Source organism: Rossellomorea aquimaris, assembly GCF_020172085.1.
In the GTDB taxonomy this organism is placed as follows: Bacteria; Bacillota; Bacilli; order Bacillales; family Bacillaceae_B; genus Rossellomorea; species Rossellomorea aquimaris_E.
The window spans coordinates 230,687-287,021 of record NZ_JAIVAT010000008.1 but is presented as its reverse complement, the minus strand read 5'-3'; the positions used below and the strand labels follow the sequence as shown (position 1 = coordinate 287,021).

At 44.9% G+C, this 56,335-nt stretch carries 61 protein-coding genes and 1 riboswitch (1 of these 62 only partly in view); of the genes, 29 read left to right on the top strand and 32 right to left on the bottom strand.

Going from position 1 to position 56,335, the window contains the following annotated elements; genetic code table 11:
* Positions 1-98: 98 nt before the first annotated feature.
* A complete protein-coding gene (locus LCL96_RS19095; protein ID WP_224944225.1) occupies positions 99-1,442 on the bottom strand; it encodes an MFS transporter in 1,344 nt (447 codons plus the stop codon).
* A gap of 155 nt (positions 1,443-1,597) precedes the next feature.
* Between LCL96_RS19095 and LCL96_RS19090 the strand changes: the two genes are divergently transcribed.
* On the top strand, positions 1,598-2,269 hold the full coding sequence (locus tag LCL96_RS19090) for a haloacid dehalogenase type II (RefSeq protein WP_224944221.1): 672 nt from the start codon (positions 1,598-1,600) through the stop codon (positions 2,267-2,269).
* A gap of 62 nt (positions 2,270-2,331) precedes the next feature.
* On the opposite strand, the gene LCL96_RS19085 is transcribed toward LCL96_RS19090, so the two are convergent.
* A complete protein-coding gene (locus LCL96_RS19085) occupies positions 2,332-2,946 on the bottom strand; it encodes an NAD(P)-dependent oxidoreductase (protein ID WP_224944218.1) in 615 nt (204 codons plus the stop codon).
* A 157-nt stretch (positions 2,947-3,103) separates the two neighbouring features.
* Between LCL96_RS19085 and LCL96_RS19080 the strand changes: the two genes are divergently transcribed.
* Both LCL96_RS19080 and msrB read left to right on the top strand, forming a co-directional pair.
* Positions 3,104-3,433 carry a CHY zinc finger protein gene (locus LCL96_RS19080; protein WP_224944215.1) on the top strand — a complete coding sequence of 110 codons (330 nt, stop codon included), beginning with the start codon at positions 3,104-3,106 and terminating at the stop codon, positions 3,431-3,433.
* Positions 3,434-3,481: 48 nt separating this feature from the next.
* Complete coding sequence (gene msrB, locus LCL96_RS19075) at positions 3,482-4,420, top strand: peptide-methionine (R)-S-oxide reductase MsrB (protein ID WP_224944212.1); 939 nt, start codon at positions 3,482-3,484, stop codon at positions 4,418-4,420.
* Positions 4,421-4,456: 36 nt separating this feature from the next.
* Here the strand turns inward: msrB and LCL96_RS19070 are convergent, their stop codons facing one another.
* From LCL96_RS19070 to LCL96_RS19060, 4 genes are all read right to left on the bottom strand, one after another.
* Complete coding sequence (locus LCL96_RS19070; protein WP_224944209.1) at positions 4,457-4,978, bottom strand: DinB family protein; 522 nt, start codon at positions 4,976-4,978, stop codon at positions 4,457-4,459.
* A 130-nt stretch (positions 4,979-5,108) separates the two neighbouring features.
* Positions 5,109-5,243: a hypothetical protein gene (locus LCL96_RS23525; RefSeq protein WP_263628248.1), complete on the bottom strand. Its 135-nt coding sequence runs from the start codon at positions 5,241-5,243 to the stop codon at positions 5,109-5,111.
* 161 nt (positions 5,244-5,404) lie between these two features.
* Positions 5,405-6,949, bottom strand: coding sequence for an FAD-dependent oxidoreductase (locus LCL96_RS19065; RefSeq protein WP_224944206.1), 1,545 nt, complete (start codon positions 6,947-6,949; stop codon positions 5,405-5,407).
* Positions 6,950-7,061: 112 nt separating this feature from the next.
* Positions 7,062-7,916: a bifunctional 5,10-methylenetetrahydrofolate dehydrogenase/5,10-methenyltetrahydrofolate cyclohydrolase gene (locus LCL96_RS19060; protein WP_412103606.1), complete on the bottom strand. Its 855-nt coding sequence runs from the start codon at positions 7,914-7,916 to the stop codon at positions 7,062-7,064.
* Positions 7,917-7,962: 46 nt separating this feature from the next.
* A riboswitch (ZMP/ZTP riboswitch) is annotated at positions 7,963-8,059 on the bottom strand.
* 196 nt (positions 8,060-8,255) lie between these two features.
* Here LCL96_RS19060 and LCL96_RS19055 point away from each other — a divergent pair.
* The 6 genes from LCL96_RS19055 (at position 8,256) to LCL96_RS19030 (ending at position 13,935) form a co-directional block, all read left to right on the top strand.
* Positions 8,256-8,990, top strand: coding sequence for an SDR family NAD(P)-dependent oxidoreductase (locus LCL96_RS19055; RefSeq protein WP_224944202.1), 735 nt, complete (start codon positions 8,256-8,258; stop codon positions 8,988-8,990).
* Complete coding sequence (locus LCL96_RS19050; protein WP_224944198.1) at positions 8,983-10,002, top strand: S-adenosylmethionine:tRNA ribosyltransferase-isomerase; 1,020 nt, start codon at positions 8,983-8,985, stop codon at positions 10,000-10,002. The genes LCL96_RS19055 and LCL96_RS19050 overlap by 8 nt, the downstream gene beginning before the upstream one ends.
* An 11-nt stretch (positions 10,003-10,013) precedes the next feature.
* Positions 10,014-10,364 carry a VOC family protein gene (locus tag LCL96_RS19045; RefSeq protein WP_224944195.1) on the top strand — a complete coding sequence of 117 codons (351 nt, stop codon included), beginning with the start codon at positions 10,014-10,016 and terminating at the stop codon, positions 10,362-10,364.
* 298 nt (positions 10,365-10,662) lie between these two features.
* A complete protein-coding gene (locus LCL96_RS19040; protein WP_224944192.1) occupies positions 10,663-11,307 on the top strand; it encodes a YczE/YyaS/YitT family protein in 645 nt (214 codons plus the stop codon).
* 637 nt (positions 11,308-11,944) lie between these two features.
* Positions 11,945-12,667: a DNA alkylation repair protein gene (locus tag LCL96_RS19035; RefSeq protein ID WP_224944190.1), complete on the top strand. Its 723-nt coding sequence runs from the start codon at positions 11,945-11,947 to the stop codon at positions 12,665-12,667.
* 89 nt (positions 12,668-12,756) lie between these two features.
* Positions 12,757-13,935: a MalY/PatB family protein gene (locus LCL96_RS19030; RefSeq protein ID WP_224944187.1), complete on the top strand. Its 1,179-nt coding sequence runs from the start codon at positions 12,757-12,759 to the stop codon at positions 13,933-13,935.
* A gap of 47 nt (positions 13,936-13,982) precedes the next feature.
* Here the strand turns inward: LCL96_RS19030 and LCL96_RS19025 are convergent, their stop codons facing one another.
* Positions 13,983-15,626 (bottom strand): L-lactate permease, encoded by a 1,644-nt coding sequence (locus LCL96_RS19025; RefSeq protein WP_224944184.1) that lies wholly within the window; start codon positions 15,624-15,626, stop codon positions 13,983-13,985.
* Positions 15,627-15,923: 297 nt separating this feature from the next.
* Here LCL96_RS19025 and LCL96_RS19020 point away from each other — a divergent pair, with 297 nt between their 5' ends.
* From LCL96_RS19020 to LCL96_RS19005, 4 genes are all read left to right on the top strand, one after another.
* Entirely contained in the window at positions 15,924-17,114 is a 1,191-nt protein-coding gene (locus LCL96_RS19020; RefSeq protein ID WP_224944181.1) for a glycine C-acetyltransferase, read from the top strand.
* Between the two features lie 85 nt (positions 17,115-17,199).
* Positions 17,200-18,141 (top strand): L-threonine 3-dehydrogenase, encoded by a 942-nt coding sequence (locus LCL96_RS19015; RefSeq protein WP_224944176.1) that lies wholly within the window; start codon positions 17,200-17,202, stop codon positions 18,139-18,141.
* 511 nt (positions 18,142-18,652) lie between these two features.
* The gene (locus tag LCL96_RS19010) at positions 18,653-19,726 is read left to right on the top strand and encodes an ATP-binding protein (RefSeq protein ID WP_224944175.1); all 1,074 of its coding nucleotides are present in this window, start codon (positions 18,653-18,655) and stop codon (positions 19,724-19,726) included.
* Positions 19,727-19,881: 155 nt separating this feature from the next.
* Positions 19,882-21,207 (top strand): cytochrome P450, encoded by a 1,326-nt coding sequence (locus tag LCL96_RS19005; RefSeq protein ID WP_224944165.1) that lies wholly within the window; start codon positions 19,882-19,884, stop codon positions 21,205-21,207.
* Between the two features lie 85 nt (positions 21,208-21,292).
* On the opposite strand, the gene LCL96_RS19000 is transcribed toward LCL96_RS19005, so the two are convergent.
* Positions 21,293-22,654 carry a YjiH family protein gene (locus tag LCL96_RS19000; RefSeq protein WP_224944163.1) on the bottom strand — a complete coding sequence of 454 codons (1,362 nt, stop codon included), beginning with the start codon at positions 22,652-22,654 and terminating at the stop codon, positions 21,293-21,295.
* Positions 22,655-22,997: 343 nt separating this feature from the next.
* On the opposite strand from LCL96_RS19000, the gene sda reads away from it, so the two are divergent.
* Complete coding sequence (sda, locus tag LCL96_RS18995) at positions 22,998-23,129, top strand: sporulation histidine kinase inhibitor Sda (RefSeq protein ID WP_224944160.1); 132 nt, start codon at positions 22,998-23,000, stop codon at positions 23,127-23,129.
* Between the two features lie 114 nt (positions 23,130-23,243).
* Here the strand turns inward: sda and LCL96_RS18990 are convergent, their stop codons facing one another.
* The gene (locus LCL96_RS18990; protein WP_224944157.1) at positions 23,244-24,557 is read right to left on the bottom strand and encodes a short-chain fatty acid transporter; all 1,314 of its coding nucleotides are present in this window, start codon (positions 24,555-24,557) and stop codon (positions 23,244-23,246) included.
* Between the two features lie 123 nt (positions 24,558-24,680).
* Positions 24,681-26,189 (bottom strand): BCCT family transporter, encoded by a 1,509-nt coding sequence (locus LCL96_RS18985; protein WP_224944154.1) that lies wholly within the window; start codon positions 26,187-26,189, stop codon positions 24,681-24,683.
* 160 nt (positions 26,190-26,349) lie between these two features.
* Here LCL96_RS18985 and LCL96_RS18980 point away from each other — a divergent pair, with 160 nt between their 5' ends.
* Both LCL96_RS18980 and LCL96_RS18975 read left to right on the top strand, forming a co-directional pair.
* A complete protein-coding gene (locus LCL96_RS18980) occupies positions 26,350-27,219 on the top strand; it encodes a Cof-type HAD-IIB family hydrolase (protein WP_224944147.1) in 870 nt (289 codons plus the stop codon).
* A 58-nt stretch (positions 27,220-27,277) separates the two neighbouring features.
* Entirely contained in the window at positions 27,278-28,369 is a 1,092-nt protein-coding gene (locus tag LCL96_RS18975; protein ID WP_224944137.1) for a PQQ-dependent sugar dehydrogenase, read from the top strand.
* Between the two features lie 73 nt (positions 28,370-28,442).
* Here the strand turns inward: LCL96_RS18975 and LCL96_RS18970 are convergent, their stop codons facing one another.
* The 7 genes from LCL96_RS18970 to LCL96_RS18940 form a co-directional block, all read right to left on the bottom strand.
* On the bottom strand, positions 28,443-28,541 hold the full coding sequence (locus LCL96_RS18970; protein ID WP_224944134.1) for a putative holin-like toxin: 99 nt from the start codon (positions 28,539-28,541) through the stop codon (positions 28,443-28,445).
* A 110-nt stretch (positions 28,542-28,651) separates the two neighbouring features.
* Entirely contained in the window at positions 28,652-29,608 is a 957-nt protein-coding gene (locus tag LCL96_RS18965) for a nucleoside hydrolase (RefSeq protein ID WP_224944131.1), read from the bottom strand.
* Between the two features lie 64 nt (positions 29,609-29,672).
* Positions 29,673-29,825: a YvrJ family protein gene (locus LCL96_RS18960; RefSeq protein WP_224944128.1), complete on the bottom strand. Its 153-nt coding sequence runs from the start codon at positions 29,823-29,825 to the stop codon at positions 29,673-29,675.
* A 31-nt stretch (positions 29,826-29,856) separates the two neighbouring features.
* Positions 29,857-30,399, bottom strand: coding sequence for an N-acetylmuramoyl-L-alanine amidase family protein (locus LCL96_RS18955; RefSeq protein WP_224944126.1), 543 nt, complete (start codon positions 30,397-30,399; stop codon positions 29,857-29,859).
* Between the two features lie 22 nt (positions 30,400-30,421).
* On the bottom strand, positions 30,422-31,054 hold the full coding sequence (locus LCL96_RS18950; protein WP_224944124.1) for a D-Ala-D-Ala carboxypeptidase family metallohydrolase: 633 nt from the start codon (positions 31,052-31,054) through the stop codon (positions 30,422-30,424).
* A gap of 668 nt (positions 31,055-31,722) precedes the next feature.
* Complete coding sequence (locus LCL96_RS18945; RefSeq protein ID WP_224944122.1) at positions 31,723-31,944, bottom strand: hypothetical protein; 222 nt, start codon at positions 31,942-31,944, stop codon at positions 31,723-31,725.
* Positions 31,945-31,947: 3 nt separating this feature from the next.
* Positions 31,948-32,523 carry a sigma-70 family RNA polymerase sigma factor gene (locus LCL96_RS18940; protein ID WP_224944120.1) on the bottom strand — a complete coding sequence of 192 codons (576 nt, stop codon included), beginning with the start codon at positions 32,521-32,523 and terminating at the stop codon, positions 31,948-31,950.
* A 289-nt stretch (positions 32,524-32,812) separates the two neighbouring features.
* Between LCL96_RS18940 and LCL96_RS18935 the strand changes: the two genes are divergently transcribed.
* Positions 32,813-33,148 carry a hypothetical protein gene (locus LCL96_RS18935; protein ID WP_224944106.1) on the top strand — a complete coding sequence of 112 codons (336 nt, stop codon included), beginning with the start codon at positions 32,813-32,815 and terminating at the stop codon, positions 33,146-33,148.
* 48 nt (positions 33,149-33,196) lie between these two features.
* Here LCL96_RS18935 and LCL96_RS18930 read toward each other — a convergent pair whose 3' ends face one another.
* The 8 genes from LCL96_RS18930 to LCL96_RS18895 form a co-directional block, all read right to left on the bottom strand.
* Positions 33,197-33,991: an SDR family NAD(P)-dependent oxidoreductase gene (locus tag LCL96_RS18930; protein WP_224944104.1), complete on the bottom strand. Its 795-nt coding sequence runs from the start codon at positions 33,989-33,991 to the stop codon at positions 33,197-33,199.
* A gap of 195 nt (positions 33,992-34,186) precedes the next feature.
* On the bottom strand, positions 34,187-34,834 hold the full coding sequence (locus LCL96_RS18925; RefSeq protein ID WP_224944102.1) for a TetR/AcrR family transcriptional regulator: 648 nt from the start codon (positions 34,832-34,834) through the stop codon (positions 34,187-34,189).
* Positions 34,835-34,866: 32 nt separating this feature from the next.
* On the bottom strand, positions 34,867-35,883 hold the full coding sequence (locus LCL96_RS18920; protein ID WP_224944100.1) for an ABC transporter permease: 1,017 nt from the start codon (positions 35,881-35,883) through the stop codon (positions 34,867-34,869).
* Positions 35,873-36,601, bottom strand: a complete 729-nt coding sequence (locus tag LCL96_RS18915; RefSeq protein ID WP_224944097.1) for an ABC transporter ATP-binding protein — start codon at positions 36,599-36,601, stop codon at positions 35,873-35,875. Before LCL96_RS18915 ends, LCL96_RS18920 begins: the two co-directional genes overlap by 11 nt.
* A 181-nt stretch (positions 36,602-36,782) precedes the next feature.
* Complete coding sequence (gene bshB2 / locus LCL96_RS18910) at positions 36,783-37,466, bottom strand: bacillithiol biosynthesis deacetylase BshB2 (protein WP_224944093.1); 684 nt, start codon at positions 37,464-37,466, stop codon at positions 36,783-36,785.
* A gap of 31 nt (positions 37,467-37,497) precedes the next feature.
* Entirely contained in the window at positions 37,498-37,845 is a 348-nt protein-coding gene (locus LCL96_RS18905; RefSeq protein ID WP_219169567.1) for a YojF family protein, read from the bottom strand.
* Positions 37,846-38,044: 199 nt separating this feature from the next.
* The gene (gene pdxK, locus LCL96_RS18900; RefSeq protein WP_224944090.1) at positions 38,045-38,854 is read right to left on the bottom strand and encodes a pyridoxine/pyridoxal/pyridoxamine kinase; all 810 of its coding nucleotides are present in this window, start codon (positions 38,852-38,854) and stop codon (positions 38,045-38,047) included.
* Between the two features lie 159 nt (positions 38,855-39,013).
* Positions 39,014-39,364, bottom strand: coding sequence for a general stress protein (locus LCL96_RS18895; protein WP_224944087.1), 351 nt, complete (start codon positions 39,362-39,364; stop codon positions 39,014-39,016).
* Between the two features lie 138 nt (positions 39,365-39,502).
* On the opposite strand from LCL96_RS18895, the gene LCL96_RS18890 reads away from it, so the two are divergent.
* From LCL96_RS18890 to LCL96_RS18870, 4 genes are all read left to right on the top strand, one after another.
* Complete coding sequence (locus LCL96_RS18890) at positions 39,503-40,264, top strand: DUF4230 domain-containing protein (protein WP_224944084.1); 762 nt, start codon at positions 39,503-39,505, stop codon at positions 40,262-40,264.
* Positions 40,265-40,279: 15 nt separating this feature from the next.
* Complete coding sequence (locus tag LCL96_RS18885) at positions 40,280-40,951, top strand: uracil-DNA glycosylase (protein ID WP_224944082.1); 672 nt, start codon at positions 40,280-40,282, stop codon at positions 40,949-40,951.
* Between the two features lie 295 nt (positions 40,952-41,246).
* Positions 41,247-41,534, top strand: coding sequence for a YwdI family protein (locus LCL96_RS18875; RefSeq protein WP_224944078.1), 288 nt, complete (start codon positions 41,247-41,249; stop codon positions 41,532-41,534).
* A gap of 15 nt (positions 41,535-41,549) precedes the next feature.
* The gene (locus LCL96_RS18870; RefSeq protein ID WP_224944076.1) at positions 41,550-41,921 is read left to right on the top strand and encodes a DUF423 domain-containing protein; all 372 of its coding nucleotides are present in this window, start codon (positions 41,550-41,552) and stop codon (positions 41,919-41,921) included.
* A 48-nt stretch (positions 41,922-41,969) separates the two neighbouring features.
* Here LCL96_RS18870 and gerQ read toward each other — a convergent pair whose 3' ends face one another.
* The 3 genes from gerQ to hemQ all read right to left on the bottom strand — a co-directional run bounded on the left by gerQ (position 41,970) and on the right by hemQ (position 44,448).
* Entirely contained in the window at positions 41,970-42,413 is a 444-nt protein-coding gene (gene gerQ / locus LCL96_RS18865; RefSeq protein WP_224944522.1) for a spore coat protein GerQ, read from the bottom strand.
* Between the two features lie 51 nt (positions 42,414-42,464).
* The gene (locus LCL96_RS18860) at positions 42,465-42,887 is read right to left on the bottom strand and encodes a cell wall hydrolase (RefSeq protein ID WP_224944074.1); all 423 of its coding nucleotides are present in this window, start codon (positions 42,885-42,887) and stop codon (positions 42,465-42,467) included.
* 814 nt (positions 42,888-43,701) lie between these two features.
* The gene (gene hemQ / locus LCL96_RS18855) at positions 43,702-44,448 is read right to left on the bottom strand and encodes a hydrogen peroxide-dependent heme synthase (protein ID WP_224944071.1); all 747 of its coding nucleotides are present in this window, start codon (positions 44,446-44,448) and stop codon (positions 43,702-43,704) included.
* Between the two features lie 300 nt (positions 44,449-44,748).
* On the opposite strand from hemQ, the gene pta reads away from it, so the two are divergent.
* Positions 44,749-45,720 carry a phosphate acetyltransferase gene (pta, locus tag LCL96_RS18850; RefSeq protein WP_224944068.1) on the top strand — a complete coding sequence of 324 codons (972 nt, stop codon included), beginning with the start codon at positions 44,749-44,751 and terminating at the stop codon, positions 45,718-45,720.
* Positions 45,721-45,947: 227 nt separating this feature from the next.
* Positions 45,948-46,790, top strand: coding sequence for a biotin/lipoate A/B protein ligase family protein (locus LCL96_RS18845; RefSeq protein ID WP_224944067.1), 843 nt, complete (start codon positions 45,948-45,950; stop codon positions 46,788-46,790).
* A 367-nt stretch (positions 46,791-47,157) separates the two neighbouring features.
* On the opposite strand, the gene LCL96_RS18840 is transcribed toward LCL96_RS18845, so the two are convergent.
* Entirely contained in the window at positions 47,158-47,973 is an 816-nt protein-coding gene (locus LCL96_RS18840; RefSeq protein WP_318246446.1) for an RsfA family transcriptional regulator, read from the bottom strand.
* Positions 47,974-48,218: 245 nt separating this feature from the next.
* Here LCL96_RS18840 and LCL96_RS18835 point away from each other — a divergent pair, with 245 nt between their 5' ends.
* The 3 genes from LCL96_RS18835 to LCL96_RS18825 all read left to right on the top strand — a co-directional run bounded on the left by LCL96_RS18835 (position 48,219) and on the right by LCL96_RS18825 (position 50,575).
* Entirely contained in the window at positions 48,219-48,443 is a 225-nt protein-coding gene (locus LCL96_RS18835) for a DUF1450 domain-containing protein (protein ID WP_224944066.1), read from the top strand.
* A gap of 265 nt (positions 48,444-48,708) precedes the next feature.
* Positions 48,709-50,007, top strand: a complete 1,299-nt coding sequence (locus LCL96_RS18830) for an HD domain-containing protein (protein ID WP_224944065.1) — start codon at positions 48,709-48,711, stop codon at positions 50,005-50,007.
* Positions 50,008-50,065: 58 nt separating this feature from the next.
* On the top strand, positions 50,066-50,575 hold the full coding sequence (locus tag LCL96_RS18825; protein ID WP_224944064.1) for a YwgA family protein: 510 nt from the start codon (positions 50,066-50,068) through the stop codon (positions 50,573-50,575).
* 60 nt (positions 50,576-50,635) lie between these two features.
* Here the strand turns inward: LCL96_RS18825 and LCL96_RS18820 are convergent, their stop codons facing one another.
* Positions 50,636-50,824 carry a Vpu gene (locus tag LCL96_RS18820; protein WP_224944062.1) on the bottom strand — a complete coding sequence of 63 codons (189 nt, stop codon included), beginning with the start codon at positions 50,822-50,824 and terminating at the stop codon, positions 50,636-50,638.
* Between the two features lie 195 nt (positions 50,825-51,019).
* Complete coding sequence (locus LCL96_RS18815) at positions 51,020-51,205, bottom strand: 2-hydroxymuconate tautomerase (RefSeq protein ID WP_034765056.1); 186 nt, start codon at positions 51,203-51,205, stop codon at positions 51,020-51,022.
* 277 nt (positions 51,206-51,482) lie between these two features.
* On the opposite strand from LCL96_RS18815, the gene LCL96_RS18810 reads away from it, so the two are divergent.
* Complete coding sequence (locus LCL96_RS18810) at positions 51,483-52,088, top strand: site-2 protease family protein (RefSeq protein ID WP_224944516.1); 606 nt, start codon at positions 51,483-51,485, stop codon at positions 52,086-52,088.
* 14 nt (positions 52,089-52,102) lie between these two features.
* Positions 52,103-52,606, top strand: coding sequence for a YwhD family protein (locus LCL96_RS18805; protein ID WP_224944060.1), 504 nt, complete (start codon positions 52,103-52,105; stop codon positions 52,604-52,606).
* Between the two features lie 650 nt (positions 52,607-53,256).
* Here LCL96_RS18805 and LCL96_RS18800 read toward each other — a convergent pair.
* Positions 53,257-55,317 (bottom strand): transglycosylase domain-containing protein, encoded by a 2,061-nt coding sequence (locus LCL96_RS18800; protein ID WP_224944058.1) that lies wholly within the window; start codon positions 55,315-55,317, stop codon positions 53,257-53,259.
* A gap of 409 nt (positions 55,318-55,726) precedes the next feature.
* Between LCL96_RS18800 and speE the strand changes: the two genes are divergently transcribed.
* Positions 55,727-56,335: the 5' portion of a spermidine synthase gene (gene speE / locus LCL96_RS18795; RefSeq protein ID WP_224944055.1), read on the top strand. The gene runs 222 nt beyond the window's last position; the window shows 609 of its 831 coding nt (coding positions 1-609); the start codon lies at positions 55,727-55,729; its stop codon lies off the right edge, out of view.

The window sequence follows — 56,335 nt, the reverse complement described above, 5'->3', positions numbered from 1 at the left end:
TTCTTACTATACCCTGAATAGCAGGGAGAGAATCCATGGGGCTGAAGAAAATTTCATATAAAAAAACCAGGCAGATAATTCTGCCTGGAACTCTTTAGCTATCGTTTATTGTCCTGTCTGCGATATAAAAATAATAGAAGGAGAGAAAGCATCATGAATCCGATCAGAACGAGAAAGGTGTTCTGAAAGGAGCTCACCGGAAAGTCCGCACCGCCAAATTCCACGATGATCCCGCCAAGGACGGAACCTGAAGCGCTCCCGACATAATGGATCAGCTGCTTCATGCCGATACCAGAAGCCGTCAATTCCTTACTCATGACCCGGGAAACCTCGTTAGTGGAGCTTGAGGAAAGACTTGAGAACCCAAAACTTGTGAACATGTAGGCTAGCATAATCATGTATTCACTTTTCGGTGATAAGAAATAAAAGATGATGGTCGAAAGAATGAGAAGGATATGGGCGAGAAACATCACTCTGATATTCCCATAACGGTCAATCAGTCTTCCTACAAAAATGGCTGCCACTGCAGAGAGCATCGCACCCGGGAAAATGATGAATCCGACGGCCGTCGGATTTTTGCCAAACACATGCTGAAGCATGAGGGGCATGACAATCAAAATCGCAAAATGGGTGACGAATCCCAGAAAACTCATATAAAGTATCTGGCGGTAGCCCTTATCACGGATCAGGCTTGGTTGAATGAAGGGAAGCTCGATTTTATGGATTCGGATCCACAAGCCCCCGAAGAAAACAACGGCCCCCGCGAGATAATACCAGTGAAATGTCGAAATGAAGAGTAGGAAAAAGGTGATTCCTACACCTGTGAGTAAACCGCCCCATACATCGAAGTACCCCTTTCTGGTCGTTTCATTCGGCAGGAAGCGGTACAATACGGGAATCATTCCAAGTACGCATAATGTAACCAAGAATAAATAATTCCAATTCAGATAATCCGTAATGACCCCACCCACAACGGGGCCCAACCCAAATCCAAGGGAAGAAGCGGATGCTATCATCGCGAGTGCCCGGCCACGCCTATGCAAGGGGATGAAACGTCCGGCGAAAACCATCGACAATCCGGGAATGGCAGCTGCACCTGCCGCTTGAAACAGACGGGAAAGCAATAACCAAGCAAACGTATGGGCGAAGAAGCCTGTGAATGAGGCGACCCCGAAAATGGTGATGCCAAGGATCAGCAACCGTCTGATGGGGATGTAATCGGCCAATCTGGTATACGTAATGGTACAGATCGCGAGCACGATGGAATACCCGGATACAATCCAGGCCCCTTCGGAAGGCGCCAATGAGAAATCTTTTAAAACGTTTGGAAGGGCTACGTTGAACATCGTTGTATTCATGACCACTAGCCATATGGTAAGACTCAGGAAAAGAATCGTCTTTGTATGTGAAGGAGAGGCTTGTGCATGTTGATCACTAGTCATTCGTAAACACCTCCATTATTTATTTTTATGCTCGAAGTAATATACCATAAAGAGAGCATACTTAAAATGAATCTGCCTGCTCCCTGCATGGGTGAAAAAGTTTACTATTTATACATTGGTCTATTATATTAAGAGAATCTGTTAGGAGGGTGTGTATGTCAAATCTTACGATAAAAGCATTTGTATTCGATGCATACGGGACGCTGTTCGATGTACATTCTGTTATTGATAAATGTAATGAAATCTTTCCGGACAAAGGGGAGGAGATCAGTCAGGTGTGGAGGCAGAAACAACTGGAGTACAGCTTCCTGCGTCAGCTGATGGGGACATATGAGACATTCTTCTCGATCACAAGGGAGGCCCTTCATTTCGCTTGTGTACAAGTCGGGGTCGACCTTTCTGAAGACAATGAGAACGAATTACTGGATGCCTATCTTGAATTGACTCATTATGAAGAAGTGGAACAGGTTCTTGAAAATCTGAAACCATATCAAACGGCCATTTTTTCGAACGGTTCCATTGATATGCTTTCACCACTGGTGGAACAGTCTTCGTTTGGACACTTACTGGATGAAGTGTTGACAGTGGATGAAGTCAAACAGTTCAAACCGACTCCTATGGCTTATCAGCTTGTTCTTAAAAGGCTGGGAGTGAAACGGGAAGAAGTCTTGTTCATGTCATCCAATCCTTGGGATATTGCGGGAGCCACGAACTTTGGGTTCCATACCGCCTGGATCAATCGGCAGGATAAGGTGATGGATGAGCTGGGGGTAAAACCTCATTTTGTTTATAAGGATTTAAGAGGAATACTTGAGCATAAAAGCTGAATAAAAGGGACTGGCCCTCTTCATCGAGTATGATGTAAGCGGGCCAGTCCTTTTTGATGTATTTAGTAAGCCAAACCAATGGATTCGTTCATATGTTTTCCCTGAACAACGCTTTGTAGCAGGAAGTGGGCGACATCAGCCCTTCCTATTTTCCGACCCTTAACGGGAATTGAATGTGTATCTTGGCGATACGTCTTGGATAGAGGTTGGGTTGTCAATTGCATGGGTCTTGCAATCGTATAATGAACGCCTTGTTTCTTAATTTCTTCTACAGCATCCCCATGGTCCTTTAACACATTGCGAAGGATGAATTGTGAGAGTTTCCCTGTAAGCCCCGGTATTTCTTTGTTTATGCCCGCTGATGCCACGTAAGCGATTCGCTCGATGTTATGAGTCTTCATACCATTCAGGATATTCTTTGTCATCTCGGTGAGGATATTGGTTTCCTTCAAGCCATTTGAACCGAGACAAGATATGACTGCTTCATGTCCTGTTAGTGCATTTCCCACGTCTTTCATGCTTAAAGCATCACCCTGCACGATGGTCAGAAGTGGATGTTCATCACTCATTTTTATGGGATTCCTAATAAATGCTGTGACTTCATGACCATCTGCCAATGCTTGCTTGACTACTTCTTTCCCTGTACCACCTGTTGCTCCGAATACAATTAACTTCAAGAATCTTCCCCCTCCCATTCTCTTATTATTCATTGTATAGTACAGGTAGAATATCAGACCAGCAGGAAGTGAGTACGGAAGATCCGTTACGGATCCTGGTAGGAATATAAGCAAAGAATATCGAAGACTAATACATACAGAAATAAGGAGGAAGATCATGACTGAAAAGTTGATTACGGTGTCTGGCGTAGAAGTGGGTTCTAAGACCAAATGCAAACATTATAGGTCGTCGAAGGATATCATCGCGATTAAATTTAAATGCTGCGACACCTATTATCCTTGTCATAGTTGCCATGAAGAAGTGACAGATCATGCTCCCATTCTCTGGTCTCCAGAAGAGTGGAATACGAAAGCGGTTCTTTGCGGAGAATGCAAGAATGAGTTAACCATTCTGCAATATATGAATTGCCAGTCAGTCTGTCCTCATTGTCAGTCTTCCTTTAACCCTGGGTGTCAGAACCATTATCATATGTATTTTCAAGGGTGAGTGTTTTTTTGAGGGATATGTTTCACGTGAAACGAAAGGAGGGGTGATATGGAGAAAGCAACATTTGCAGGGGGATGTTTCTGGTGTATGGTAGAGCCCTTCGAAGACCAAGAAGGGATTGAGAGCATTGTTTCAGGGTATACGGGAGGCGTAACGGCTGACCCTACTTATAAAGAGGTGACGTCAGGTGCCACCGGCCATTATGAAGCGGTGCAAATCACGTTTGATCCGGTTATGTTTCCTTATGCAAAACTTCTGGATCTGTTCTGGCAACAAATTGATCCGACCGATAGCGGGGGCCAATTCAAAGATCGTGGAAGCTCATATAGGACAGCGGTTTTTTATCACAGCGAGACCCAGAAACGACTTGCCGAAACATCAAAAGAAGAGCTGGAGAAGAGTGGGCGATTCTCAGAACCGATTGTGACAGAGATTCTGCCCGCCGTGGAGTTTTACCCTGCTGAAGAATATCATCAGGATTTTCACAAGAAAAACGCTTTCCGCTATGCCCTATATAAGCGAAGCAGAGAAGACTTTTTAAAGAAGTATTGGCCCAGGGACCGGTCTTATTTAAAAGGGAAGCTGACGGACATGCAGTATTTCGTGACACAGGAAGATGGCACAGAGCCACCTTATGAAAACGAGTACTGGGATAATAGTGAAGAAGGAATATATGTGGATATCGTGTCAGGAGAACCCTTATTCACATCAAAGGATCAGTATGACAGTGGATGCGGCTGGCCGAGCTTCACAAAGCCTGTCATGGATGCGAGTGTAAACGAACGATACGATCTTTCTCATCGCTCGACACGTGTGGAAGTGAGGAGCAGGGAAGCCGATTCCCATCTTGGACATGTATTCACTGATGGTCCTGGTCCGAAAGGGCTTCGCTATTGTATCAACTCGGCCGCTTTGCGTTTTATCCCTAAAGAAAAGCTTGAAGAAGAAGGATATGGAGACTTTCTCATATTATTTCATCATAAATAAAGACATGGCGGCCCAGATCATGAGCCACCATGTCTTTTATCTTTTCACCTTCTCTTCTGCCTTTTCCCAAAGATTCTCTATGCCTTGCACCCGTTTGATCGATGTAATGGTTCCTTGATGTAACCCTTCATGCCAGTTAGCAAAGGAAAGAACTTCAGCTAAAGTGGTAAACGTCGTATGTTCTCCAAGGACAAACGGCTTCTCTCCCAATTGATCTAAGCGGCCTGTGAAAGCTTCTTTTATCCTTAGAGGCTGAGCCTCCAATTTGTCACGTAGTTCACTCAGGGTAGGAGGCGTGAGGGATTCCCACGTTTTAGGGCTGGTATTGAAGCCAAACAACTCCCCATATTCAGGTGGAAGAGATTTACGGTCATTTTCTCCTACAAATGAATACAGCAGGTTTTCCTGGGATAATAAGATATGACCCAGATTCCACCGGATCGAGTTTTTAAAACCTTCAGGGATTTCATCCGCCAGTTGTTCGGTTGTGGCATCCAGGGCAGCAAGGGTGCGCATTCGGATGAATTCCATTTGTTGAAATAACATTTGTTCCTTCATTTCGTATTCCTCCCCATAATGATCTCCCTTAATAGATTCGGGATAGGGTGGAAGATTCCTCTATATAAAAAAACCGGAAACAATGGTGAACCTTTGTTTCCGGTTATTCTTTATTCGGAGCCGGTAGTGACTAATCCTGCGTCCGGTTTTTCTTGGTATTCGCCTGTCCTGTCGTGAATTCGACTAATTCGGAACTTGTACGATTCCCTTTTTTAGCATTCGTATTACTTTGAGCATTTCGGTTTCCTTTTTTTGTACGACCCATTCAAAATCCCTCCCAAAATAGTGCTCGGTTATAGTGTGAGACGTAATCCAGGAAATATTCTTCTGTTCAATGCGACAAAATATGTCAATAACCATGGTCATTCTGTTTATTTCCCAGGCTATATTCGACAATAAATCTGATATTGGACAGAGGTCCGTCCCTCAATCTTTCATGTCGAGCCTTTTGAGTGGCTTTTTGGCTGGACCTTCGATGACGTCTCCGTCTATGGAGAAGCGTGATCCGTGACATGGGCAATCCCATGTGTGATCTCCGTGATTCCATTCGGTTTCGCAGCCCAGATGAGTACAGGTTGTGTCGACGATATGGAGTTTTCCACTTTCATCCCTGAATCCGCCGCACCTGCGTCCGTTTACGTTCACGACATCGCCTTCCCCTTTATGCAGGTCTTCCGGTTTCTTGGATGGGATGTGCAGTTTTCCTTTCAAGAGCTCGCCGGCCACATTAACATTCTCTTTGAAGAAATGTTTGATGCTTGGATCGGCCACGAATCTGGAAGGAGAATATAGGTCGGCATAGATGTGATGATTTCCCAAGATTTTATCAGAAAGAATCTGTCCGGCCAGGGTACCGGACGTCATCCCCCATTTATTGAAACCTGTAGCGACAAAAATAGCGGGATGTTTTTTCGTCAGGTTGCCGATGTAAGGTACTTTATCCAAAGTGATCAGGTCCTGTGCCGACCAGCGATACCTGACTTCTTCTACACCGACCACTTCTTCGGCGAATGCCTGTAAGGCCTTATAATGATCCATCGTATCTTGGCCCTGTCCTGTTTTATGTTTTTCTCCGCCAATCAAAATGAGTTTTTCTCCATTTTCATCTTCTTCATAACGCAGAGAACGTGTGGGATCTTCAGCACTTAAATACATTCCCCCTGGATAGTCATTTTTGGCCTTTACCCCAAGGATATACGAGCGTTCTGCATGCATTTTTGTGTAATAAAAGCCCATTCCATCATAAAAAGGGAAGTGTGAGCAGATGACGACGTATTCACTATCGAGATGATAACCGTCTTCCGTCACAACCTGGGTGCTTTCGCCTTCATTGATGGTTCTGGCCACGGTTCCTTCAAAGATTTGCCCGCCTATTCCTGTAAAAGAATCAATCAGGGCCTTTAGATATTTCAATGGGTGGAACTGAGCCTGGTTTTTCATGACCACCGCATTTTTAATAGAAAGATCAAGAGGGATCCTTTCTGTGATTTCACCTGGTATATCCAGCTTCTGATATGCCTCATATTCCTTTTGGACCTTCTCTGCATAGTGGTCTGTCGTTGCGTATACGTACGCATCTTCTTGTGAAAAATGACACTCGATGTTTTCGCTTGTCATCGTGTCCTTTATAAACTGAAGAGCTTTTGTTTGAGATAAAAAATATTTCTTTGCAAATTCTTTCCCGAAATGCTGGATCAGCTCATCATAGATCAATCCGTGTTGTGCCGAAATCTTTGCAGTTGTATGCCCTGACGTACCGTTCAATACATGGTCGGCTTCGATAAGAGCGACATTCTTACCGCCTTTTGCCAGAAGGTAGGCAGTCGTGATCCCTGCTATGCCGCCTCCGACCACGGTGACATCCACTTTTACATTTTGTTCAAGCTTTTTAAACAGGGGGAGTTTCGTCGTCTCCCTCCAATAAGGTTCCGGTGTACGGGAGAAAGCATTGGGTTGTTGTTGTGAGTCCATTAGAACGCTCCTTTATCATTCGTTTCCTTACCATTTTCTCCGGAATCGAAGAAAAAATAAGTCCTGAATGAGAAAAAGAGACTGACCCGAAAATGGGGTCAGTCTCTTGAAGTTATACGTTTTGCTGCACACGACCGTATTTCTCGGCTGAATCAACGGTCTGTTTTAAGAGCATGGAAATGGTTACAGGACCCACACCACCCGGAACCGGTGTGATGGCGCTGGCTTTTTCATAGCATGCCTCGTAATCGATGTCTCCGACGTTGCCTTTGTTATATCCTGCATCCAGAACGACGGCTCCTTCTTTAAGCCAGCCCCCTTGGATGAACTTCGGTTTTCCGACTGCAGCGACTACGATATCTGCAGCAGAAAGGATATCAGGCAGGTTCTCCGTATAGGAATGGCATGTTGTCACTGTCGCATTTCGGTTCAATAACATCATGGAAACAGGTTTTCCTAGGATTGGGCTTCTTCCCACTACGACCGCGTGTTTTCCTTCAAGGGAAACACCATAGTAATCAATGATACTCATGATTGCGGCAGGGGTACAGGATGGATACTCACCGAATCCCAATGAATTTTGACCGAATCCAAGGCTTGTCACACCATCCACATCCTTTTCAATGGAAATGGCTTCAAAGGCAGCACGTTCGTCGATGTGGTGGGGAACGGGATGCTGTAACAGAATACCGTGAACGGAAGAGTCATCATTCAGCTCCTGAATCATGGCTAGAAGTTCATCCGTTGTCGTTTCCTTTGGAAGGTGGATCCGTCTTGATTCCATCCCGATTTTCGCACAGGCATTTCCCTTCATTTTCACGTACGTAGCAGAAGAAGGATCGTCTCCGACAAGCACGGTGGCTAGACATGGGGTGATCCCGTTCTCTTTTAATACAGCTACTCTCGATTTCAGGCTTTCCTTGACCTCAGATGCAACAAGTTTCCCGTCTAATACTAGTGGTTCCACTGCAATCCCTCCTGATTATAGTAAAAAAAGACAAGGGTATCCCCTTGCCTTCTGCCCAGGCGAACGGCTAATGGCTTAAATTTTATAAGATTCGCAGCTCCCTTGTGGTTGATTCCACATTTTCGCCAGTCACTGCTCTATTTATTTTCAATTTCATTATAACACGAATATAAAAGGTATTTCCAGTATTAATGTTCGTGTTTTTCTGGAAAGTACATCAAAAGCCTGAGAAAGAAATACATCCAATTTTCTAGAGTATCCAACTCCGAACAGCCGATTTGCAGTCATCGGCTATTTCATACACTGTAAGTACCAAAAGAAATGAAAGGGGTATGGAATATGTTTGAGAAGAAGGTAGTTATGATTACAGGTGCTTCAAAAGGACTGGGTAGAGCTTTGGCAATGAAATTTGCTGAAATCGGCGCGAGGCTCGCAATCTGTGCACGAAACCCAGAGTCGCTTAAAGAAGTGGAAATGGAGCTGAAAGGGTTGGGAGCAGAAGTGGTAGCAATAGTGGCTGATGTTTCCGACTCACGTGATGTTGATCGTTTCGTATCGGTAGCGGAAGAAGCTTGGGGAGCTGTGGATGTGTTGTTTAATAATGCTTCTATATTCGGGCCCGGACCACGTCTGCTTGCGGATTATCCGGAAGCAGATTTTCTTGAAGTGCTCAGGATCAATACGTTGAATCCATTTTTAGTCACGAAGAGGGTTCTTCCCGGAATGGTAAGTAGTGGGAAGGGTTCTATCGTCAATATAACATCAGAAGCCGGTAAAACAGGATTTGCTGAGTGGGGGGCGTATGGTATTTCGAAATTTGCTGTCGAAGGCATGACTCAAACATGGGCAGATGAGCTAAGTGATACAGGTGTAAGGATCAATATGATTGATCCGGGGGAGATGGATACGGAGATGCACGACAAGGCTGTCCCTGACTGTGATTATCCCCTGGCGAGCCCACACGATCATCTTGATGCCTTCCTGTACCTAGCATCTGATTCTTCTTCGGACGAAAACGGAGAGCGTTTCCAGGCTCAGGAATTTAAGTGGAATCGGGGTGGCGGTCATGAATGAGTTGGCGAATGAGTTTCATATCCCTTCCCGTTTGAACGCAACGACACCCATCGAACTCCAGGGATTTGAGAGAGACGATGTAAAGCTGATGGTGTTAAACAGAGAGACCGGCAAGTGTGAACATACAAGGTTTAAAAAGCTTCCAGATTTATTACATGAGGGGGACGTACTTGTGTTGAATAACAGTAGGACGCTTCCCGCTTCCCTCAAGGGCAAACAGGGGAAACAGAATGTCGAGGTCCGTCTTTCCCGTAAAAGAGGAAAAGACACGTGGGACGTTCTCATTCTGGGAGACTTCCATCAAGCAGGAGAACCAATTGAATTTCCACAAGGTGTAACAGGGCGCGTGAAGGGAGAAGGAAGTGAACGACCACTTGTACAGTTGAAATTCAATAGGAGTGGCAGTGAACTGATCGATTTCATCTTCAAAAATGGAGAGCCCATCCGTTATGAATACATCGATGATCCGTGGCCACTTGAGTATTATCAAAACGTTTACGGTTCGATTCCGGGTTCCGTTGAGATGGCCTCTGCCGGCAGGGCATTTACATGGCGGTTGTTACGGGAGTTAAGGGAAAAAGGAGTCGACATTGTGTTCATACAGCTCCATGCGGGCTTGAGCTACTATGGGAATGACCGCTGGCCTCACCCACGAAACCATCCTGAAGACTATCATGTCAGCTCAGAAGCGGTGAATGCGATACTCCGGGCAAAGAATCGCGGGAAGAGGGTTATTGCAGTCGGTACAACGGTGGTTCGTACCCTTGAAACGGTGATGACCGAATTCGGGCATCTGAAGCCTTCTGAGGGTGTCACACGTTTATATCTATCCGGTGACACACCCCTCCAAATCGTAGACGGTCTCATCACAGGACTTCATGAGCCTGAAGCGAGTCATCTGGATCTCTTAAAGGCGTTCATTTCAGAGGGGAAATTAAAGAGTGCCTATCAAACGGCTCTTATGAAAAACTATAAATGGCATGAGTTCGGAGATATGAACCTCATCTTGTAAGGAGAATGAATATGAAGCTTCATCATATCGGGATGTATGTGAAGAGCTTGAAAGCATCGAAGGAATTCTATCAAATATATTTCGGCTTTGAAGAAGAGCTGAATTTTAGATGGGGCAGCGAGAACATCCTTTTTTTGAAAAAAGGATGTTCTCGCTTGGAGCTTATTGAGGAACCTGGAGAGGAAAACAAGCGTGCATTCCTCCATATCGCGTTGGTAGCAGACGATCTGATAAAGGAAGTTGCATTAGTAAAGGAGAAGGGTTTAATGCCTGTAGAAGGCCCCCTTCTTCTTGACAATGGATGGAAAGTGGTGTTTTTCTTCGGTCCTGATGGAGAGATCATAGAGTTGGTGGAAGAGTAGTGGGGGAATGCTCTTATCCTCGTGGTTTATTTTTGTGGAATTCAGCCGTTTTTGCTGAAAATCAAAATCCGGCCGTTTTCTGCAAAAATCCAGCGGAACCTCTCATTAAACAAGCCGATTTCAACTAGAATCCAGCCGGTTAACAAAATATGTAAAAGGACAATCAAAACTCACTACCACATCCAGCTCCTTATCCCCACCAACCCCATAGGTTTTATGAAATTTTTTTGTCTGTGATTCTGTGATACAGTTATCCGGGTAAATAAATGAACTGACTATGGTGTAGGAAGGGATTTTCATGAATAGAGAAAAAATGTTACGCTGGTCGTTTTTCTTTGTGGGCCTCCTTGTGCTTTCTTTTGGCATAAGCTTGACGATCAAAGGGAAAGACCTTGGAATCGGTCCCTGGGATGTGTTTCACTACGGATTGTTCAAGCAGCTCGGTCTGACGATCGGGACGTGGTCCATCATTGTAGGCTTTATCATCCTGTTTGTGACGGGTGTTGGAACAAAGTCATTTCCTAAAGCCGGTGCCTTTATCAATATGCTATTAATCGGTATTTTCATAGATATTTTTAATTTAGTATTACCTGATCCTCATACGCTGATAGCGCAAGCCATCTTGTTTGCCATCGGGATCGTGGTGATCGGTTATGGGATCGGTCTGTATGTTTCAGCTGATCTTGGTGCGGGTCCGAGAGACAGCCTCATGCTGCTGGTCGTTGAAAAGACAGGATGGAAAATTCAATGGGTACGGAATGGAATGGAAATCCTTGTGTTTTTCTTCGGCTGGTTACTGGGTGGACCTGTCGGGATCGGAACCGTGATCATTGCACTGGGGCTTGGTTCCATCGTTGGAATTTCATTGCCTCAAAGCAAAAAGCTGCTTCACCTTCTCATTGAGAGGCAGATCACCAAGAGAGACAATCCTTTAGCAAGCTAAGGGTTGTCTTTTTCTTTATAAGCTCTTTTCGCAAAGGTTGTTGTTATTCCTACACAGGCAATGATTTGGTTGAAATCCTGACATTTACACTGTTATACCAAACATTTATGCTTGGACAGTTGATTGGAGCGGAAGGTGCTCGACTCCTGCGGGAAACGCTGGACAGAACGAAAAGCGGAGGCGGCTTGCTCAGGCACGACAAGCATAAGTTGAATGGGCCAAGAAGGTGTATTTTGCCTTCTTGGCCCATTCAACTTATGACCTCGAGGGCCTAGCCGCCGGAGCTAGACACTTGAGACCCCACAGGGCGAAGCCCGAGGAGGCTCACCGCCAGCCCCGCGGAAAGCGAGCACCTGAAGCGGAAATCAACCATCTCTCGCTTGTTCAAAAGCGACTATGTTTACGAAAATAGTCTCTTTATAAAAGGTTTTTCAACCCCTCATCAAGAAGTATGAATAAAGAGTTACACAGGCCGAATGAAGGAATGGGTGCGAAATGAAAGAACTTGTAAGCTACTGTTATCTCTGTCAAAAGCCTCTCTATTGTTTGGACGGTTTCTTTAACGGTGTTCATATAGAGGATGGAAAGAGCTGTTGCTTTGAATGTGAAGAACGAAGGCAGGAGGAGGAGACAAGAAATGAACCATGAATATGCAGATAAACTGATTCCCCTTTTAGAAAATCATCATAACAGTGACAATCAGGAATCCATGGAAGCCTATATGAGGAACCAATTTCCGTTCTTTGGCATCAGGACGCCTGAGCGGAATGCGTTGTTAAAGGATTTTCTTAAGGAAAATGGCAAACCACCGATTGAAGAATTGCCGGATATTGTTCGTTCCCTCTGGTCTATGCCTCAAAGAGAATGTCAGTACATCGCTCTCGGTCTAATCGATAAAAGGTCAAGGTACTTAACAAAAGAGCATCTTCCTCTTTTGGAAGAATTGATTGTGACGAAGTCCTGGTGGGACACCATCGATCATATCGGACCGAACCATGTGGGGAAAATTTATCAAAACGAAGAAGATGACACATACTTAGAAAAATGGATCCAAGCGGATCATATATGGTTGAACCGCATTGCTATACTGTATCAATTAAAGTATAAGGCAGAAACGGATACAGAACGGCTTTTCAGATATATTTTGCTTCACAATCAATCCAAGGAATTTTTTATACAAAAGGCCATCGGCTGGGCGCTAAGGGAGTATTCGAAAACGAACCCCGAAGCGGTAAAGGATTTCATTGCAAGTGAACAACTCGCACCGCTCAGTGTACGTGAAGGATTGAAGCATGTGGATCGAAAGGCAAAAGAGGAAAAATCGGTTAAAAATTTAAAAGGACAATCAATACAAGGGTAAGAGAAAATTCCTATTTATTATTCATCTATTCTCCCAGCCCTTCATCTAGGATAAAGTAAAGAAAGAATATGTGAGAGGGGCATTAGGATATGAATTGGAATGATTGCATCGAGAGAACGAATACTCACTCTGTTAAATGGTCGTTTCCCGACGGGGATGTGATCCCTATGTGTATAGCAGACATGGACTTTCAAGTATCATCCGCCATTGTGGAGGCACTAAACAAGAAGGCGCAGCATGGCATATACGGCTATACCACGTTCAGCGATCGATATTTTGAGTCTATCATTTCATGGTGGAAAAGACGCTTCGGCATGGAATTAGATAAAGAGTGGATTAGCTTCAGCCCGGGGATCATTCCGGGAATCAATGTGTTGCTTTCTGTATTGACGGAACCTGGAGATGGCGTCATCATACAAGATCCGGTTTACTATCCTTTCTATAGCACGATTGAAAATCACGGCTGTTCAGTGATGAAGAACACGCTGCTCTATGAGGGTGGAGTGTATTCCATTGATTTCGAGGATCTTGAAGAAAAGGCGAGCCGGTCAAGAGCCAAGGTCCTTATCCTATGCAGCCCCCACAATCCTGTCGGCCGGGTATGGACAAAGGAAGAGTTACTGAAAATCGGCGATATCGCCAAACGTCATGATCTATGGATCATCTCGGACGAAATGCATGGAGACTTAGTGTACAGTGGGTACGAACATATCCCCCTCTTTAAAGGGGACGAAAGCCTTCTGGAAAGAAGCATTCTGTGTGCTGCTCCAAGTAAAACGTTTAACATCGCGGGCCTTCAAACTTCCATCCTTCTCATCCCGAATGAGGAACTAAGGGCAAAGTATCAGGACAAGCTAACCGGCTACGGACTGATGAGGCCGAATGTGTTTGGAATTGAAGGAACCATCGCAGCATATGAGGAAGGCGAACCTTGGCTGAATGAGTTATTAATGGTACTGGAAGAGAATAAGCAGTATGTGCAGAACTATTTGGATCAGCAAATTCCTGAGCTTAAAGCCATTCAGCCAGAAGCTACCCATCTTATCTGGATCGACTGCACAGAATTAGGAATGAAAGGGGAAGAGCTTTGCAGGTTTTTCTTAGAAAAAGCCAGAGTTAAATTTGACGAAGGATTCAAATTCGGAGACAGCGGCACATCCTTCGTTCGAATGAATATTGCCTGTCCCAAAGAGCGGGTCGACATGGCTTTAAGAAGAATGCACGAAGCGATTCTTGAACACCGTGTGGAACAACAGGTAGTCAAATAATGAACAAGGATGAACAACAGTGAAGACTGTTGTTCATCCTTGTTTTTTTATAAGAAAGAAAGAACGAGGGCCCCTATAACACCTGATAGTAGAACATATAGAAACATAGGGACAACGGTTATCCGGATGATCTGCCCTTCCTTTCCGCTAAGATGAACCACTGAAGCGGCAGCCACTACATTTAGAACACAAACCATGTTTCCTGCATTTGCTCCCAGCACCTGTAGAGACAATATGGTTTGATGATCGGCACCGATTTGGTCGGCTACACTGAATTGAAAGAGAGAAAACATCATGTTACTGAATGTAGCGCTTCCTGAAATGAAAGACCCAAGTGCTCCGATGAGTGGTGCGACCAATGGCCAGCCTTCTCCCGCTAACCCTGATACTAACGTAGCGAGTTCCATCGGCATACTGACTAAATCACTTTCGTTCACACCAGAATTAATGAATATCCTTACCATGGGTACGGCTGCCATCAGTGAAATGATACTTCCTTTAATCGTAAAGAGAGATTGTCGGAAAGTCTCTTTGATCTGAACCCTACTCATTTTATGAATCATGAATGTCAATGCCATGACGAATATAAATATTGTGCCAGGAAGGTAAAGTGGCTCAAACTGAGTGGAAATGTCTGTCCCTAAGATATGACTCCATCCAACTTTCACATTTCTAAGCCAATCCTTGACAGGCAAAAGATCCAGTCTCGTTAAAACCAACAGGACTGCCACAAACAGGTAGGGAACCCAAGCTAACCAAAGCGGCATTTTCTTATCAGGCACAGAATCGATGGTGGACTCCTCCTGTATGTCGAAGTCCCAAGCCTCTTCGGGTAATAAGAACCCTTTTTTCGCAGCAGGAATGACGATCATCAACCCGGTCAATCCACCAATAATCGAAGGAAATTCAGGACCTAAGAAAGTGGCTACAAGTAATGCGGGTACTGTAAATGATAGACCTGCAAATAGGGAGAACTTCCACATAACGAGTCCCTCTTTCCAAGAGTGATTTTGACCGAAAAAACGGGTCAGCATCACCACAAGCAAAAGGGGAATCAAAGTACCGATAAATAAATCGATACTTACAGCCCGACTGGCTACACCGCTTAAATAATCCATCATGGAATGAGCCCCTATTGCTTGTTCCACTTGACCTGCAAGGTTTCCTCCCTGTCTCAACCCTTGATCGATCCCTACCATAACAGGTGTACCGACTGCACCGAACGATACGGCGCTGCTATCTGCAATAAGAGCGAGAGAAACGGCCGCCAGAGGTGGAAAGCCTAACGCGACGAGAAGTGGTGCTGCCAGGGCAGCAGGGGTCCCGAAACCAGCGGCACCTTCAATGAAAGAGCCGAATAACCAGGCAATGATAATGACCTGTACACGTCGGTCTGGGGAAATCATAGAAAACCCGTTTCGAATCGTTTCCATGGCACCGCTGTTTTGCAAGGTGTTTAAAAGAAGGATTGCTCCAAATACAATCCATAATATAGTGAAAGCAATGATCATTCCTTCAACTGTGGCAGCACTGATCTGTATAAGGGGAACTTTCCAAAAAACAATACTTAAAATGACAGTCAAAAAGAAACTCACGGGCATCGCAACAGATGCGGGTAAGCGAAAAATAACAAGAAATATAAGAACAGCCAAAACGGGAGTCAATGAGGTTAAGAGTTCAAAAATGGACATGTTCATCACCTGCTACATATTGATAACTTTATTTTACAGTAAGTTTGTGAAGTATTTCACATTTTTTATGGATAGTTTATGACAGTTCTTTATATGAAAAATTCTGAAGTATTTTTTGTATAAAGGGAACACTAGATAGTAGGGAAATTTGAAGATAAATTTTGTCCATCACAAAAAAACATGTTAAACTAAAAAGCAGAATAATCCTCAGAAAACACAAAGAATCAACTGATAAAAATTGTATTTTTGGAGTGGACATTTGTTTTTAAAACGCTTACATAACGGGAGGACGAGTATATGACAAGCAAGACATTAGATCACTTTTTACAAGAAAATCTTGAAGATTTAAAATCACGCGGTTTGTATAATGAGATCGATCCATTGCAAGGTGCGAATGGACCGGTCATTACAGTGAAAGGTAAAAAGCTTGTAAACCTTTCTTCTAATAACTACCTTGGACTGGCTACTGATGAACGTCTAAAAAAAGTAGCCATTGAAGCCGTGAAAGAATACGGTGTTGGCTCAGGGGCTGTACGTACCATCAATGGTACGCTCGATCTTCATGTGAAGCTTGAAGAAAAGCTTGCGAAATTTAAAGGAACAGAAGCAGCGATTGCGTATCAATCCGGTTTTAACTGCAATATGGCAGCCATTTCAGCTGTTATGGATAAAAATGACGCCATTCTGTCAGATGAGCTGAATCATGCTTCCATCATCGACGGCTGTCGCCTTTCAAAAGCCAAGATCATCCGCTTCGGACACTCCGATATGGAAGATCTGCGAGCGAAAGCGAAAGAAGCGAAGGAATCCGGTCAATACAACAAAATCATGATCATCACGGACGGGGTATTCTCGATGGACGGGGATGTGTGTAAGCTTCCTGAAATCGTTGAAATTGCGGAAGAATTTGATATGATGACGTATGTAGACGATGCTCACGGTTCAGGTGTACTTGGAAAAGGTGCCGGTACGGTCAAGCATTTTGGTCTGTCTGATAAGGTGGACTTCCAAATGGGTACGCTGTCGAAAGCCATCGGAGTAGTCGGTGGATATGTGGCAGGAACTCAGAACCTGATTGATTGGTTGAAGGTCCGCTCCCGTCCATTCTTATTCTCGACATCTTTGACACCGGCAGATGTAACGGCTTGCACGGAAGCACTTGATCTTATCATGAATTCCACAGAACTTCAGGATAATATGTGGGAAAACAGCCGTTACCTAAAGGAAGAATTGACGAAACTTGGATTTGATATCGGAAATAGTGAGACGCCTATTACACCTGTTATCATCGGTGAAGAGCAAGCAACACAGGACTTCAGTAGACGCCTGTATGAAGAAGGGGTTTATGCGAAATCCATCGTGTTCCCGACCGTACCAAGGGGAACAGGACGTGTGAGAAACATGCCTTCGGCTGCACATACGAAGGAAATGCTTGATCAAGCGATTGCAGCCTATGAGAAGGTCGGAAAAGAAATGGGAATTATTTAACTATTAGCGAATAACAAGGGTCTGGCGCATCGTCAGCCCTGTCTTTTTTACGATATCACCAAAGGTAAATGCAGGAGGAAACACGATGAAGAAAATTTTAGTAACGGGTGCCCTTGGACAAATCGGATCCGAGCTCACCAACAAAATGCGTGAAGTATATGGTTCTGATAACGTCATCGCAACGGATATCCGCGAAACGGATAGTCCGGTCGTAAAGAATGGCCCGTTTGAACAGCTTGACGTGACAAATGCAGAAAGAATGTTTGATATTGCCAAAACAAATGAAGTGGATACGATCATTCACTTAGCGGCTCTGCTATCTGCAACGGCAGAAGCGAAACCGTTGCTAGCATGGAACCTGAATATGGGTGGGCTTGTAAATGCCCTCGAAACGGCACGGGAATTGGATTGCCAATTCTTCACACCGAGTTCGATCGGGGCATTCGGTCCATCGACACCGAAGGACGCTACTCCTCAAGACACGATCATGCGTCCTACGACGATGTACGGAGTGAATAAAGTGTCCGGCGAGCTTCTTTCAGATTACTACTTCACGAAATTTGGAGTGGATACAAGAGGTCTACGCTTCCCTGGATTGATTTCTTATGAAACCCTCCCAGGAGGCGGGACGACGGATTACGCAGTAGAAATCTATTACGAGGCCATCAAGAATAATCAGTATACTTCCTATATCGGGGAAGGAACTTACATGGATATGATGTATATGCCTGATGCCCTTAATGCGATCATCGATCTGATGGAAGCGGATGGTTCGAAGCTTGAGCACCGCAATTCCTTTAACGTGTCAGCCATGAGCGTAGCACCTGAAGACATTGCCAAGGCGATCCGTGTCCATCAACCGGACTTCAAGCTAGATTATAACGTAGATCCTGTTCGACAAGGCATCGCTGAAAGCTGGCCAAACGCCATCGATTCCAGTGCAGCCCAGAACGAATGGAACTTCAAGGCGGAATATGATTTAGCCAAAATGACGGCAGATATGCTGGATAAATTAAAAACGAAATAACGGCAGAGATCCCCATGAAACAATTCATGGGGATTTTTTCTATATCAAGAACAGATAACCTCGTTGAAAAGCATGCTTCTAACTGGAGATGACTGAACTGAAATAACGACAAGAAATGACAATTCCTCCTAGGGACATGATATACTGCAAGTAATAGAAAAAGAAATTTCAGGAAATTACGACCGATTAAGTTATTTTAATATTCAGAAACAAAGAGTGTTTATGATAGAAATTGGGTATTGGTACATATGGACTATACAATACCCTTTCCGTTATGATCGAATCGATTTATAAGTAAGAATGAGTGGGGCTGATGACTTAGATGATAGAGAAAATGAAAAGCAATGCACAGACATTTCACAAGATAATCATAATCCTTATGGCTCTTTCCGTTTTTCAAGTCATCTCTGTACTCTTTCTAGATGGGCCATGGAATTTCTTTGCGGTCCTTATACTGATGATATGTGTTGTCGCGGTCCTCTTTTTTCTCTTGAAAGAAGGAAATCGATTTATGACCAGGCATCAGAAGCTGTTGGAAGAAGAAAATCAGCTATCCACCCTTCTTCATTCCCTTCCGGATTTTGTCTGTTTCAAGGATGGGGAGGGGCGCTGGCTAAAGGTCAATCAATTTGGGCGAGAGCTCTATAACTTGGAGGATATTGATTATGTCGGTAAGACGGATAAGGATCTCGGGGAGCTTGTTCCCTTCTTTAAAGATGCTTTCGACTATTGCACCGATTCCGATGAAGAGTCATGGAAGGCAGAACAAGTGACACGCTGTGAAGAAGGATTCTTTCTTCCGAATGGTGAGTTCAAGACCTTCGATGTCATTAAAGTCCCATTATTCCATTCGAATCGTGAAAGAAAGGGTTTGGTGATCATCGGAAGGGATATTTCCCAGCAGAAGATCGCGGAAGAAATGCTGTTAAGGAAAGAGAAGCTATCCGTAGTGGGGGAACTGGCCGCAGGGATCGCCCATGAAATCCGAAATCCCCTCACAAGCATTAAAGGCTTCATTCAGCTTCTGGAAGAGAACGAGCATGTATCCGATCACTACCTTACCGTTATGTCATCCGAAATGGACCGGATCAATCAAATCGTAGGGGAGCTGCTTATTTTATCCAAGCCCCAAATGAGGGAATACCGACCTTTTGATATGAGTGAAGTGCTGCGGTATGTGGTCAAGGTAATGGGGCATGAGGCACTACTAAAGGGGATCACATTGAATATCAAACTCCCGTCTTCTCCGATTCATGTGTTCGGCGATAAGAATCAATGCATTCAAGTGTTTATCAACATCATTAAAAATGCCATAGAATCCATGGATGAAGGAGAAATCGATGTCGACTGGAAACTTCGGAGCGGGTCACTCCACGTCACCATCACGGACCAGGGAGCAGGAATTCCCCCGGATCGTTTAAAGAGGCTGGGAGAGCCGTTCTTTACCCTGAAAGAAAAGGGCATGGGACTAGGACTCACCATCAGCCAGAAAATCATACAGGATCATAAAGGTACTCTTCACATTGATTCAGAAGTAAATAAGGGGACGAAAGTGGAAATTACCTTACCTGTGGAGGATAAGTAATATTCAAGGCTGTTTCTTAACGGAGCAGCCTTTTTTTTGTCTCGAATAAGTAGGAGAGAAAGAAGAAAGGAATTAATGAATATGAGATGGAATGAATAAGATAGAAGGAGCGTTTTGATAACAAAAATGAGAGAAGACCAAGGAGTGTGAAAGGTATGACCAATGCAACTGTCCTACATTCTCTTCATCCATTAGGTCAGTTAGAGAAATTCAGGAAGGATCCACTACTTTTTTTAGAAGAACAGGCAAGTAAACATGAAGAAAGGGTTCAATTCCGCTTCGCCAACCGTACCGTTCATTTACTATTAACCCCTGCATTGATTAAAGAAGTACTCGTAACCCAATCCAAGTCCTTTCAAAAATCAAATCAATTCAAAGAACTTTCTCTCCTTATCGGTGAAGGACTTGTAACGAGTGAGCCTCCCGTACATACAAAACAGAGGAAAATCATTCAACCGTATTTTACTCCTCGTCATATCAAGAAATACGTGAGTGAAATGATCGATTCAGCCACTGAAATGATGGAAAGCTGGGAGGTGAATCATCCAAGGGATATATCCAAGGATATGATGGGAGTTACATTGGCGGTCATTACGAAGACCATGTTCGATATGAATGTAAACGAAGGGCATGAGAAGATAGGCGTCCATATGGAAAGGGTTCTGGAGACGGCTACCAAGAGAATTCGCTCTTTTCTTAAGCCACCCATATCATGGCCCATGCCAGAGTTAAAACAATACAAGGCTTCTATTCAAGAACTTAAGAGAGTCGTAGAGGAAATCATTCAACATAGAGAAAGCAGAGCAGAAGAAAAAGAGGATTTACTTCATGCCTTGCTCCATTCCCGTGATGAAGACGGCAATTGTATGAGCAGGGAACAATTAATAGATGAAGTCATGACCATTTTTGTGGCGGGTCATGAAACGACAGCTAACCTGCTTTCCTGGTTTTTTTATATGCTACAAGGCAATGAAAAGGTGAAAGAAAATGTGTATAAAGAAGTGGATCGAGTAGTTGGGAAGAATGAACTGTCCAGTTCCCACCTTCCCGCTCTTCTTTATACGCGCCAAGCCCTTGAGGAAACGTTACGACTGCACCCACCCGTATGGATGTTTGGGAGGATGACTGTAAGAGACGTTGAAATTGGTGGTCACCCCATTAAGAAAGGGGAAAATGTCCTCATTTCCCCTTATATTATGCATAGGAGTAAAAAGTACTTCCGGGATCCATTCCTTTTTGAACCAGAGCGCTTTAATAGAGTCAGTGCAGAGGGCAATCACCCTTATACTTATCTTCCTTTCGGAGGGGGATCGAGAGTGTGTATCGGAAATCATTTTGCCCTTCAGGAGGCCTTGATTATTGCAGCATTATATGTTCAGAGATTCAACTTTAAAATGTCCGGTGATGGCAAGGTAGAATGCCATCCATTAATTACTCTGCGGCCTAAAGGAGGAATTTTCATGGAGGTTGAAAAAAGGTGACATGCAAGGTAAGAAGGATTTCGAATCGTAGTGGAAAACACAATAAGAAACCCAGGTTCGATTCCGAACCTGGGTTTCTTATTTACTAAAAAAGCATATGAGCAATCGCTACAATGACAAGTAACGTCAAGAATGTACGCTGGAGGAAGATGATGACGAGATCCTTAAAATCAACCGGGATCTTGGAGCCTAAGAGCAGCCCGCCAACTTCCGACATATAGATTAATTGTGTAACGGATAAACAAGCGATGACAAAACGTGTCAGCTCACTCTCGATACCAGATCCAAAGATGGCTGGCAGGAACATATCGGCAAAACCGACAAGGATGGAGCGTGATGCTTCCGTCGCTTCCGGGATTTGAAGAAGTTCCAGGATCGGAATGAGTGGCATACCGATGTATTCGAAGAACTTCGTGTTCTCTGCAACAATCAGGGCCGTTGTACCGATGGCCATGACGATGGGAGCTACGCCCATCCACATGTCCAACACATTTTTCATTCCATCAGTGAAGAACTTGGTTGCACTGTTGTTGTTCTTTGCCTGAACAAGGGCCTGCTCGTATCCGTAACCGACACGGCTGTATCCTTCAGGAATCACTTCCATCGTATCCTTGCCTTCCTGACCGTTGAAGTACGTATCAGGCTTACGGGATAAAGGCGGAATCCGCGGCAGCACAATCGCAGCAAGAAGTCCGGAAGCTGCCACCGTGAGATAGAACGGGATGAAATATTCCCCTAGGTTAACCTGTGAAATGACAACGAGACAGAAGGTGATGGAGACAACGGAGAAGGTTGTCCCTATCACGGCTGCTTCCTTCTTCGTATAATACCCGTCTTCATACTGTTTGCTTGTCAGTAATACCCCAATCGTACCGTCCCCAAGCCATGACGCTAAACAGTCAATGGAAGAACGACCCGGAAGGCCGAATACAGGACGCATGATTTTCGTTAAGAGCGCTCCGAATAATTCCAATAAACCGAAATTCAACAATAGCGGGAGGAAAAGTCCGGCAAATAGAAACACAGAGAAAAGGATGGTAAGCAGTCCGTCCGGGTTTAATAAAAGGCCACCTGTTGCATCTGACCATACCCACTCTGGCCCCAATTTAAATAGAGTCATAACGGCAAAGATGGCCCCTACCACTCGAACGATGGCCCAAACAGGTCTTACGTCAAAGAGACTAGAAAAAAACGGCGATCTTTCAATGAAATCCGGGTGTGCTAGCTTTGTGATAAACGTCCCGATGACGGTAAGAATAATCAATCCTGTCATAATGGCTGGTACATAACTTCCAATCCAGTCCTGCAGAAGTCCGGATAAGACCGCAATCGGAATCGTGATGCCGTCTTTCCCCGGAATTGGTATCATAAATAGAAAAACTCCCAGTAGGGAAGGGATGATAAATCGTAAATGATTCGATAGTGTAAAGCGATGCTGTTGATTCATAAATTCACCTCAGAAATAGTTGTAACGGAAAATGAAACATTATTCATTCTAATGCATACATATAAAATTGTCCATAGTAAGATCCAGTAAGGGATATTATGTATGTCAAAGATGATTTTCCCAAACGAGGATCGGGTGAAACCTAAAGATTAAATAAAAAAATGTTTAAAATAATCCACACCAAAAAGAAAGCGCTATCTTTCAGTACTTCTTTCATTTTACTAAAATTTTTTAAAATTTCAATAATAATCTGGATTGAGGAAAAAATGTTGAAAAGTAGGTTTATCTTTTGTTTAAGAGGGTAATTAAGTTTCATATCTTGGTTAATCAGGAGTTGTAATCGATGACATCTTTAACAAAACTTACAGAAGAGCAATTGGCCAATGTCTATCAACTGGCACAGGAAGAAGGTTTGGAAGAGGAATTTATTGAGATGTTAGAAGGGGAGCTTGAGAGAAGGGAAAGTGTTAGGTAGGTATAGGTACATAGAAGATAATGAACGGTCCTATACATCGGCTGGTCTCATAAGAGGCCGGTCTTTTTATTGGTCAGAGCAAAAGGCGCCTTTTGGGGCGCCTTCACTCATACATTATAAGAATAGTAATCCAAGAGAAATGACAATCCCGCTAATGACAAGGATGATGACACAATAGCCCATAATATCCTTCGCCTTCAGTCCCGCGATTGCGAGAGCAGGCAAGGCCCAGAACGGCTGGATCAAGTTGGTCCATGCATCCCCCCATGCGACGGCCATGGCTGTCTTGGCGACCGAAGCATCAAGGGTTTGGGCGGCATCGATCATGATCGGAGCCTGAACGGCCCATTGTCCACCGCCGGAAGGAACAAAGAAATTGACAATCCCTGCACTCAGGAAGGCAAAGAAATAAAACGTCACGTCATTCGAAATCGACACGAAGGCTTCACTCATGACGACAGCAAGTCCCGAGGCAGTCATCATCCCCATGATCCCGGCATAGAAAGGGAATTGAATGACAATCCCGCTGGCCCCTTTGATCGCTTCTTGTACTGCAGTAAGGAAACGCTTCGGGGTCCCGTGAAACAGGATTCCGAGAAATAAGAATAAAAAGTTCACGATATCTAAATTAAGGGCGAACCCATTTTTAACAAAGTAAGAAAACAAAAACGCAATTCCGAGTACCGCAACTACAATGGAAAGAATCATACTGTTTTCCAAACGATCGGCAGGTGTCATGGCTTCCTTTTCCAGTGTGACAGCCGTCTCATTAAAGAGCTCGGGGTCTACTGTGATCGTCTCATCTTTAGAAGGCATTAACATTCTGTTTGTGATCGGAAGGATAATGAAAAGTGCTGCTACAATGATGAGTGTGGATGTAGCAAAAATGGTCTCATTCGTTGAAATGACACCGATCAAATCTTGGAATGGGTGCCCCTCTGTCGCAATCGACAACGGAATCGACCCGGAGAATCCTGCATGCCAGACAACAAACCCTGAATAAGCGCTAGCGATCAGCAATCGGTAATCGACCCCTTTGACCCGTTTGGCCAATTCTTTTGCAAACAGGGCCCCGATGACAAGTCCGAATCCCCAGTTGATCCAGCTGGCGATCATGGAAACGACGGTCACAAACACGATGGCGGAACCCGGAGACTTCGCAAAGGAAGCGAGGAAACCGAGGAACCGCTTAAACAATGGGCTGCTCGCGAGCACATACCCGGTCACAAGGACAAGCACCATCTGCATGGAGAAGGCAAGCAGGCTCCAGAAACCATTCCCCCAGTATTGAACCATCTCAAGACTAGAACTATCCGTGAAAATAAGGCCGAGACCGAACACGGCCAACGTTAAGATGACAACAAATAAAAATGGATCGGGCAAATAACGCTGCATGATTCTGTTTGATAATGAAATAAGTCCTTTCATCTTAATCCCCCTCCTATAAATGTACACCTTTACTAGTGTTCTATAGGAATACATGAAAACCCTTTCAATTTCTGTAAATTGAAAAAAGCGCCTGACTCTTTTAACGAGTGCAGACGCCGAAAGTTATTTCTTTACCGAGCGGGGCTTTTCTTTCCGAAGAAGCCTGAATAACGTCACACACATCAAGATCAGAATCACCGTAAAGGGCAATGCTGAAACAAGAGAAGCGGTCTGTAGTCCCTCCAGTCCACTCGACACAAGCAGCACGGCTGCAATGGCAGCAATCAAAACGCCCCAGACGATCTTCACGATCATCGGCGGATTTAAACTTCCTTCCGTCGTCATACTGCTTAATATATACGTTGCTGAATCAGCTGAAGTAATGAGAAACGTAAAGATCAATAGAATGGATAAAACGGACAGGACCATTGTAAAGGGAAGCTCACCATAGGTTGAAAATAAGGCACTCGTGACATCCTTATTGACTCCTTCTGCAATCGAAGTTCCGCTGAATAGGTCCAGGTGCAGGGCTGTGCCGCCAAATACGGCGATCCACATAAGCGCAATCAGCGGTGGAACGACGAGCACCCCTACGATAAATTCCCTGATCGTCCGACCCCTTGAGACCCTGGCGATAAAGGCACCGACAAATGGAGACCATGCGATGGCCCAAGCCCAATAGAAAATCGTCCAGTCCTGTACCCATGTTCCTCCCTGGTAAGGTGTCAGGCGGAGACTGTAGCGGATGAAATTGGAGATATAATCCCCGATTCCAAGGGTGAACGTATTTAAGATAAACACCGTCGGACCGACGATAAAGACAAAGAGCATCAGAATCAGGGCAAGGGATAAATTGAGGTTGCTGAGCCACTTGATTCCTTTATCAAGTCCTGTTGTGGAGGATGCTAAATAGAGGATGAGCAGGATGAACACAATCACCAGTTGAGTCATTGTACCACTGCCGAGTCCAAAAACGGACCCAAGCCCGCCGTTGATCTGCAGGATTCCGAGTCCCAGTGAAGTCGCTACACCCATGACCGTGGCGATGACCGCGAGGATATCAATCGTATTTTTAATCCCGTTTGAGCCTTTATGCTGACCGATCATGGGAGTGAGGGAAGTGGAAACGAGTCCATTTTCTCCTTTCCTGAATTGAAAGTAGGCAATGATCAACCCGACAATCGTAAAGACCGACCACTGACTGACACCCCAGTGGAAAAAGGCATAGCCCATGGCAAGACGCGCGGCTTCTTCCGTCTGTGCCTCCACACCCGGGATCGGGGTTTCAAAGAAATGACTCATCGGTTCTGCAATGCCCCAGAAGACAAGCCCGATACCGAACCCTGCCGAGAATAACATCCCAATCCAGGTGAAGAAAGGGTATTGGGGGCGTTCATCATCCTTTCCGAGACGTACCTTTCCATACCTGCTCCCCATAAGGAAAAGGAGGAACAGAACGAAGAAAAACACGGCAGCAAGATAAAACCATCCAAACGAATAAGTAGTGAAACCAAAGGCTGCATTCGCTCCCTTTGCAAAAAGTTTCGGAAAAGAAGCGCCAAATACAACTAAGATGGACACAATAATAGCTGAAATCCAAAACACTTTGTTCAAGTATGTACGATTACCCATGAAAAAACCTCCTGAAATAATAAACGAACGTCCTTTTTATACTCATACCCTAAATCACCCAGTATATTCCTCAACAGGAGGTTATTCAGTATAAAACGATAAATGTTTCATGATACAATGGCTAAATTAAGAAAATTCAACAACAGGAAGGTGTTTACGAATGATCACATTCATTGCGACAGATATGGACGGTACATTATTAAATGAAAATCAGGAAATCAGTGAAGCGAATAAACAAGCCATCCTGGAGGCACAACAGCAAGGAATCGAAGTCGTCGTGGCGACCGGCAGATCGTATGAAGAAGCACGCTTTGTCATTGAGGATGCCGGTATCTCATGCGATATCGTTTGTGCCAATGGGGCAGAGGTTCGGAATAAACAAGGAGAAATCGTTTATCAGGCCGGAATTGAATCAACACGAGCGAAAGAAATTTCCGATGTCCTGAATGAAACCGGCATTTATTTTGAGATATACACAGACAGGGGAACCTATACAGAAAACTATGACATGGGAGTTGAATTGATCGTTGACATTTTCACGACAGCCAACCCGAATGTGTCGGAAGAACAGGTAAGACAAGCGGCACGGGAACGATTCGAGAAAGGTCATATCAAACTTGTGGACGATTATGGTGTTCTTTTCGAAGATGAATCCCAGCTTGTTTACAAATTTCTTGTTTTCTCTTTTGATGAGAAGCAATTGGCAGAGGCCAACAGTCGACTTAATAAACTGTCAGACATCGCCATTAGCTCTTCCGGTAAAGAAAATATTGAAGTGAACAGTATCGAAGCCCAAAAAGGAGTCGCGCTGGAGAAGCTCCTGAATGACAAGGGACTGTCAGCGGAAAATGCCATGGCCATGGGAGATAATCTAAATGACCTATCGATGATGAAAGTCGTCGGAAGACCGGTTGCCATGGGGAATGCCCTTGATCAGGTGAAAGAATTCTGTCCATTCATCACGGCAACGAACAAAGAGGACGGTGTGGCCAAGGCGATACAAGAAGTAATTCAACAGCCGGCAAAGTAATGAGATTGTCTTCGGTTGTCCATACTGGTTAAAAAAGCGAACAAGGGGAGCAGGTAGAATGAAACCCAAAATGAGTTGGCTCGTGTTGATCATCAGTCAAAGTTTGTTACTCAGTGCATGCTCATTCGGACAGCCAGATAGGCAGCAGGAAGAAAGTCGATCCGTCACAAAACCGAGCGTGGAGAGCGAAGTGGTCGCGCAAAACCTCTCCATTCCCTGGTCCATCCAGAAGCTTGGTGATGGAATCTATATCACACAGCGCACCGGAGGAATTGTTGAAATAAAGGATGGGAAAAAATCTGTTATAAAAACCAATCTGTCCAGGACTTTATCTGCACGTCCAGAAGCGGGATTGTTAGGGTTTGTGCTCCATCCAGATTTCAAAATGAATCAACTGGCCTTTGCTTATTACACGTATGATGACGCAGGGGATCCTTACAACAGGGTCGTCGTACTAAAGCGGAGGGAAAACCAGTGGTCCGAGGAAAAAGTAATATTGGACCGTATCCCAGGCGGTCAGTACCACCAGGGAGGCAGGCTTGAAATCGGCCCCGACCACATGCTCTACATGACCACGGGGGATGCCACCAAACAGGATAAGGCACAGGATCTCACTTACTTGGGAGGGAAAATCCTTCGAATGAAACTGGATGGAGGCATACCGTCCAATAATCCCTTTGACGATTCATATGTTTATAGCTACGGTCACCGAAATCCCCAAGGCCTCGCCTGGGATCAGGATGGAGAGCTTTATGACACCGAACATGGTCCGAATGGGTTTGATGAAATCAATCTGATCGAGGCTGGACACAATTATGGATGGCCGAAAATAACCGGAGATGAAAAGGAAAAATCGCTCATTTCACCCTTGGCCCATTCAGGAGAGCCGTCATGGGCCCCGTCAGGAGCAGACTTCTGGAAAGGGGATTTACTATTCGCGTCCCTCGCCGGTCAAAGCGTGAAGCGATTTAATACAGGAACTCAACAAGTATCCGATTTGCTCACCGGTTTCGGGCGTATCAGGGATGTATTGGTGGAAGGGGACACCCTGTACTTTGTATCCAACAACACCGATGGACGGGGAATCCCAAGAGAACATGATGATAAGTTGTATGAAGTGGATTTGAATTCGCTGATGAATGAAGAATAGAGTGTTGAACGCCTTCCTAATCGATTGTTGGAAAGGCTTTTGGCAAAAAAAATAACACGCTGCAAGAGCGTGTTTATGAATGTTTATTTTCATCATTGTCTTTATATTTCAGAATCGCGATTACAAACATCCCAAAGCTGAGCATCAGAGATAATACTTCGAATGTATCCATGTATACATCGCCTCCTTACTCTAAGGCTTCCCGGATCCAAGATTGTCCTATACGCTTTAAAAAATAAAAAACATGAAGCCTATGTGAATACTGGCCTCATGTTTTTTTGGTCATCTAGTTAAAATATCTAACATATTTGTAAGGAATATATCCTCATCGATCTCAACAGCAATCCGTGAACAGCCTGTCCCAAAGCAGTTTATGCTTCCCGGTCTGAAATCTGCGATGCTCAGCCCATTTGCATAGCTTTCTTCATGCTGGACGCGTATGTCCCGTTTATCGTAGGTGAACAGCCCGTCGATACAAGCAGCAGCCATGACGGCAGAGAGGTCATGCTGAGGGGTCCCTTCTATTCCCGGTTCCAACTGTTGATAGGCTTCATAGTAAAAGTCCAGAAGCGGTTTGATGAGTTGATCCAACGGTGTCTTTGCTTTCGAATCGATGAAATCCACTTGTGCAGGTGTGAGAAGGGCTTTTCTTGTGACATTCAAAGGGATGACTGTCAGATTCGGGGATAGCCTGCACACAATATCTGCAGCCACTGCATCCCCATAGAAATTCGCTTCGGCTACTTCCGTGACATTCCCTGGTACGAGAAAGGCCCCTCCCATGATATAGGTTTCCTTTACGAGGTTCATAATTTCCGGACTCAATAGCCAAGCGATGGCAAGGGACGTACACCTGCCTACATTTACAATCGTGATTTCACCGGGGTTGCTCTTGATCAACTGAAACAGCTTGCTGAAATTGGTTTTGTTCCGATATCGTTCTTCAGGAACTGGCGGGGACAGAGGGCCAAGTCCTTCCACCCCGTGAATATCAGGGAAAAACTCAGGTTCTTGTCCAGATAGTGGCCTGGTGCTCCCGGCAATGACCGGTATTTCACCGTGGCCTGATAAGTTTAATAGATAGGTTGCATTCCGGTAGCTTTTGTTACGGTCTGTATTACCGAATCCACTGACAACGGCCATTACATCGATGTCGGGATTCTTCAAGGCATAGATTAAGGCAATCGCATCATCTATACCGGTATCTGAAAATAGAATGATTTTTTTAATAGAAAACACCTCCTACTATGGTGTATGCAGGAGGTGCGCTGAATGCCTGTTTGAAAATACTAGATTTCTCCAGCTATTTACGATTTTCATTCAAAGACTTTGATAACGCGTGAATGGCAAGTTCGAGCTGCTCCAACTTCTTCTCAAGCTTCACTAATAGAAAGAGTGTAACGGCAATGGGAAATCCGAAATTACCAAGTAATTGAACGAATACGGAATAATCCATTTGTGCCCCTCCTTTGAATCAGAGTTTTCTGCTAGAGTTTCAATGCCTTCCCGATGCCAGTGGCAATTGCGTTTGATAGTCCTGTGATGAAGGTCGGATCTTTTAATAGATTCGCATCATTTACGGTGTCAATAAAGAGATTTTCAAGTAAGATCGCAGGCATCGATGTTTCTCTTAAAACCGCAAAGTTCGCTTCTTTTTGACCGCGGTCCCTTAATCCATATCCAGAGAGAAAGTTCATGATTTCCACGTGCAAGACGTCCTGACGCCTGCCTGTTTCTGAAGCGCTTGTCCCGGGGTAGATGTAGCTTTCAAACCCGGTGCCGCCACCCGCATTGTGATGAAGGGATACGAAGTAAGAGGCTCCCAGATCATTGGCGAAGTCAGCACGGTCGGAAAGCTCTACAAACACGTCCGATGTCCTTGTTAAGCGCACGTCAACGATATAGTTTGCCTCCAGCAATTGCTTTACCTTCAGCCCGATGGTCAATGTAAGATTTTTTTCCTGCAGTCCGTTTCCAGCCGCACCGGAATCATTTCCCCCGTGGCCTGGATCTAGTACGATGATTGGCATATCATTTCCCCCTTTTTTATGTTTACGCCCAGTAATACGACCCGGCACCATACGGGTATTCGATGCGGCTGTCATTGTGAACGAAAGTCGAGTATAGGATAATCCCGCTAAACCCACATGTTTTAGCGACTTCTGCCACTTGAGTCGGTGTTTTTCCCGATGGATCGACATCTGCTGCGATTCCATACGTATGCATGCTGTTGGACGCACCGCCGACGTTTCGGTTGTGAGTGATGCTTCTGAATCCGGAATTGATGACAACAGGTGGATTCCCCAATTTCTTGCGAAGGGCCTCAAGCTTGTACATGAGTCGTCGTACATTTTCTTTCACTTGAGTCGAGCTGACATTCCCGCCAGAGAAGCCGCTTCCGTCCTTGGAGTGGAATTCGCTGAATGCAAAGTTGACCGTCGATCCATCGCTGTCTTCAAGGGCATTCAACTTGCTATGTGTCTGTGGTCCCGCGATTCCGTCAGCTGAAAGACTGTACGCGCTTTGAAATCGCTTGACGGCTGCTTCTGTTCCAGGTCCGAATGCCCCATCCACCGATACATACGTTTTCGAAGGGGAACTGGCCGCCCAGCCTGCTACCCGGATTTGAAGCTCCTTCACGTCACTGCCAGAATCACCTTGTCGTAATGTTCGTGTCCAATTCATTCAACATCGCTCCCTTTTTATCGTTCTAGGCAAAGGGGATGAAGAGGGAGAAAGACCATCCCAATCTCTCTCACTCTGTTTGCCTTACACTGTATAAAGAAGAGTGGGAGGGGGGAATGACAACCTTTTGTTGAAAATTGTTGGGGAAGTTCAGTAATGAAAGGATGTTTTCGTAGTTATGGTTGCTTTGAGATATAGCGAGCAGTAGTTGATTTCCGCTCCAGGTGCTCGCTTTCCGCGGGGCTGGCGGTGACCCTCCTCGGGCTTCGCCCTGTGGGGTCTCAAGATCCAGCTCTGGCGGCTAGGCCCTCGAGGTCATAAGCTAAATGGGCCAAGAAGGCAAAATACGCCTTCCCGGCCCATTCATCTTATGCTTTTCGGGCCTGAGCAAGCCGCCGCCGATTTTCGTTCTGACCAGCGTTTCCCGCAGGAGTCGAGCACCTTCCGCTCCAATCAACTGTCCAAGCATAACTGCTTCAGTATAACCGTGAAAATGGGAAACTTACTTACACCAACTCCTTTTCTAGGAGATTCATTGCCCTTCACCCTCCAACACACTTCACATGACAGTGCATTCGCAAAGCTATAGTCTGTATGAATAAAACAACCTTTACGAAAAGAGCCTTATAAAAAAAGACAAGCACCCTATGTGGATGCTTGTCCTCTTTTCATTGATCATTCAGATCAAAGAGTCCTGGTACATTTTCCAGCGAATAGTCCCGGACGTACCGGATCAATCTGATCTTTAACTCCTGTTCGAGGTCGTCCCGGTTTTCGACCCGTGTGAGATACAACGACTTCTTGATTTTCGGCTCGAACGTGCGGATGACCTTCGTTTCATATTCACTGTTGCACTTTGCTTCTTTTACTAAATCGTATAGTATTCCCATAGTTTATGATTCTCCTTTTTCAAGAATGGTTTTTAATATGCACAAAGCTTTTCGATGGGTTTTGGAAACGGCTTGTTGAGATACGCCAAACATTCTGGCGATTTCCGTATCAGATAATTCCTGCACATAGGCAAGATCCAGGATGTGCTTCTGTTTGTCAGTCAACGTCTTATAGGCCTTCAACAGCTCTTCGTTCTCCAAGCATTCCCCCAGGGTCGAATAATTGGTGAAAGGAGAAATATCCGGTGACGGATCAGGAACAAGATCGATAAACGACATTCCCTCTTCATTCGTTTGGTTATCCAGGGTCAGGGGGTGGCGTTCGCTATATTTTCTTATATGTTTGTCAAAGTTCACACTGTGAAAATAAAGGGATGAACTGACATAAGAGGTAAACCGGATATCAAAATAATGGGCTTTAAAAGCTTCGTTTAATCGATCTTCCTTCATTGCACTGGGGTGACGTAAGAAATCTTCTACTAACTTCTGGTTTGCTCCTTGACTGATAAAGGACTCAACGGCTTTATTATGTTTGAGATGAGGATAATGACGATAAAATTCAATCACTAATGAATCCATTTTTTCACCACCAATAGAACGTATGTTCGATTTTAAAGTAAAAAAAAGAGGAGAAAATATCTCTCGGCTTTTACTTTATAAAGAAGAGGTTGAAGGTGATTCCACAACCGTCCTCTCTAATATCGGTCCATAGTACTATCTATTAAACCACAAATTACAGAATCAAGTAAGTGATGAATGCACTAATTTCCCCAATATCAGGTAGATTTGTGATTTGTACAGGGAAATGGGGGTATTTTATATAATAAAGTATTCAATGGTTCATTTTCTTTGGAAGGGACGCGATGATGTGAGTGGTAAATGGGTGTTCGCATGTATATTAACAGTTTTGTTCCTAAATGGATGTGGAGCAGATGAGCAGAAGAACGAGCAAAATTCTACTGAAGTCAACTCTGATGTGCCTGCTGATCAGCCGGGAAGCAAGATGGACGTTCTGGCTAACGATGAAAAGATCATTGAGATGTTAAAAAAGACCGGAGTCATCTCGGAAGACGCTTCACATGAAGAGATTGAAAAGGCCCTTCAAAAATATCTCCAGGATAAAAGCAGCGACCAGTTAAACAATGAAAAAGAAAAGCAAAAATATATCGACGAGATCAAAAAGAAAATCCAAGAAGGCAGTTAACCGGGCAAGGATGGAAAATCCCTTGCCCTTTTTTTGTTACTTAGAGGGTCATCGCATGACGCTGCCCCCTGAAATCTTGACCGACTCCCCGACAATGTTTTCAGCAGCATCACTTAATAGATAAACGATGGTGTTGGCGACTTCAACGGGTGAAGTCAATCTACCTGAAGGAATGCTTCCCTTGGCAATCTCTAATTGCTCCTCATAGCTTCTCCCTTCTCGTTTCCCTTTGGATTTGATGGCGTTCCGTCCCATTTCTGTGTCCACATATCCTGGGCAGATGGCGTTTACTCTGACATGATGCTCAATCGCTTCATGGGCAAAAGCTTGAGTGAAGCCTGTCACGGCGAACTTAGACCCGCTGTACGCACTGTTTCCATGGGTGCCTCGCAGCCCGGAAAGGGAAGAGATATTGATGATCGCTCCTCTTTTCCCGGACTTCATTTGGTGATAAACAGCTTGGGAGAGCTGGACCAGGGAGAAATAGTTGAGCTCCATGATACGTCGGAGATCTTCCTCTGATACGTTCTCTACCAAATCACCGCCGCCAATGCCGGCTGAATTCACAAGGCCGGTGATGGGTCCATGCTGTGCCTTTGCCGCTGATAGGAGCTGTTCGCGGTCTTCGTTACTTGTAAGATCTGCTTTGTATAGGAAGACTTTATCTGGATCTCCGCACTCTGCCTTCAACTGCTTCAGTTTTTCTTCATTACGCCCTGTAATTGTCACCCTGGCACCCGCCTGAACGGCCACTTTCGCCGTTTCATATCCAATGCCGCCGGTGGCCCCAGTGATGACGATGTGCTGATCGTTCAACGTACTTTCGTGAAAAAGGAAACTCATTTTCCTACCTCCTTGTGGTGTATAGTTGGTTTTTTACCCGATGGAAGAAGGGGGAAAACAGAAGGATGGCGTTTTGAAAATAAAATCCTGTTTTTGAAAATAAAAGGGTGAGAATTGAAAATAAATGCTTTCAGGACCCCGTATTTAACCGAAAAAAAGACCCCAAATCGACATCTGGAGTCTTCCCTACACGTTTTATCCCTTCCCAATCCCATTCACAATCATCTTCACCGTCATCTCGATCTCTTTCTCATCATCCCAATCGGCTTCAGGCAGAAAGAGGTACCTGACCAGCAGTAACCCAAAGATGCTGGACGCTGAAAACCGTACGACAGCGGATGATGGCAGGTCGATAATCTGGCCTTTTTCTTTATAGTGATCCACGAGCCTTACGAATTTCTCAACTACTTTTTCTCCGATATGCTCCCTGAACTGTTCTTTCAGCTCGGGGTGAAAAGGGATTTCTTGTATTAAAATTTTAAATGCGGTCATGTTCTCTTTCAAAAATTCCTGGCGGTTCAAGATCATCGCCTTCAGGAAATCTTCATACCGGTCGTATTTGGCGTCGAGCACCTTATTCAGATCGCGGATGACAAATGGTGCAATCAGTTTGGCCATCGTAGGGGATACAATCGAAAGAAGCAGATCCTTCTTCGTTTTGTAATGCCGGAAGATGGTTCCTTCTGCGACACCGGCCTTTTTGGCGATTTGACTAGTGGAGGTGGAGGCAAAGCCTTGTTCCGCAAACATCTCGATGGCGGCCTCCACGATTTTTTGCTGTTTATCCGTCAATGTTTCTTCCTGTTCGAATAACTGTTTAAATATATTTTTTTCTTCAGACATCGGTTAAACCCCTAACTTCATTCATTCCTTACCTATATTTTACGGTATTTTCGGAGCGCTGCAACATTGAGAACGATAAAGAGCAGAGAAAAGCCAATCAGAATCGATAGATTATAGAGCAGATCTTCGAATGCATAGCCCCGTATCATAATATCCCTTAATGCGTCAGCTGCATAATAGAGCGGGGTGAAAGGTCCGATCCAGCTAAGCCACTCTGAAATGGTATCCAGATTGAATAATCCTGAGAAGAAAATTTGCGGGACGACCACAATCGGAATGAACTGCATCATTTGTAATTCATTTTTAGCAAAAGCGGACAGTAATATTCCCAGAGTAAGAGCAGTGAACGATAGAGAAACAATGATGATCAAAACGTTGAAAAAGCTGCCTTTCATCATCATATCCAGAACATAGATCGAGTACCACGAGATCAAGGATGCCTGGAGGAGAGTCACGATTCCGAAGCCAATCACGTAACTGACGACCATTTCCCAGATTTTAATAGGGGAAGCAAGAAGCCTTTCCAATGTTCCCGTCGTTCTTTCTCTTAAAAAAGATACCCCACTGATTAAAAACACGAAGAAGAAGACAAAAAAACCAAGTAGAACAGGTCCAAAGGAATCGAACATCTCCATGTCCTTACTTCCATGAACATAGTTCACTTCATCGGAGAGATTTTGTGAACTGGAAGGGAACAGGGTTTGAATCTTCTTCATGACGGCACCATTGACGGTGGGGTCACTGCCTTCGATGGTGATGGAAGGTGAAGCGGGATCTTCGAACGAAATATAGCCATCGAGTTCGCCATTTTTTATATCCTTCAACGCCTTATCAGTACTTGAATAGGTTTCGAAGTCGCTTGTATCGAACTTCGCTTCCAGCTGCTGTGGAAGGTCGACAACGGCAACTTTGGCTTCATAATCCTCCGAGTCAAATACCAGAGAAAGCATGCTGAGAATCAAGAGCGGTGCCAGAAACATCAGTGCCAATGTCCGCTTATCCCGTAGGAGCTGCTGAAGGATACGAACGACAAATCCTCTAATTCTCAATGGAAACACCCCCGTTTTTCAAAAATACATCTTCAATCGATGTGACCCCGTAGTTTTCTTTAATCGCAGCGGGTGTATCGCTTGAAATGATCTTCCCGTGCTGCAGGAGTCCCAGTTGGTCGCATCTTTCAGCTTCGTCCATGACATGGGTCGTAATGATCAGCGTCCTGCCCTCTTCTTTGAGAGAGTGAAAGCTATCCCAGATCTCTTTCCTCAACACAGGGTCGATCCCGACAGTCGGTTCGTCGAGAAATAAGACTTCAGGGTCATGTAGAAGGGCGATGGCAAGGGAAAGTCTTCGTTTCATCCCACCTGAATATTGATGCACCGGCTTATTGAGGTGGTCCAACAGGTCGACGGTCGTCATCACCTTCTCGATTTGCTTTTTTCGTTCGCCCTTCTTTAATCCGTAAAGGGAAGCCATGAATGACAGATTTTCTTTTGCTGTCAGCTCATCGTATAATGCATCGGATTGAGCCATATATCCGATGAATGGGTACAGCTCTTTCGCTTTCAGCTTGTTTCCTTTATAGGTGACACTGCCGGATGACGGCGTTTCAAGACCGATCATCAATTTGATTAACGTCGTTTTCCCAGAACCGGAAGGACCTAATAAACCATAAATCTTTCCTTTTGGAATGTTGAGGGAAACGTTTTTAAGTACGTCCTGCGAGCCGAATGATTTTGACAAATCATCAAGTTGGAGGATGGAATCCACATGAATCACACCTTTCGAAAATAATGAGTGATTACTCACTTATTAATATAAAGGTTGTAAGTTGATTTGTAAAGTGAGTAATCACTCATTTTCTAATTCATATATATTCCTGATATACAAATATAGAAGAACACCATTAAAAAAAGAGCTTGAGCAAAGGCTCAAACTCTTTTGAAACGATTTATTTTACGTTGTCATTTTCCCATTGATAACTCCAGAATCGTTCGACCGTCACCCATTTCATCGCTTCAGGATCATTCTGCTGAATGCCTTTTTCAAGGTCTTTCAGCATCCAGGCGGTTTGGGAAATATGGGCCTTCATGGCACCGATTTTCTGGTCTTTGACCGGGGTGATGTCAACAAGTATATCTGGTTTGCCTAGATCTTCTTCACAGTTCTTCGAAAATGCAAGGCAGTGGAGCTTTGGTCTTGATTCCTTCGGTAGGCGACGGACGGCACGTACGACAGCTCTTGCGGTTGCTTCATGATCCGGATGGACGGAGTAGTCCGGGTAGAATGTGATGATGAGGGACGGATTTAGTTCTTCGATCAGCTCCGTCACCATATTTGAAAGCTTTTCATCGTTTTCAAATTCTAGAGTCTTATCACGGTATCCCATCATGCGGAGATCCTTGATCCCCATCACATTGGCTGCTTTCTGCAGTTCTTTCTTCCGGATTAAAGGAAGCGATTCCCGGGTCGCGAAGGGCGGATTTCCTAAGTTTCTCCCCATTTCACCTAACGTGAGGCATGCATACGTGACGGGCGTTCCATTGTTCACGTGCGTGGATATCGTCCCGGATACACCGAATGCCTCGTCATCTGGATGAGGGAAGATGACCAGTACCTGTCTTTCTTTTTCCATTAGTGACCTCTCCTTTATATATGAGTTCAAGTTAGTTAAAAGGTGTCGGACTGATTTCAAGGGCGACGGCTAGTTTCCCGTCCCCGCCATGACCGGCAAGCAGCAGGCGTCCGTGTTCATCAAGCTCATAATGTGTCAGTCCTTCGGCATAAATCCATCCGAGCTCAATCTTCAGGCCAACACGGTAAGGTCCGTCCCCGATGATCTTTCCGTGCTCATAGTTGACTTTCGCATTGCGGATGTACGCTCCGGCTGAGAAGAAGCCTTCATTAAAGTGGGAGGCATAGGCTCCATTGGTGGTTTCTAAATGTATATAAACGTCCTGCCGTGCAAGCTGGGTGATGATGCCCTGGACATCGGCAATCTTAATTGGTTCCATTCTTTTTCCTCCTTAAATACAGAAAAGACTCATAACCATTATGTACTATCTTACTAAAATTCATGAGTGATTGCGAAAAGTATGATTGGGGATGGTGGAAGGGTGATTTGATGGAAGATTGGCCTCAAGATAAGGTCCGTCCCTCAAAAAAAGGGCCAGACACGAAATGGCTGTTTCGCGCCTGGCACCGGTATGGGCATTATTTTTCGAATCGGTTGTAAGCTCCGTGCATAACGGGTCCAACGTATTCGTTCAGTTTGAAGCCGTGTTTGATGGCGGATGTGACGAAGGACTTGGCGTTCTGAACTGCTTCCTTCACGTCTTGTCCGTTTGCAAGGTTCGCTGTGATGGCTGCTGCGAAGGTACATCCTGCACCGTGGTTATACGACGTTTCTACTTTTTCTTCTTCAAGAAGAGTGAATTCGTTTCCGTCATAGAATAAATCGAGAGCTTTATCGTGACGTAATTGTTTCCCGCCTTTGATGACGACGTTTTTTGCGCCAAGGTCGTGGATCTTCTTCGCTGCTTCCTTCATATCGTCGATGGTTTTGATCGGGACTGTCTGGGCAAGCTGACCCGCTTCGAACAGGTTAGGAGTTACAACGGTGGCACGCTGTAACAGATGTTCTCTCATGGCGTCAGTTGTTTCAGGATGAAGGACCTCATCTTCTCCTTTACATACCATAACAGGGTCGATGACCACTTTATCGAGTCCAAATGCATCGATTTTTTTCGCTGCAAGCTCGATGATTTCAACGGTGCCAAGCATCCCGGTCTTCATGGCATCAATCCCGACAGACAGGACCGTTTCCAATTGTGCTTCTAATGTATCGATGGATAGGGGATGAACGTTGTGGTGCCAGTGATTGTTCGGGTCCATCGTCACGACAGTGGTGAGGGCCGTCATCCCATATACGCCGTGTTCCTGGAAGGTTTTAAGATCGGCTTGGATCCCTGCGCCCCCGCTTGTATCGGAACCGGCGATCGTCAGTGTTTTTTTCAATGTCATGGTTGCATTCCTCCTATGAAAATAGCTCGTTCTCAGTGTAAAAGTCTGACTAAAGAATATAATAAGTGACGGGTAAATACAAATTCTTTTGGCAGGCATTTCAATAAAAAAAAGACGTCTATTGACGCCTCTTGTTGTGTGACATGATTAATCGTTAACCTAGAATGGCTTCGCATCATTATCGGTTGCTTCTTTGGAAGCGACGATCACGAGTTTCCCTTTATCGAGTTCCTCTTCATAGGCATCTGCCTCAGCCTGGTTCAACCCAACGGACTTCATTTTCGAACGCAATTCATCTCCGCGGCTATTGAAGAGGTTCCCCATGGATTCAATGATCCCCTGTTCTTTCACACCAGTGGATTCTGTGTCGGTTGCCTCTGTGATATGTTTGGAGCGGTGTTTGTCATGTGCAAACACATAGATGTCATCTTTGGAGTAGCCTTCATTTGTGAACACTTCAATTTCTCTTTTTGCCTCTACCACATTCTCGGCTGTTTGTACTTTATACATGTTCATTCCCTCCAATTTTTATGTCTTGACCCTTCTTTTCCCGGTTTTGTCAAAATCAAACTTTCCATAATATAGAAGCAATTTAGATAGAATAATTGTTTCCAAGATTCTACATTATTTCCTATAATAGAAGGGAGGATGGTGGAAAATTTGACAAGTCAATACAAAAAAATACAAGAGATGGAAGCGATTCTGGCGGATTTGAAAGCAACTGAAAGAGAAACAGGTGCCTCCTTGGCATATGACAATAGAAGCAGAAGGCGTATGGGGGTGACCAGATCGCTTATGATCATCTGGAAGAGGAGAGCGGCGCTGATCCTCCTGGTCCTAGCACTATTGGCCGGAGGGTATGCGATAGGGATCTATTCATGGTTATCGGGTTCTACGTTTACAGAAGAGAAGGGGTCGTTTGTCGAACGGATTCAGGAGATGAGCTCATTGGCTACAGCCCAGGGGTTTGTGAAAGCCGTGATCGAGCAGGAAGATAATCAACTGTTCGGGAAGGAAATCAATGCGGATATCCCAGGGACAAAACGGAAGCTTCTGATGGTCGTACCCGGAACGGTCCTCGCAGGGGTGGATTTACAAGGTATCAATGACGGGGATATAGTAGTGAATGAAGAGAAGAAGGAAATCGAGCTTACCCTTCCACATGCTGAGATCCTTCAGGAGCCGTCCATTGATACAGACAACATTAAGACGTTTTCTGTAGAAGGGATTTTTCGAAACGATGTGGATTGGAATGAAGGATTTGCCCTAGCAGAAGTGGCAAAGGATCAAATCAGTCAGGAAGCCATCGAACAGGGCATCCTTCAAGCTGCTGAGAAAAACGCTGAAAAATCATTAAAGGGTTTCTTTGAACAATTAGGTTACGACATTAAGATTAAGTTTCAAAACTAGAAAGGGTGTCTGTTCGTGTCAGCAATTTTTCAAAATGATTGGGACCATGTCCTAAAGGATGAACTCCACAAGGAATACTACCGAAACTTAAGAGAATGGCTGAAACGGGAATATGGAACGAACACCACATATCCTCCCATGCACGATATCTTCAACGCTTTTCACTACACAGCCTATGAGGACGTGAAGGTCGTCTTATTGGGACAAGATCCATACCATGGACCGAATCAGGCAGAGGGGTTAAGCTTCTCTGTGAAAAAGGGGATGAAGATCCCTCCATCATTGCGGAACATGTATAAGGAGCTTCATGAGGATATGGGCTGTACGGTTCCCGCTCATGGTTCACTCGTAAAATGGGCGGAACAGGGCGTCCTTTTATTGAATACAGTGCTGACTGTACAGGATGGCAAGGCCCACTCCCACAGAGGGAAGGGGTGGGAACAGTTCACCGATCGCGTCATTTCTATTTTGAATGAACGGGACAAGCCGATGGTGTTTATGCTGTGGGGGAAACCGGCACAGGCGAAGCAGTCCCTCATCGATTCATCCAGGCATTACATCGTGACGGCGCCACATCCAAGTCCGTTATCAGCTCACAGGGGATTCTTCGGGAGCAAACCGTATTCCAAAGCGAACGGGTTTCTGCGTGAACAAGGGATGGCTGAGATCGACTGGTGTATAAAGTAGCGATGTTTCACGTGAAACACTCCGGGGAGGAAAGCTGTGTGAAAAAGGAAGGTAGGATCAATTGCTTCCAGTGTCACTATTTTTATACGACGTGGGAGCAGGCACATCCCAGAGGTTGCAAAGGGTACGGCTTTAAATCGAAAGCCATGCCTTCACAGGTGGTGTTTCAATCCTCGGGAAGTCCCTGTATGAAATTCAAGCCGAAACAAAGATGATATTTGCGAAATCCTTCAATAAGAATTAGGATAAAGACGTACATACTGTATGAAAGATCTTGTGGAAGGAGTCAACAAGCGTGAATATCCCACATCAATCATTAATCAAAAAAATCGAACATGAACTCGGGAAAGTGAAGTCTGCAGAAAAGTCCCAGCAGATCCGCGAACATGTGTATTCAATAAAAGCACTATGTGAAGTACTGTTGGAGGAAAACAATGGGGTTTCTGCCCAACCGACGTATTCACAACCCCAGCAAACCTATTTCCAAGAATCCCAGCCGGTACAGAAGCCTGTTACCATCCAGAAAGAAGAGCCCCTTGAAACGGACGATGGGGCCAACGGCAATTCACTATTTGACTTTTAGTCTAGGAGGATCATCATGAAAACATTTATCATTATCGGAGCCATCAACGCCTTTTTATCCGTTGCGTTAGGAGCGTTCGGTGCCCACGCATTACAAGGAAAGATTTCAGAGAAATACATTGATATATGGAATACCGGGGTTCTTTATCAAATGTTCCATGCCATCGGAATCATCATTGTCGGGGTTCTGATGGGAAATGTCACCCCTACATCCCTGCTTTCCTGGTCAGGGTGGCTGATGCTGATCGGAACGATTCTCTTCTCGGGAAGCCTTTACGTATTGAGTATCTCAGGCGTTAAAGTGCTAGGGGCGATTACACCACTTGGTGGAGTCAGCTTCCTCGCAGCCTGGATCCTTCTCATTATTTTTGCGGCAAAGACCTTATAAACATGAAAATACCCTGTAAGGAAGTTGATTTCCTTACAGGGTATTTTTTTATCGTTGGGAGTATCCTTGCATCGAACCGCCTGCACCATAGGGGTACTCATATTCAATTTCTTCATCGAATGTAATGTAATCTAAGTAAATCATCGGAATGAGGTACCGTGTCCCGGTTTGTGGATCGCTCAGGATAAGATGATCCCGGCCAGCGGCTTCAATGATTCCTTTAAATACTTTGGCATTCCACTCCTTATTGTTTTCAAAAGTCGCATACACCGTCGCTACTTTTCCTTTGTTCAATCTGAGAATATTCTCGATATACGATTCTTCGATCGGAAGCATGCCCGGAACATTCTGGGATGGTGCAGGAGCATTTGTCGGTGAAGGGATTTGATAATTCCCACCACCTTGCTGCTGGGGATAATATTGCCCCTGACCTTGCCCCCCGCCGTAATACTGACCATAAGGATTATAGGCAGATTGATTATACCCTTGCATATAAGGGTTTGATTGTTGGTTCGCCAAACCGAATACCTCCTTTGAATGAACTTAATATACTTTCGGGCAATCACCTTTAGTGGGTTGATAGAAACAGTGGGATTTGAATCGTCCCGAGTTGGACTGGTTATACCACTTGGCAGGGCAATTGCCGGCGGGTTTAAAGAACCAAAGGGAATAAGACGCAGGGTGGTACCTGCCACCTTTAATGGTCTTCCGCGCCAAATCGATTTCCTTTTGCCTGGCCCGTTGATAAAAGTAACCTTTCTGGGTTGCTTCGAATCCACCAGGACTTTGAAACACCATATCCTGTAGATTCACTAACTTCTTGAAGTCAAGGCAATCCGATCGAACCCGGTTCACCCCGACGTTCCCTACCATCAGCATACCTTGCTGTCCTTCACCCTCGGCTTCAGCCCTCATCAGTCGAGCAAGGAGCTTCACTTCCTTCTCGTTATAAGGAATAACAGCCATCTTCCCACCTCACTTTAGAAGATGCTATGTCTCACTATTTCATGTCTATGTTGGGTGGGAATAATATATTCGTGTGTTTTTTGGAGAAGCAGGGTTCTTTTTAAAGTCTTTTCTCGCAAAGATTTTTCGTTATTCTTACATAGGCTATGATCCTGCATATGCTCTGTCACCTGAGTCTTTGCCCGAGGGTGAAGGGAACTGCTCCGCTTTCCACGGACGTTCGGCCGAGCCTCCTCAGCACAGTTCGCTTCTGGGGTCTCGGCACGCCCGTTTTCCGTAGGAGTCTACGCAGTTCCCTTCATCCTCTAAAGTTGCAAGTGTTGACAGAGCTAAATGGTTAATAAAAAACCAGTAATAATAAAGATCAATAGTATAGTAGCTATAATCGATCCTGCGTCCAAGAAAATGACTTGATTGTATAATTATTACATTTACACGGTAACACTGAAGCATTTATGCTTGGACAGTTGATTGGAGCGGAAGGTACTCGACTCCTGCGGGATACGCTGGACAGAACGAAAAGCGGAGGTGGCTTGCTCAGGCCCGACAAGCATAAGATGAATGGGCTGGGAAGGCGTATTTTGCCTTCTTGGCCCATTTAGCTTATGACCTCGAGGGCCTAGCCGCCAGAGCTGGATCTTGAGACCCCACAGGGCGAAGCCCGAGGAGGCTCACCGCCAGCCCCGCGGAAAGCGAGTACCTGGAGCGGAAATCAACCACCTCTCGCTACAATAAAAAGCAATGTTTACGAGGGAAATAGCCTTTTAAAAATAAAAAACGACAAGCTGTAGGCAGCTTGTCGTTCTATTTATAATTAATTCACATGAAGGAATTTTTCGATCGCTTCTTCTTTCAACAAGTTTCCTACGTAGAAGGCACCGAATTCTCCGAAGCGCGCACTTACTTCATCAAAACGCATTTCGTATACAAGCTTTTTGAATTGAAGCACATCATCAGCGAATAGAGTGACACCCCACTCATAATCGTCAAAACCAACGGATCCCGTGATGATTTGTTTCACTTTTCCTGCGTACTGGCGGCCAATCATCCCATGACTTCTCATCATGTCACGACGTTCTTCCATCGGCAGCATGTACCAGTTATCATTGCCCTGGCGGCGCTTGTCCATTGGGTAGAAGCAGATGTGGTTCGCTTTCGGTAGGATTGGGTAGATACGCTCCTGTACATATGGATTCTCGTAAGGGTCGCCTTCTGAAGGCATGTAGTTGCCAAGTTCCACTACAGAAACATAAGAGAATGTCGGAATCGTGAATTCAGCAATTTTCAGCTTGTTGAATTCTGTTTCAAGCTCATTTAATTCCTCCATTGTCGGACGAAGGATCATTAGCATGAAGTCCGCCTTTTGCCCAACAATCGTGTAGAGGGCATGACTTCCTTCTTTCGCATCCTGTGTACTGTTTAATCCATCTAAGAAACGGTGGAATTCTGAAATCGCCGAAGCTCTTTCTTCACTCGGAAGCATCTTCCATGAAGTCCAGTCCATCGCGCGAAAATCATGCAGGGAATACCAACCATCTAATGTTTGTGCCGGTTCTGCCAACGTAATCACTCCTTAAAGTACTATTTCCAACTTTACTATATCATAGTTTGACCTTAGAGGAAGATAACAAAACCCGATGTCGCTAAAATGGCACAAATCGTGGATAACAGGGGGATTTCTGGAACACACTATCCTAGGTAGCATGCTTATGAGTATGAAAGAACGGGTAAAGCAGAAAAGGAATTGTTAGAATACAAAGACTTTTAGTGTGAAACCGATAACATTTCTCCTTTTCCTTGAATTCCTATATGAGAAGAGTATTCTAAGATTGGATATGTATAAATCAAGGAGGTTCCTCTATTGAGCAACTTATTTACCACATTAACAGATAAAGTAAAAGGCAAAGAGTTAAAAATCGTTTTCCCTGAAGGAACGGATGAGCGTATTCTTACTGCTGCATCCCGTCTGGCAAGCGACGGCATCCTGACGCCGATCGTTGTTGGAAACGTAGACGAGGTAAACGCACAAGCTGACAAGATTGGTGTAAAGCTTGACGGATGTGACGTCGTAGACCCTGCTTCTTTCCCTGGTATGGACGAGCTTGTAAAAGCATTCGTAGAGCGTCGTAAAGGAAAGGCGACAGAAGAAGATGCGAAGAAAATCCTGTTGGACGGAAACTACTTCGGAACGATGCTTGTTTACACAGGACAAGCACACGGTCTTGTAAGCGGAGCAGCCCATTCAACGGCGGATACGGTTCGCCCTGCCCTCCAGATCATCAAAACAAAAGAAGGTGTCCGCAAAACGTCTGGTGTCTTCATCATGGTACGTGAAGACGAGAAGTATGTATTCGCAGACTGTGCCATCAACATTTCACCTGACAGCCAGGATCTTGCAGAAATCGCGATTGAAAGTGCGAAAACAGCTGAAATGTTCGACATCGACCCACGCGTTGCGATGTTGAGCTTCTCTACAAAAGGCTCGGCAAAATCACCTGAAACGGAAAAAGTGGTGGAAGCTGTTTCTGTCGCAAAAGAAAAAGCACCTGAACTGACTGTTGACGGAGAATTCCAATTCGACGCTGCCTTCGTTCCATCGGTTGCAGAGAAAAAAGCACCTGATGCCGACATTCAAGGTAATGCCAACGTTTTCGTATTCCCAAGCCTTGAAGCAGGAAACATCGGATACAAAATTGCCCAACGCCTAGGAAACTTCGAAGCAGTAGGCCCGATCCTTCAAGGATTGAACGCACCTGTGAACGATCTTTCACGCGGTTGTAACGAAGAAGACGTGTATAAGCTTGCATTGATTACGGCTGCTCAGGCGCTGTAAGGTATATGATGTGTATGACCGGGTCCTTATAGGGGTCCGGTTTTTTGTTTGCCTGTTGGAGTTTTTATTTTTGACAGGTAAAGAGTGAGGGATATTCAACTGTTAAAAAAACTTAGATTTTAACAAGCAAACCAGAAGCGAACCCTTGGATTGTCCAACCTCTTTTTCAGCAACCCCCTTTCATATGGTATAATGAGCTCGCATGTTGTCAGTGAAGGAGAAGCGTTATGGATAAGGAAAAAGCGTATGCACTGCTTCGTCAAGACCGATGGAGAGTGATTGATCAATCAAGTTTAGGACCGATGTTTGGGGCCCTGCAGTCGTTTGCCATGGATGATACATTATGTACGGCAATTGGAGCAGGTCAGTCTGACCCGACGGCACGCTCGTGGGTCCATCATCAAACGGTTGTATTAGGTATTCAAGATACGAAGCTGCCGTTCCTTTCTGATGCCTTAAAGGGATTGGAAGAGGCAGGCTATCAATATATTGTACGAAACTCAGGTGGGTTAGCAGTAGTATTGGATGAAGGGGTACTGAACCTATCATTGGTGTTCCCGGATTCTGAAAAGGGGATAGACATTAACCGTGGCTATGATGCCATGTGGTTACTCGTTCAGGAAATGTTCAAGGATTTCGATGTGGAGATCGAAGCGAAGGAGATCACACAGTCTTACTGTCCAGGCAGCTATGATCTCAGTATCAATGACCAGAAGTTCGCAGGGATCTCCCAGCGGAGAATCCGGAACGGGGTAGCTGTTCAGGTGTACCTCTGTGTGGGCGGAAGCGGTTCTGAACGGGCAAAGCTGATCCAGCGATTTTATGAGACCGGGTTGAAGGATGGGGAGACGAAGTTTACGTTTCCTGTTATTGAACCCGATGTGATGGCATCTCTATCGGAGCTACTTGGAGTCGAATTCTCGATTCAAGACGTGATGCTCCGCTTCCTGCAATCGTTGAAGGGGTTCAGTGGTGAATTTTACAGCAGTGCTCTTCAAGGGGAAGAGTATGGGATGTACGAGAACTATTATCAACGGGTTGTTGATCGGAATGAGAAAGTGTTGGGATAGATTGGGAGAGTTGGACTTCGGTTTGTATCGGGGTCCGTTTTTTATTGGGTGAAAATGGTAAAAAGCGCAATAAATAAAATAATGACGCAATCATGGTTGATTTCGACGCAATAAATTCAGAATTGACGCAATTACCCCGGATTTTGACGCAATAAAAATTAAAATGACGCAATCGCCGTTTATACTAGCCCCTCCATGAACCAAAACTCCGTTCTAAAGCATCTAATATACAGTTAAAATAGGTTTTAGGTAACTGTTTTGAACCAAAATGGACAAACTTTAAGTTTTGTAGAAAAAGATTCTATATCCATTCACCAATCCCAATAAAAAACCAGCACGCCCACAGGCGCACTGGTTGGGAATCCCTCTATTCAGCCACTTTTTCTAAATTGCCGTTTCGGTCCATCTTAAAACGGGGTGCCTTTGACTCGTCTTCATCGAATACGACAAGCTTTCTGGCACGGTTCATGATTTGCATAAGTGTTTCGTAGTCTTCCTGCATCGTGACGGAATTATTCTCAAGGGCTTTGACTTTCTTTTCAAGCTCGGCATTTTCCTTGCGGATATCGGAAATTTCCTGCCTTAATCGTTGGTTTTCGATTTTTACATAGTCTGAGTTCATGTTGGTCTGTGCCAGATTCTGAAGGAAGGCAATGACTTTTTCGAGTGTCACTTCCCCTTTTAATCCGGATGGCTTTACTATATGGTTAGCGGCAGGTGCCTGTTGTGTGACGAAGACTTGCTCCTCGCTTGCTTCCACTTCAAAATTCTGCGGCGCTTCTTCGGTTTCTTTCCCCAGCTGTTCTGTTGCCGGTACGTAGTTTTCGTAATCGGCGAATTCCATTTCTTCTTCGGCTTCAGACATTGATAGAGACATAGCATCTAAATCTTCAATGGAAGGTGTTGGTGGCTGATACAGCAATTTTTTCTTGCCGCCTTGATCTTTTCCGAGAATGCGGTGGCGCTGCTTGCGTTGTTTTTTTGCTAGTTGAAGAGCTTTCTCGTACTGGTGGCGAACGACGGCGTTCCAGCGGAATCCACATGCAGCGGATGTGCGGTTCAGCTTGTCTCCGACTTCTTCAAAGGCATTTAATTGTGTGCTGCCTTCACGTACATGGCGTAAAACCGTTTCGGCTAATAATAGATCGTTTTCTTCTGTCCAGGCATCCTGTCTTGTTTTCATCATCATTTCATCTCAACTCCCAAAGTTTTCTTAAAGTATTCGTTGATTAAAGGATGGACCATTTTCACCGTTTTTATACGAATATGCTAAAATTATTTTCTGTCTGCTAGTTTCGTTGTATCAGTGGGATTAGCACGAGCTGGAAACGATGTGTTCTTGCAAAACATGACAGAAAACTGTATTCTATAAATCGATGTTTACGATGAATAAAATCCATTTCAATAGATAGAAAGGGTTGTGGACAGATGGCAAACGAATTTCGTGTTTGCGATGATTGTCAGGCCGTTAATTTAAAGACCTTGATTCCAAAATTGAAAGAAATTGACCCGGATGCACCGATCGACATTGCGTGCCAATCTTATTGTGGTCCAGGGCGCAAGAAGACATTCGCTTTTGTGAATAATCGTCCTGTAGCGGCGTTGACTGAGGAAGAACTCATGGAAAAAGTAATGAAGAAAATAAAGAAATAAAGGAAAACTTCCAATCAGGGAGTTTTTTCTTTTCTTTAAAAAAATGTAGGTTTGCACCATCACAGAAAAGGAAACTGGTTAAGGGGTAGAGAATTAAAATAGGAGAGGTTTTTTGTCAAGCGGCCAACTTTTTTTGAAGGATTTGGAACGCTTGTGGTTGATCAATCAAAGGCCAAATACCTATTTTTTTCGACAAAATTCGAGATGAAGACCAGTACGTAAGTCGCTATAATAGAAATATGCTAGTTTAGGAAGAGGGTAGAAGATGGAGTATGCCAAGCAGAAATTACATGAAGAAAAAGTATTTAAAGACCCTGTTCACCGGTATGTTCATGTAAGGGATCGTGTGATTTGGGATTTGATCGGGACAAAAGAATTCCAGCGACTCCGCAGGATCAGGCAGCTCGGCACCACCTACCTGACCTTTCATGGTGCAGAGCATAGCCGGTTCAACCATTCTCTTGGCGTGTATGAAATCATTCGCCGAATCGTGGACGATGTCTTCGCAGGGAGACCCGAGTGGAACCAGGATGAGCGATTATTATCCCTTTGTGCCGCGTTATTGCATGATCTCGGCCACGGACCGTTTTCCCACTCCTTTGAAAAGGTGTTTCACCTCGATCACGAACACTTCACCCAAGCGATCATTCTCGGGGATACCGAAGTGAATGCAGTGCTGAGCAAAGTGGAGCCGGATTTTCCGAAGCATGTGGCGGAAGTGATTGCGAAGACGTACAGCAACAAGTTGGTCGTGAGCCTGATTTCAAGCCAGATCGACGCCGACCGAATGGATTATTTGCAGCGTGATGCCTATTTTACAGGAGTAAGCTACGGTCATTTCGACATGGAGAGGATTCTTCGTGTCATGAGGCCCCGTGAGGATCAGGTCGTCATCAAGCAAAGCGGGATGCATGCTGTGGAAGACTACATCATGAGCCGTTATCAGATGTACTGGCAGGTGTATTTCCATCCCGTGACGAGAAGTGCAGAAGTGATCCTGACGAAGATTCTACATAGGGCGAAGGAGCTTCATGAAGAGTTTTACTCCTTCAAGCAAAGCCCGATCCATTTCTACTCCCTTTTTGAAGGAGAAGTGTCGCTTCAGGACTATTTAAAGCTGGATGAAGCGGTCATCATGTATTATTTTCAAATTTGGCAGGAAGAAGAAGACCCGATTTTGCGGGACCTGTGCGAGCGGTTCATGAACCGGAACTTGTTTAAGTACGTGGAGTTCGATCCTGCGAAGGAATACAAGAAGCACAGTGAGCTCGAAGCCCTTTTTAAAAAAGCGGGAATCGATCCCGATTATTACCTTGTGGTGGATTCATCTTCAGACCTTCCATACGATTTCTACAGACCAGGCGAGGAAGAGGAACGGCTCCCGATTCATCTGTTAATGAAGAATGAGGAGCTGCGCGAATTGTCCAGACAGTCGGACATCGTGGATTCCATTTCCGGAAAGCGACGGACCGACCATAAATTATACTATCCAGTGGATTTACTATATGACGAATCAACAAAGAAGAATATTAAGAGACAGATAAGGAAGATCTTGGAGCTGTAAACGACGCAGGCAAAGAGGATCTAAAATATGCAATACTAGGAGTAGGAGATGACGTACATTGTTGAAAGATCATGCCAAACTGATGAGTGCCTTCTTAGCCTCGGGTGAAGTGGTGGGAAGGAAGAAGCTTCAAAAGATGATATTCATCGCCAAGAAGCTTGAATTCCCGTTTCAGGAAAAATTTCAATTTCATTTTTATGGACCGTATTCGGAAGAATTGACGCTTCGGGTCGAGGAACTCTGCAATATGGGATTTATCTCGGAAGTGAAAGAGAAAAAGGGCGGGTACTACCAATACCGTTACACCGTCACGAAAGAAGGGGAAGACTTCCTGCAGATTTATGAGAAGGAAATGCCTAACTTAAAGGATTGCCTCACGGATATGAACGTTCAATCAGCACGCTTTCTTGAACTGGTTTCAACCGTCTTATATTTTGATAACCTTCCAAAAGAAGAAGTCGTGGAAAAAGTATTCACTCTCAAGAGTAAGCAGAAATATACAGAAGAAGAAATCGACGAAGCCTTCACGTACATCGAAGGATTGAAAACGAAAAAAATCGTTCAGTAGAGAACGTTCTTATATGATAGGAAAGGGGATCGCCTGTTTTGGGGCGATCCCCTTCTAACATTATTTTGGAGTCTGATCCATTCTTTCAATGATCCGATCAAGCTTTTCTTCGATTTGTTTGTCTTGTTTTCGCTGCTGGATTCTTCGATTACGTAACCCTTTCGCCATCACAAAAGCAACTACCACTATGGCTAAAAGGAAAGCCATCATGAACAACTGGATGATGACATCGCCGATCTGAAAGTCCATTTCACTCCATCCTTTCCATACGTGTATGGTATATCGTATTCTTCAGATGCAAAAGGTACCCATTTTTTCTAAAGGCGGATGAATGGAGTTTTTATTCAATAACAAAGAAGAGTAAATTCATATAAGTGTAGAGTTTCGTGTGAGGGCTACTGTTGGTATAGTGGTGCCTGCCTGATCGGCAGGCTTTCAAGCATGTTATTGATCGCTGAGTCTCTTGCCTCCGACGGCATAGTGACCTTTCGTCATTTCCTCGATGAACACCACGATTTTCTCTTCAGGTGCACCGGTTGTTTCACTGACAGCTTCTGTTACTTTTTCCACGAGGGCACGCTTTTGTTCTTCAGAACGGCCTTCGAGCATTTTTACGGTGATATAAGGCATTATGATTCGCTCCTAGGGTTTGGATTTGGTACAATCTGTGGTAGGCTCGTACGATTCTGTCCACTATTTAAATGTAATGGGTAGGGAGTCAGAGAGCAAGTTTGGTATGATGAAAACAGGAATTGTCATGAATGCAGGAATTTTTCTGTATACTATGGAATAAGGAAGTAAAACATTTTTTAAAGGAGTACATACTTTGGATACAATAAGCTCACTTTTTGAGTCGATTTCCGTCTTCCGTTTGGAGGACCTTCCGTTTGTCGTGATCTCTCTCGTCATGGCCTTTACCGTCCATGAGTTCGCCCACGCCTTTGTGGCATATAAATTCGGGGATACGACAGCGAAGGATCATGGAAGACTCACATTAAACCCGATTCAACATTTGGACCCGTTTGGGACCCTTTTAATATTGATTGCAGGATTTGGATGGGCGCGCCCTGTGCCGGTCATGAGAAACAGATTTAAAAATCCGCGCCTGGCGGGAGTGCTCGTTTCCGTTGCCGGCCCCTTAAGCAATTTCCTGCTGGCATTTTTGGCATTCGGATTATTTTACTTTTTTGTTGTAGTGACGGGTGGTGTCGGTGTGCCTCCGTTTATCATTGACCTTCTGCAGATGATCGTTTACTTGAATGTATTGCTGTTCGTATTTAATTTACTGCCATTCCCTCCCCTGGATGGGTACCGGATCATTGAGGATCTGGCCCCGAATCATATCAGGGCGAAATTGACCCAATATGAGCAATACGGTGTATTACTCTTTTTGATCATTGTCATCACCCCGCTGGATGAATATACGATCTGGCCATTGTTGCAAGGCGGCATGACCGCGACGAACCAGGCATTCAGTACGATATTCAAGACGATATTTTCAATCTTTAGCTAGAGGAGTGACGTTACATGGAAAAGAAAAAGAACATAGGATTCAATATCATCAAAAGTGATCCCACAGACGGGCACGGCGGTTACGGAGTAGGGTCATTGAGCCTTGATAATGTTTCGCCTGTCATGATCGATGTCGAAGAAGGGGAAGCGACCATTCAAGTCGGAGCCATGCATGCGAGAAGCCCGATGGAAAAAGGAATCAAATTCACGAACAACCGGGAAGACTCGGCTGGCGGTAAGCCGTACTGGTTGATCTGGGTGACCATCGACCGCATGGAAGACGGCCCGTACTATGCAGGCGTAACGGCCTGTGAACTGGTCGTGAACCGTGAGAAGCGAAGAGGCTACAAGTCCATGCCTGAACATGTGAACAATATGGATAAATCCATCAAGCGCAAAATTGTCCTCGATCAACTGGACGACAAGTCAAAAGGCATTTTGACAGACTTCCTGAAAAATCATGATGCAGGCATGTGGGAACGTTCCAAAGATGAACTGAAGAAAGCGTTAAAAAAATAAAGAAATCCTTTTGTGAACAAACTGTGACATTTGTTTGAATATGTCGTTCACATCTTGCCCTCTGGTAAGAAAAAAAGTACACTTAAATCACAGTTTGCACATAAACTAGGACATGAAAGACCCCGGGTTCGCACAAACCCGGGGTTTTTCTTTGTGTTTTGATGGTATACAGCTGGAATTGGGGACGTGAATTGGGATTGTTGCGGCAGATTGGGCCGAAGTTGCGGTACTTTTCAGGTTTGTTGCTGCAGTTTTAGGCCTGGTTGCGGCGCTTTTTGGTAAACTTGCGGCAAAAGGTGCGTCGTTGTGCTACTTTTCGGGAGACTTGTGCCACTTCAGGCTAAACTCGTGCCACTCTCGGCTAAACTTGTGCCAAAATTTGATCTTCCGCTTTTCGAATTGTCCAGCTCCGGCGGCTAGAGGCTCGAGGTCATAAGTCAAGAACGCCAAAAAGGCAAAGAGCGCCTTTCCGGCGTTCTCGCCTTATGCTTGTCGGGCCTACCCAAGCCGCCTCCGCTTTTCAAGTTGTCCAGCTCCGGCGGCTAGTCCCTCGAGGTCATAAGTCAAGAACGCCAAAAAGGCAAAGAACGCCTTTCTGACGTTCTCGCCTTATGCTTGTCGGGCCTACCCAAGCCGCCTCCGCTTTTCGGTTAAAAAATCCAATCCTTCACTTTCTCATACCAAGACTTCTTCTCTTTCTCTTGCACCTTTTCTTTCGGAGCTTCTTTTTCCCCTAAATGTTCATGACAGTATTCCGTCGGTTCGGTACCTTTCACGAAGTAGGTGAACCGCTGCACCGGGCAGTCTTTCGTGGCGAGCAGACCGTTGTGTGGGTTCACGGCAACTCCCACGACACCTTTTGTTGGTTTGAAGTGTTTGACGGGTTCATCCTTCAGGGCTTCTTCCATGAAGTGTACCCAAATTTTCTTGGCATAGTACTTATCATCGACCAAGGAAATTTCTTTTTCTTTGTCGTATCCCGTCCACACACCCGCTGTCAGTTGAGGAGAGTAGCCGATCATCCAGTTGTCTGTATTGGTGGTGCCTGATTTCCCTGCGTAGGGACGGGTGGCGTCTTTGCGGATCTGGATCCCTGTGACGGTCGAGTAATCATTGAGCTTCGGATCGAATATCCCCGACAGCATATGGGTCATGACGTAGGTGAGGTCGGGGTCGAGTACCTGTTCTTTTTTCGATTTATGTTCGTAGATGACGTTGCCGGACCAATCTTCCACTTTCGTGATGAAGACGGGCTTTACCTTGTAGCCGCCGTTGGCAAAGATGCTGTAGGCGTTGACCATATCGATGACTCTTGCACCGGATGTCCCGAGTGCCGATGACGGGTATTTCTTCACTTTCGTCGTTAACCCGAATTTCTCTTTTGCCGTCTTGGTCAAGGTGTCCTGGCCAATGAAGAGGTGGGTCTTTACGGCGTAAACGTTATCGGACAGGGCGATCGCCTGTGCCAACGTGATGTCATCATCTGCGTATTTATTATTGTAATTATGAGGGGTGTACGTTTTCCCGTCATCGAACGTGAAGGACGTCAATTCGCTCTTCATCGTGGTGGACGGCGTAAACCCCTGCTTTAAAGCAGAATAGTAGAGAAGCGGCTTGATGGTCGATCCAGGCTGGCGGATCGCCTGCACAGCCCGGTTAAATGGACTTTCCTCGTAATTCCTTCCCCCGACCAGAGCCGTCACATTCCCATTTTTCGGATTCATGGAAACGAATCCAAGCTGGATATCAGATTGGTCTGAAATCTGTTCCTTCACGACTTTCTCGGCGACTTTTTGATGATCGGGGTTGAGGGTCGTGTAAACCTTCAATCCGCCCATCTCGATGGTACGTTCTTCAATGCCTAAATCGGAACGCAGGATGCTTCTTACCACATCTTGAAAGTACGGTGCGATTTCCGTCTTTTGATGGGCATGCTCCCCTATAATGCGAATCTGTGCCGATTTGGAAACGGCTTCTTGTTCTTTAGATATGAAACCGTCCTTGGACATGGATGTTAGGATGAGTTCCTGTCGCTTCTTGGCATTATCGATGTGGGTTACAGGTGAATAGTAGGACGGTGCTTTCGGAATCCCGGCGAGCATGGCCGCTTCCGAAACGGACAATTGATTTGCATCCTTTCCGAAATAAAACTGACTGGCTGCCTGGACCCCATATGCGCCGTGACCATAATAGATGGTATTTAAGTAGCCTTCTAGAATGTCTTTCTTGGAGTAGTTCATTTCGATCCGGATCGTGTAGAGAGCCTCCGAAATCTTTCTCTTCCACGTTTTATCATGTGAAAGAAATAGATTGCGAGCGTATTGCTGTGAAATGGTACTGGCTCCCTGCACCTTGGACATGGCTTTGACGTCGGCTAGGGCGGCCCCTGCCATCCGCTTCAGGTCAAATCCATAGTGCTGGTAGAAGCTTTTGTCTTCAATGGAGATGGTCGCTTCAATAAGGGCAGGGGAAATGTCTTTAAGTCCCACCCAGTAGCGCTTCTCGCCTGTATTCGTTTCTCCTATGACGGATCCGTCCTCACTGTAGATCAAAGTAGATTGAGGAACGGCAAGGGGCGGGGGCCCCTGGACCTTGGCGTAAATCAATATCCCCATGATTCCGATCAAAAAAAGGACCGTCATCGAGAGCACCCCGACCACTACAAATCTCGCATATTTCTTTGACTTCTCCATTCGAGCCATCAGTTCCATACCTCTCCCTACTTTCCCTACAGAGGTCCGCCAACATTGAGGGACGGACCTTGGATTTTTTTATATTGGTCAACTCGTTTATACTGATTAACGTGTAGTATTAGTATGAAAAGATTTACGAGATTTTAAACCTCAAAGGTTTAGAAAAAATTTCACTTGAAATTTTACTAGATTCCACTATACTTTTTCTCATGTTTGTATTTATCATGATAGGGAAGGATAAAAATGACGTCCTTTGCGGATGTTTTTATAAATAGGAGTAAAGCCCGTTCTGTCAGGCTTTTGCTTAACTTTGTCCTGATATGAATGTGTGAAAACTCAAACTAGTGGTATATGATTTTGACAGCGAAGATTGACCTCTGCTGGAAAAAACGATAAAAAAATGAAAACAAGAAGGGAAGTTGAAACAATGAGTGGACTTTGGTACACAGAGAAACAAACAGAAAACTTCGGGATCACGATGAAAATCAAGAAGACTTTACATACAGAGCAAACGGATTTTCAATATCTTGAAATGGCTGAAACAGAAGAGTGGGGCAATATGCTGTTCCTTGACGGGATGGTCATGACGAGCCAGAAGGATGAGTTCGTTTATCATGAAATGGTTGCGCATGTTCCATTATTCACGCATCCTAACCCTGAGAAGGTATTGGTTGTCGGCGGCGGAGACGGTGGCGTCATCCGTGAAGTATTGAAGCACCCAAGCGTGAAGAAAGCGGTTCTTGTTGAAATCGACGGAAAAGTGATCGAGTACTCGAAGAAGTATCTTCCGGAGATCGCCGGAGAACTAGAAAACGAGCGCGTGGATGTACAAGTGGACGATGGCTTCATGCACATCGCGAAAAGTGAAAACGAATATGACGTTATCATGGTTGATTCCACTGAGCCGGTTGGACCAGCAGTAAACCTGTTTACAAAAGGATTCTACGCAGGAATCTCGAAAGCATTGAAAGAAGACGGAATCTTCGTTGCCCAATGTGACAACCCATGGTTCAAGGCAGACCTTATCCGCCAGGTA

What these genes read in the sequence shown, in the direction of transcription:
- LCL96_RS19095 (WP_224944225.1), bottom strand. Translation starts at nt 1,442, where the DNA reads ATGACTAGTGATCAACATGCACAAGCCTCTCCTTCACATACAAAGACG.
- LCL96_RS19090 (WP_224944221.1), top strand. Translation starts at nt 1,598, where the DNA reads ATGTCAAATCTTACGATAAAAGCATTTGTATTCGATGCATACGGGACG.
- LCL96_RS19080 (WP_224944215.1), top strand. Translation starts at nt 3,104, where the DNA reads ATGACTGAAAAGTTGATTACGGTGTCTGGCGTAGAAGTGGGTTCTAAG.
- msrB (WP_224944212.1), top strand. Translation starts at nt 3,482, where the DNA reads ATGGAGAAAGCAACATTTGCAGGGGGATGTTTCTGGTGTATGGTAGAG.
- LCL96_RS19070 (WP_224944209.1), bottom strand. Translation starts at nt 4,978, where the DNA reads ATGAAGGAACAAATGTTATTTCAACAAATGGAATTCATCCGAATGCGC.
- LCL96_RS23525 (WP_263628248.1), bottom strand. Translation starts at nt 5,243, where the DNA reads ATGGGTCGTACAAAAAAAGGAAACCGAAATGCTCAAAGTAATACGAAT.
- LCL96_RS19065 (WP_224944206.1), bottom strand. Translation starts at nt 6,949, where the DNA reads ATGGACTCACAACAACAACCCAATGCTTTCTCCCGTACACCGGAACCT.
- LCL96_RS19055 (WP_224944202.1), top strand. Translation starts at nt 8,256, where the DNA reads ATGTTTGAGAAGAAGGTAGTTATGATTACAGGTGCTTCAAAAGGACTG.
- LCL96_RS19050 (WP_224944198.1), top strand. Translation starts at nt 8,983, where the DNA reads ATGAATGAGTTGGCGAATGAGTTTCATATCCCTTCCCGTTTGAACGCA.
- LCL96_RS19045 (WP_224944195.1), top strand. Translation starts at nt 10,014, where the DNA reads ATGAAGCTTCATCATATCGGGATGTATGTGAAGAGCTTGAAAGCATCG.
- LCL96_RS19040 (WP_224944192.1), top strand. Translation starts at nt 10,663, where the DNA reads ATGAATAGAGAAAAAATGTTACGCTGGTCGTTTTTCTTTGTGGGCCTC.
- LCL96_RS19035 (WP_224944190.1), top strand. Translation starts at nt 11,945, where the DNA reads ATGAACCATGAATATGCAGATAAACTGATTCCCCTTTTAGAAAATCAT.
- LCL96_RS19030 (WP_224944187.1), top strand. Translation starts at nt 12,757, where the DNA reads ATGAATTGGAATGATTGCATCGAGAGAACGAATACTCACTCTGTTAAA.
- LCL96_RS19025 (WP_224944184.1), bottom strand. Translation starts at nt 15,626, where the DNA reads ATGTCCATTTTTGAACTCTTAACCTCATTGACTCCCGTTTTGGCTGTT.
- LCL96_RS19020 (WP_224944181.1), top strand. Translation starts at nt 15,924, where the DNA reads ATGACAAGCAAGACATTAGATCACTTTTTACAAGAAAATCTTGAAGAT.
- LCL96_RS19015 (WP_224944176.1), top strand. Translation starts at nt 17,200, where the DNA reads ATGAAGAAAATTTTAGTAACGGGTGCCCTTGGACAAATCGGATCCGAG.
- LCL96_RS19010 (WP_224944175.1), top strand. Translation starts at nt 18,653, where the DNA reads ATGACCAGGCATCAGAAGCTGTTGGAAGAAGAAAATCAGCTATCCACC.
- LCL96_RS19005 (WP_224944165.1), top strand. Translation starts at nt 19,882, where the DNA reads ATGACCAATGCAACTGTCCTACATTCTCTTCATCCATTAGGTCAGTTA.
- LCL96_RS19000 (WP_224944163.1), bottom strand. Translation starts at nt 22,654, where the DNA reads ATGAATCAACAGCATCGCTTTACACTATCGAATCATTTACGATTTATC.
- sda (WP_224944160.1), top strand. Translation starts at nt 22,998, where the DNA reads ATGACATCTTTAACAAAACTTACAGAAGAGCAATTGGCCAATGTCTAT.
- LCL96_RS18990 (WP_224944157.1), bottom strand. Translation starts at nt 24,557, where the DNA reads ATGAAAGGACTTATTTCATTATCAAACAGAATCATGCAGCGTTATTTG.
- LCL96_RS18985 (WP_224944154.1), bottom strand. Translation starts at nt 26,189, where the DNA reads ATGGGTAATCGTACATACTTGAACAAAGTGTTTTGGATTTCAGCTATT.
- LCL96_RS18980 (WP_224944147.1), top strand. Translation starts at nt 26,350, where the DNA reads ATGATCACATTCATTGCGACAGATATGGACGGTACATTATTAAATGAA.
- LCL96_RS18975 (WP_224944137.1), top strand. Translation starts at nt 27,278, where the DNA reads ATGAAACCCAAAATGAGTTGGCTCGTGTTGATCATCAGTCAAAGTTTG.
- LCL96_RS18970 (WP_224944134.1), bottom strand. Translation starts at nt 28,541, where the DNA reads ATGGATACATTCGAAGTATTATCTCTGATGCTCAGCTTTGGGATGTTT.
- LCL96_RS18960 (WP_224944128.1), bottom strand. Translation starts at nt 29,825, where the DNA reads ATGGATTATTCCGTATTCGTTCAATTACTTGGTAATTTCGGATTTCCC.
- LCL96_RS18955 (WP_224944126.1), bottom strand. Translation starts at nt 30,399, where the DNA reads ATGCCAATCATCGTACTAGATCCAGGCCACGGGGGAAATGATTCCGGT.
- LCL96_RS18950 (WP_224944124.1), bottom strand. Translation starts at nt 31,054, where the DNA reads ATGAATTGGACACGAACATTACGACAAGGTGATTCTGGCAGTGACGTG.
- LCL96_RS18945 (WP_224944122.1), bottom strand. Translation starts at nt 31,944, where the DNA reads ATGGGAATACTATACGATTTAGTAAAAGAAGCAAAGTGCAACAGTGAA.
- LCL96_RS18940 (WP_224944120.1), bottom strand. Translation starts at nt 32,523, where the DNA reads ATGGATTCATTAGTGATTGAATTTTATCGTCATTATCCTCATCTCAAA.
- LCL96_RS18930 (WP_224944104.1), bottom strand. Translation starts at nt 33,991, where the DNA reads ATGAGTTTCCTTTTTCACGAAAGTACGTTGAACGATCAGCACATCGTC.
- LCL96_RS18925 (WP_224944102.1), bottom strand. Translation starts at nt 34,834, where the DNA reads ATGTCTGAAGAAAAAAATATATTTAAACAGTTATTCGAACAGGAAGAA.
- bshB2 (WP_224944093.1), bottom strand. Translation starts at nt 37,466, where the DNA reads ATGGAAAAAGAAAGACAGGTACTGGTCATCTTCCCTCATCCAGATGAC.
- LCL96_RS18905 (WP_219169567.1), bottom strand. Translation starts at nt 37,845, where the DNA reads ATGGAACCAATTAAGATTGCCGATGTCCAGGGCATCATCACCCAGCTT.
- pdxK (WP_224944090.1), bottom strand. Translation starts at nt 38,854, where the DNA reads ATGACATTGAAAAAAACACTGACGATCGCCGGTTCCGATACAAGCGGG.
- LCL96_RS18895 (WP_224944087.1), bottom strand. Translation starts at nt 39,364, where the DNA reads ATGTATAAAGTACAAACAGCCGAGAATGTGGTAGAGGCAAAAAGAGAA.
- LCL96_RS18890 (WP_224944084.1), top strand. Translation starts at nt 39,503, where the DNA reads ATGGTGGAAAATTTGACAAGTCAATACAAAAAAATACAAGAGATGGAA.
- LCL96_RS18870 (WP_224944076.1), top strand. Translation starts at nt 41,550, where the DNA reads ATGAAAACATTTATCATTATCGGAGCCATCAACGCCTTTTTATCCGTT.
- gerQ (WP_224944522.1), bottom strand. Translation starts at nt 42,413, where the DNA reads ATGCAAGGGTATAATCAATCTGCCTATAATCCTTATGGTCAGTATTAC.
- LCL96_RS18860 (WP_224944074.1), bottom strand. Translation starts at nt 42,887, where the DNA reads ATGGCTGTTATTCCTTATAACGAGAAGGAAGTGAAGCTCCTTGCTCGA.
- LCL96_RS18845 (WP_224944067.1), top strand. Translation starts at nt 45,948, where the DNA reads ATGGATAAGGAAAAAGCGTATGCACTGCTTCGTCAAGACCGATGGAGA.
- LCL96_RS18840 (WP_318246446.1), bottom strand. Translation starts at nt 47,973, where the DNA reads ATGAAAACAAGACAGGATGCCTGGACAGAAGAAAACGATCTATTATTA.
- LCL96_RS18835 (WP_224944066.1), top strand. Translation starts at nt 48,219, where the DNA reads ATGGCAAACGAATTTCGTGTTTGCGATGATTGTCAGGCCGTTAATTTA.
- LCL96_RS18830 (WP_224944065.1), top strand. Translation starts at nt 48,709, where the DNA reads ATGGAGTATGCCAAGCAGAAATTACATGAAGAAAAAGTATTTAAAGAC.
- LCL96_RS18820 (WP_224944062.1), bottom strand. Translation starts at nt 50,824, where the DNA reads ATGGACTTTCAGATCGGCGATGTCATCATCCAGTTGTTCATGATGGCT.
- LCL96_RS18815 (WP_034765056.1), bottom strand. Translation starts at nt 51,205, where the DNA reads ATGCCTTATATCACCGTAAAAATGCTCGAAGGCCGTTCTGAAGAACAA.
- LCL96_RS18810 (WP_224944516.1), top strand. Translation starts at nt 51,483, where the DNA reads ATGGCCTTTACCGTCCATGAGTTCGCCCACGCCTTTGTGGCATATAAA.
- LCL96_RS18805 (WP_224944060.1), top strand. Translation starts at nt 52,103, where the DNA reads ATGGAAAAGAAAAAGAACATAGGATTCAATATCATCAAAAGTGATCCC.
- LCL96_RS18800 (WP_224944058.1), bottom strand. Translation starts at nt 55,317, where the DNA reads ATGGAACTGATGGCTCGAATGGAGAAGTCAAAGAAATATGCGAGATTT.